We start from the raw sequence: 56,504 nt of genomic DNA on the forward strand, positions 1-56,504 counted from the left end.
CGGCGCACCATGGTGGACGAGCCGATCCTGGCCGGTGACCGGACCCTGGTCGCCAGCCGCCGCTTCACGCACGACTCCCGCGGCAGCGTGCTCACCCTGCGCGACCACACCGAGCTGCGGCAGCTCACCGGCGAGCTGGACTCGGTGCGCGGCCTGACCGAGGCGCTGCGCGCGCAGGCGCACGAGGCCGCGAACCGCCTGCACACCGTCCTGACCCTGGTCGAGCTCGGACGGCCGGAGGAGGCGATCCGGCTCGGCACCGAGGAGCTCGCGCTCGCCCAGCAGCTCACCGACCAGGTCGTCGGCGCGGTCCGCGAACCGGCCCTGGCCGCGCTGCTGCTCGGCAAGTCCGCCCAGGCCGCCGAACGCGGCGTGGAGCTCACCATCGACCCGTCGTCGCAGGTGAACGAAGCACCCCTGCCGTCCCGTGACCTGCTCACGGTGGTCGGCAACCTGGTCGACAACGCCCTGGAAGCGGTCACGTCGGCCGGGCCGGGCACGCCGCGGCGGGTGCGGGTGCTGGTGCGCCAGGAGGAGGACGAGGTGCTGGTCGAGGTCGGCGACACCGGGCCGGGACTGACCGCGGAGCAGGCCGCCTCGGCCTTCCGCCGCGGGTGGTCGACCAAACCGGGCCCCGGCCGCGGCGTCGGCCTGTCCCTGGTCCGGCAGATCACGGAACGGTACGGCGGCAGGTACGCGATCGACTCGGCCCCGGGCGCGGGCGCCGTCCTGACCGTCCGGCTGCCGGTACCCGCGTGATCCGGGTCCTGGTCGTCGAGGACGAGCCGCTGATCGCCGAGGCCCATCGCGTCTACACCGAGCGGGTCGGCGGCTTCGAGGTGGTCGGCGTGGCGCACACCGCCCGGGACGCGACGGCCATCCTGCGTACGCGGGAGGTGGATCTGATTCTCCTGGATCTGAATCTGCCGGACCGGCACGGGCTGGAACTGGCCCGTGCGCTGCGCGCGGCCGGCAGCGGGGCGGACGTGCTGGCCGTGACGTCGAACCGCGACCTGGCGATGGTCCGGCAGGCCGTCGCGCTGGGCGTGACCCACTACCTGCTGAAGCCGTTCACGTTCGCGGCGTTCCGCGACAAGCTCGATCGGTACGCGCGGTACCGGGCGCAGCTCGTCGAGTCCACCGAGGCGGCCGCCCAGCACGAGATCGACCGGGTCTTCTCCACCCTGCGCGGCAGCCCCCCGGACACCCTGCCGAAGGGTCTGGACGCGGGGACGTTCGACCTGGTCCTGTCCGCGTTGCGCGCCTCGCCGGGCCTGTCGGCGGCCGAGGTGGCGGCCCGGACGGGCACGTCACGGGTGACGGCGCGGCGCTACCTGGAGCACCTGGCCGAGGCCGGCCGCGCGGTCCGCACCCCCCGTTACGGCGGCCCGGGCCGCCCCGAGGTCGAATACCGCCCCGCCTGAGCCGCCCGCCGGGCGGTCATGGTGTTCCGCAACTGGCGCCAGCGGCTCCGGCGCGGTTGGCCGCCGCTGTTCGCCGCCGAGAGGACAGCGGCCAGACCCGGCCTTTCGTGCGGCGGCACGAGCGTTATCACCAGGATCAAGGGAAGGACCGCGGTGAGCACTTCGGTCACCAGGAACAACGCGATGATCGCGACCACCGGCCCGACGAAGGCGAATGCAGACATGACGACATCCGATCGATCAGCGGGCGAATGCCGCGGCGACTATCAGGGCCAGTGACGCGCCGAGCGCGAATGCCACGACGGCGGCCGAGGCGATCGCTCCGACGATGGGTCCGATGGGCTCGATCGCCCGCTTCAGATAGCGAAGCCCGATGATCAGCAGCAGGCCGGCCAGCGCCAGGTGGAGCAGTGGAGCGCCGATCGGCAGGGCAGGATGTGGCGACATTGTTTCGATCATTGTGCAACCCCCGCGGGGCGCGGCGAAGTGGATACGTCGATCGTCTATTCATCGCGCTTGAATTACTACCCGCGATTCATGGACTGCGAAAAATGCGCCGCTTTTCCATATTTCGATCAGACATCTGGCTGAAAGGTATGCGGCCGCCTGCGGCGTCGCAGATCAGCGGAATTGCCATCGATATTCTCGCCGACCTGCGGGTTCGGTGTCGCACCGGCTGTGCGGGATTGGCAGGTGACGTTCCGACACGCTGATGCGGTCAACCACTGATAGGGCGATCGTGGCTGCTCGGAGGGACCTTGACGGCGCGTTTCGCCGATCTCTGCTCGGAGGCTGTCCGAAATGCCCTATTCTTCTTCTGTGAATAATGCTTCCGACGAGAGCGAAGTTCGGCTCTCTCTCCACGTGGTGGCCAACCACTGTTCGGCCGGCTCCTGCCCGACGATCTATAGGGCGCAATCCGGGCGTTACGTGGTCCAGGGATTCACAGTCTCCGCCGAGCGAGCGGGCATCGATCTGCCCGACGGTGAGATGCTGGTGGAAATCCCGGCCGAGTTGCTGCGCGAGGCGCTCAGCGACCTGTCGTGACGTGAGGGGGGCGCATGTCGACCATCGATGGCGCTCCCTTCGATCCGGAGGAGACGGTCGGCGCCGCGCTGGCCCGGATGCGCAGGGCTCAACGACTCAGCGGCGCCCGGCTGGCCGAGATGGTCGGGATGAGCCAGCCGAAGATCTCCCGGCTGGAGCGGGGCAGGAACCTCGCCGACCCGGCCGACGTCGCGGTCCTGGCCAAGGCGCTCGGCGCGGACGGGGCGCAGATCCGGGCCCTGGTCCGGCGGGCCGAGGACGCTCACGACCGGATGACCGACTGGCGGCCGACGGTGTCGCCGCTGGTGAGCCGGCAGGATCGCCTGGCCGAGTGGGAGGCGGCGACCGCCGAGGTCTGCGATTTCCAGCCGGCGTTGCTGGCGGGGTTGCTGCAGACGAGTGGGTACGCGCGTGGGGCGCTGATGTCGTTCCAGACCCTCGCCGAGGCGGAAGGCGACGAGGACACCGAAACGGCGATCCTGGAGTCGGTCACGGCGCGGATCCGGCGCCAGCAGGTGCTCGCCGATCCCGGGAAGTCGTTCCGCTTCGTGATCACCGAGTCGGTGCTGCGCAGTCAGATCTGCCCGCCGGCGGAGATGCTCGCCCAGTTGAGTCACCTGCGCGACCTGCTGGCACGGCACCCGACCATCAGGTTCGCGGTGATCCCGGACGAGGGGCCGTTCGCCTTTCCCCCGCTGCACGGCTTCACCCTGCTGGACCGGAGCCTCGTCCTCATCGACGTGTACAACACCGGCCTGGTCTCGCGAGGGCCGACCGACGTCCGGCACTACCGCAAGGTCTTCGAACTGTTCGAGGCGTCCGCGACCACCGAGGTGGGGCCGCTGCTGGATCGGTACGAGGCGCGCTACATCGAGCAGCTGACCCGGCGGGGCTGACGTCCGGCGGATGACCGCGGCGGCCGCCACCGTGACGGTGCCGGGCACACACGGGTGATCGGCCGGGCCGGGATCGGGGCGCGCAGCCGGTGGTTCCGGCATAGGTCGGACATGCTTGGGCGCCGCCCTCAACTTCGGCGGTGAGGTGCCGAACAGTGGGGATGTGACGGGTCTGCGGCGTCCCCCGTGGTGGCTCGCCTGGCTGCTGGGTGGCACGGCCGTGGTGGCCGGCTGGTCGCTGCTGCCCTACGGCCGGCCCGCGCTCGTCGTCTCCACCCTGCTCTCGCTCGCGGTCTGCGTCGTCATGGTGGCCGGTGCCCGCCGCCGGCACCGCTCGCAGCAGCCGGCCTGGTACGTCTTCGCCACCGGTATCGCCACCTGGGTCGCCGGTGACCTGGTCTACGCCGTGCACGGCGAGAACAACTTCCCGTCCTGGGCGGACGCCTTCTACCTGGGCGCCTACCCGCTGCTGACGGTCGCGATGTTCCTGCTGACCCGGCGGCGGGGGCCGATCTGGTCGGGCAATCTGATCGACTCGGCGATCGTGGCGATCAGCGTCGGGATCGCGTACTGGACGTTCGTCATCGAACCGGTGGTGGCCGACGAGAACCTGCCGCCGCTGGCCCGGGTGGTGACCGCCGGTTACCCCGCGATGGGCGTCCTGCTCTGTGCGCTGCTGGTGCCGATGCTGCTGCGGCGCGGGCCGCGTACCGCCGCGATGTGGCTCCTGACGGCGGGTGGCGTGGTGACGCTTGCCTGCAACGTGGTCTACACGCTGCTGCCGGCGGTGATGGCGGCCGCCGGGTCGTACGTCTACGCCGGTTACCTGCTGGCCTACGTCTTCTGGGCCGCCGCTGCCGTGCACCCGTCCGCGACCGCGGGGACCGCCGAGGAGAGCGGCAGTCTCGGCTGGAGCCGGCTGATCGCGTTGACCGCCTCGATGCTGCTGGTGCCGGCGATCCTGCTGCTGCAGGGCGGGGGCGGCACCGGCGCGACCGTCTGGCTCGTCGTCGGCATCGGGTCGATGGTCCTGTTCGTGCTGGTGGTGACCCGGATGTCCGGGTACATCGCGCGGGCGCACAGCCAGGCGGCGCGGTTGCGCGACCTGGCCATGCGCGACGACCTGACCGGGCTGCCGAACCGGCGCGCCTTCGAGGAGGAGGCGGTCAAGGGGGTGGCGGCCGGCCCGTGCCGGCTCATCATGATCGACCTGGCCGGGTTCAAGCACGTCAACGACCGGCTCGGCCGGGCCGCCGGCGACCGGGCCCTCGCCGCGGTGGCCGGGCTGCTGCGCACGTCGCTGCGCGAGGGCGACGCGGTGGCCCGGATGGGCGCCGACGAGTTCGCGGTGCTGGCCAGGGACACGGACGAGGGTGACGGCGACGCGGTGGTGGCCCGGCTGGTGGATCTGCTGCGCCGGCCGATCGTCTCCGGCGAGCACGAGCTGCTGCTCAACGCGCGGCTCGGGGTGGCCGACAGCGACGAGTGCGGCGCGGTGCCGGTGCCCGAGCTGGTGCGCCGCGCGGACACCGCCCGGTACGCCGCGAAGGCCGCCGGCAGCCAGCTCATGGTCTACACCGCCGAGCTGGACGAGCGCGCCGACGCGACCGCGCGACTCGGCGCCGACCTGCGGCACAGTCTGGACGACGGCGACTTCCGGGTGGTCTACCAGCCGATCGTGGAGCTGGACACCGGGCGGGCGCGGGCGTGCGAGGCGCTCGTCCGCTGGCACCATCCGGTCCGCGGCGTGGTCAGCCCCGTCGACTTCGTCCCGGTCGCCGAGGACAACGGGCTGATCGTGGAGCTGGGCGAGTTCGTCATGCGTACCTCGTGCTGGAAGTTCGCCGGATGGCGGCGGGACCTGGGCCGGGACGCGCCCGGCTACGTGAGCGTGAACGTGTCCGCCCGGCAGCTCAGCGAGCCCGGCTTTCCCGAGGTGGTCGCCGGGATCCTCGCCGAGACCGGGATGGAGCCGGCCCAGTTGCTCGTCGAGGTGACCGAGACCGCGCTGTTCGGCGGCGGGGTCGCGGTCGCCGCCGTGGAGACCCTGCACCGGGCCGGGGTGCGGATCGCGCTGGACGACTTCGGCACCGGGCACTCGTCGCTGGGCTTGCTGCGCACCGTCCCGGTCGACGTGCTCAAGGTGGACAAGTCGTTCGTCGACGAGATCATCGCGGGTGGCCGCCCACCGGTGATCGTCGACGCGCTGATCCACGTCAGCAAGGGGCTGGGGCTGCGGGCCGTCGCCGAGGGCGTGGAGACCGCGGAGCAGGCCGATTACCTGCGTGAGCTCGGGTACGAGTATGCCCAGGGCTACTACTTCGGCAGGCCGGTGCCGGAGCCCTCGTTCCACGCGCGCGCCGCCGTCCCGGACGACCGTTCCGAGACCGACGGGGCCCAGCCGTTCGCCGTCGACCAGGCGTAGGGCCGGGCCGGCGGATCACCGTGCGGCGTCGAGGGCGGGTGCCAGCGGGGCGAGGGCGTCGCGCAGCAGGTCCGGCAGGGATCCGGTCGGCACGACGAGCCCGGCTGCCGATCCGGTGGCCGGCCGGAGCCATCGTTCGAGGGCGATGCGCACCGCGGCGGTGACGCTCGCCGCGAGGATCCGGGCGGTGTCCTGGTCGGTGTGGCCGAGGCGCCGCGCCATGGCGGTGGTGAGCGGCGCCTCGATTCCGGCGGTGGTGTCGAGGAACGCGTGGCGCAGGGCCGGGTCGGTGGCGATCAGGAGCAGCGCGGGGTGATCGTCGTCGCCGGGCGTGGTGTAGACCTGCACGATCGCCGTGGTCACGGCGTCGGCCAGGGGAATGTGCGCGGGCTGGGCGGCCGTCGCCTCGGCGATCCGGGCCTCGCGCCGGGCGGTGACCGCGGCGACGATCGCCTGTTCCCGGCTGGAGAAGTAGTTGTTGTACGTCCTCGGTGAGACGCCGGCCGCCTCGGCGATGTCGGCGACCCGCACATTCGCCGTCCCGTGTTCCAGCGCGAGCCGCAGCGCCGCTTCGCGGAGCGCCTCCTGGGTGGCCCGCTTCTTCCGCTCGCGCAGGTCCGGCCGTTCCTGTGTCACCCCGTCACTCTGCCACGTGGGTTGCGTGCACGCAAACTTGCGTGCACGCAAGTTTTGCCCCTAGGGTGAGCCGCCTGACGCAGAGAGCAGGAGGCAGCGATGTCCGTTGATGTGGTTGTCGTCGGCGCAGGCCCCACCGGGCTGATGCTGGCGTGCGAGCTGGCGCTCGCCGGGGTGCGGCCGCTCGTGCTGGAGCGGCGGGACGAGCCGAGCGCTGATCCCAAGGCGAACGGACTGCTCGGCCAGGTGGTCCGGGTGATGGACCACCGGGGGCTGCACGAGAGGCTGACCGGCAGCTCCGAGCCGCCGGTGCCGAATTCCGCGTACTTCATGTTCGGCGGCCTGGGACTCGACCTCGGCCTGCTCCCGCGGAGCCCGGTCCACACGCTGCCGGTGACCCAGCAGGAGATCGAGCGGGTCCTCGAGGAGCGGGCGGCCGAGGTGGGGGCAGAGATCCGGCGCGGCCATGAACTGGCCGGCCTGGCCCAGGACGAGGACGGGGTGACGCTGTCGGTCGTCACCGCCGAGGGCCGCTACGACCTGCGCGCCCGCTGGGTCGTCGGTGCCGACGGCGCGCACAGTGTCACCCGCAAGCTCGCCGGCATCGGATTCCCCGGCGTGCACCACGACCGGATGACCGTGCGGTCGGCCCACGTGACGCTGCCGCCGGACTGGGTGGATCCGGGCACCGGCGCGCTCACGGTGCCCGGGTACGGCCCGGTGCCGCCGTTCCTCCCGCACCGGACCGAGCACGGCGGATTCTCGTACGCGCCGCTGCCCGGCCGGCCGCCGTTGCTGTCCACGACCGAGTGGGATCAGCCGGAGCCGGACGAGCCGATGACCCTCGCCGAGCTGGCCGGCAGCATCCGGCGCGTGCTGGGCGCCGAGGTGCCGCTGCGGCAGCCGGAGGGCGCCGGCCCGCACGTGCTGCGGCGGATGACCGGCGGGCACACCCGGGTGGCGGCGCGTTACGCGGACCGGCGCGTCCTGCTCATCGGCGACGCGGCCCATGTGTTCGGCGCGACCGGTGGCGGGCCCGGGCTCAACCTCGGCCTGCAGGACGCGGTCAACCTGGGCTGGAAGCTGGCCGCCACGGTGCGCGGCGACGCACCGGTGGAGCTGCTCGGCTCCTTCGGGACCGAGCGCCGTGCCGCTGCCGAGCGCATGATCGTCAACGCCCGGGCGCAGGCGGCGCTGATCGCGCCCGGCAGTGACGTGACCGGGCTGCGGGAACTCTTCGCCGAGCTGCTGACCGATCCGGCCGCGGTGTCGCGGCTGGCGCACCTCACGGCCGGCGCGGACGTCCGCTACGACATGGGCCCGTGGCCGGCACACCCGCGGGCCGGCACGTTCGTCCCGGAGCTGACCGTCGAGACCACGACGGGCGTGGTGCGCCTGGCGGACCTGACGCATGCGGCACGGCCGCTCCTGCTGGACCTGACACCGGGCGGCGTGTTCGCGCAGGCCCTGGCCGGCCGGCACGACCGCCTGGATGTCGTCCGCGCCGCGCCCGTCGCGTCGCCCGCGGGTGACGCGGGTGACGAGCCGCTGTCGGCGCTGCTGCTGCGCCCCGACTGCTATCTGGCCTGGGCCTGCTCGACCTCCGAGCCGGGCCGCGCGGAGGTGGACTCTCTCCGGGAGGCCGCCGCACGGTGGCTCGGCGGGGCGCTGACCCGCTCCACGTGAGGGCCGCCCGATCGGGGCCGCGGGAACCGTGTTGATCAACTAAGCTGACCCGCCATGGTCAGCGAGAACGTGGAAGGCAGGCTCCGGGAGCTCGCGGAGGATCCGGAGTTCCCGCACCGGGAGGCCGCCCGGCACGCGCTGCGGTTCCGGACGTCTGGTGACGTGGCGGACCTGGTCGCGATCGCCGACGACCCGCACGGGTGCGGGACCACCGACATGCTGTTCGCGATGGCCGGATCGAAGCGGACCTGGCTGAACTGGGTGCCGATGCCCGAGGAAGCGGTCATCAACATCAGCCGCGACATCGCCCGCCGCCGGGCCGCCGGTGAGGAGTCCGAGGTCACCGAGCTGGGGCTCTCCGGTGGTGAGCCGCCGAGCGCGCTGGCCGCGTTCGAGCGGGTCGCCGGGGCGCCCGTGAAGATCGGCATCGCCGAGTTCGCCGAGCCGGACATGCGGATCCCGCTGCGGCCCGGCAGGTACGCGGTCTGGCGCTACCAGGGGGACGAGGCCGAGCCGGCGGTGTTCGCGCCGTCCCGCGAGGCGGTGCGGGTGCTGTACGAGACCGGCGCGCAGCCGTGGCCGTCGCCGCTCTCCGGTTACCTGCAGGCCGAGCCGTTCGGTGACCTGCCGCTGAACGACCTGCTCGGGCTGCTCGTGCACCCGCCGCAGGCGCCGGACATCCCGCGATACCAGGTCCTGGCGAAGTCCGACCCGGCGTACTGGTACCGCCTGCTGCAGCCGTGGGTCTGCCTGGGCATCCTGCACCACGCGAAGCACGAGCCGTGGGAGACGTCCATCCGCCGGCAGGTCCTGGTCGATCTGGCCTTCGGCGTCGAGGACTGGGTCTCCGACGCGGCGCTGTTCGCCCTGGTCACGGCCGCCTACCGGGAGCCGGCGATCCGTGCCGAGGTGCGCGGCCTGGTTGCCGACCGGCTGCTCGCGGCCACCCGGGCGCCGCGCCCGGTGACCATCTGGACGTCGCTGGCGCACCTGATGCTGATCACCCCGGACGCCACGGCCGACGACCGGTCGCTGGCCACCGCGATCCTGGCGCAGGACGAGGAATCCGAGCCGGAGCCGGCTCCGCAACCACGCTCGGACCGGCCCCGCGAGCGCCGCTGGCCGCGCTGGCTGGGCGGAAGGTAGGCGGCGGGTCAGGGGCGGCTGCGCAGGCCGTCGAGGGCGAACTCGAGCACCCGGGCGCGCTGCTCCTCGTCGACGAAAGTGCCGGAGACCAGGCCGGAGATCATGCGCAGGACGTCGTCGAAGCTGGCGTCCGCGCGGACCTCGCCGGCGGCCCGGGCGCGGTCCATCAGGGGCTCGCCGGCCGCGTACATGGTGATGCGGCACGACTTGAACAGCTCGGAGTCACGGTTCAGGGCGTCGATGACGGCGCGCTTGGTCACCACGTATCCCACGAAGCGGTCGAGCCAGGAGCGCAGCGCCTCCCACGGGGGCCGGTCGGCGACGGCCGCTGCCGCGGCGCTGAGCTGGTTGATCTCTTCGACGTAGACGGCCTCGAACAGGTCGCGGCGGGTCGGGAAGTTGCGGTAGAGCGTCCCGATGCCGACCCCGGCCCGGCGGGCGATCTCCTCCAGCGACGCGTCGGTGCTGCTCTCGGCGAAGATGTCGCGGGCGGCGGCGAGCAACGCGTCGTAGTTGCGGCGCGCGTCGGCCCGCTGCGGGCGGCGCGTCGCGATCGGCACGTCAGGCATGGAGACCCTCCTCACATCACCCTCGCCGGCTATTCGGTTGCGAACCGGAGGGGTACCTCCGCTAATCTGGAGGCATGCCTCGACTTTACCAGGCGACTCCCGGCCACCAGGAGACGCCGCCGCGCCGGACGGCGCCGCGGGTCACCTTCACGGTGCTGGCCGCCGCGGCCGCCGCGTTCGCCCTCATGCAGTCACTGGTCACCCCGGTGCTGCCCACGATCCAGCAGGACCTGCACACCACCACCGGCACTGTCACCTGGGTGCTGACGGCCTGGTTGCTGGCGGCGTCGGTGGCCACCCCGCTGATGGGCCGCATCGCCGACATGATCGGCAAGGACCGCACGCTGCTGGTCGCGCTCGGCGCCATCGCGCTGGGCTGCCTGCTCGCCGCGATCGCCCCGAACGTGACAGTGCTCATCGTCGCCCGCGTCGTGCAGGGCCTCGGCGCGGCCGTCTTCCCGGTGTCGTTCGGCATCATCCGCGACATCTACCCGCCGAACCGGGTCTCCTCCGCGATCGGCATCCTCGCCGCGGTCATCGCCAGTGGCAGCGGCCTCGGCATCGTGCTGGCCGGCCCGATCGTCGGCTGGCTCGACTGGCGCTGGCTGTTCTGGATCCCGATGGTCGCCGTCACCCTGGTCGCCGTCGCGGCCTGGCGCGTGGTCCCGCCGTCGCCGACCGGCGTGCGCGGCCGCATCAACTGGCTCTCCGCCGTGCTGCTGGCCGGCTGGCTGGTCGCCCTGCTGCTCCCGCTGAGCAAGGGCGCGACGTGGGGCTGGGCCAACGGCCGTACGCTCGGATTGTTCGCCCTTGCCCTGGTCTTCTTCGCGGGCTGGATGGCGACCGAGCTGCGCTCCGCCGAGCCGCTGATCGACATGCGGATGATGCGGCTGCCGGCGGTCTGGACGACCAACCTGGTGTCGATGCTCTTCGGCGCCGCGATGTTCGGCGTCTTCGCGTTCCTGCCGCAGCTCATGCAGGTGCCCGCGAGCACCGGCTACGGCTTCGGCGCCAGCGTGACCGGCGCCGGCCTGCTGATGCTGCCGATGATGGTGACGATGGCCGTGTTCGGCTCGGTCAGCGGCCCGCTCACCCGCTGGGTCAGCAACAAGGTGCAGCTGCTCATCGGGGCAGGTCTCGGCACCCTCTCCGCACTCAGCCTCGCGCTCGCCCACGACAGCCGGGCCATGGTCGCGGTCACCGGAGCGGTCTTCGGTGTCGGCCTCGGCCTGCTCTACTCCTCGATGATCAACTTGATCGTGCAGAGCGTGCCGATGAACCAGACCGGTGTCGCCAGTGGCATGAACACCAACATCAGGACCATCGGAGCCTCCATCGGTACGGCGGTGGTCAGCTCCGTGGTGACCGGGCACACCGGCCCCCAGGGTCTGCCCGCCGAGTCCGGTTACACCGAGGCGTTCCTGCTGCTCGCGGTCGCCAGCGCGCTCGCCTTCCTGGTCGCGCTGCTGGTCCCGGCCGGCCGCCGCAAGGCCGCCCCGGAGACCCCGGTGGCGCTGCCCGAGCTCACGCCGGTCGAGGTCTGAGGCGCGACGAGGTAGAAGACGCCGGGCCCCGGGCAGCGGGGCCCGGCGTCTGCTCTATCGGTACGACCCCTCGTCCGGCTCCTCGGGGGAGCGCTGGATGAGGTCGTTCACCGGCTCGGGTCGTTCCTCCAGTGCGGGCTCGTCGGGTCCTTGCCGGTCGGCGTCGGCCGACCCGGGCCCATCGGTGGTCACGAACTCGGCGAAGCCCTCAGGGTCAAGATCACTCATGACCGGGGACATACCCGTTTCATCTTCATGTAGCCGTGCCCATGCCCCCGGTAGTCACTGGATCGACGTGCGACCGTGCTTGAAGGTTAGGCACCCTAACTTCTCAGGCAAGCCCAGGGGGTACGTCCGGGGGAGTCCCGCCCCGCGCGGCCCGCTCGTGAAGCTCACGGGCGGACCCCGGCCGGCTCGTTCGAGCAATTCCAGATTCAGCGAGTAATTGCGTTGCCCGTTGCGGGACGGCGGCTTAACGTAGTTCTCACAAGCGAGCCGGGCGGCCGAAACGCCGGCCGGGTGAAACGATCAGGGAAGGGGTGAAGATCATGCGGTGGCAGGCCTCGAGCATGTCGCAGCGCGAGACGCTGCGAGCTGAGAGCGTCACGGCGCGGTCCGGTCAGCCCCGAATGAGCCTGATCCTGGATCTGCCGGTTCACCGTGAACCGAAGAGTGGCCCGGAGTGGTGGCGAAGCTAGCAATCCAGCTAGCGTCGATCAGCCGCCCTCCCGTTCGGGACCGGGCGGTTTTCTTTTGCCCCGCGGGTGTAGCTCAACGGCAGAGCGACAGCCTCCAAAACTGTTAGATGCGGGTTCGAATCCTGCTGCCCGTGCTTTCTCATGCTCTTTGACAACTCCACAGTGGATGGCACATATCCATGTCTTCGCCCGGCCGCCGGCAGTTCATGCCGCCGGCGGCCGGTACCGACAATGGGCTTGTAGCGCAGCTGGTAGCGCACCGGTTCGGCAGACCGGGGGTCGGCGGTTCGAATCCGCCCAGGTCCACGCACCATCACGTCTTCGTAGCTCAGCGGATAGAGCACCGGATTACGGATCCGGGGGTCGGGAGTTCGAATCTCTCCGGGGACACGTTGTGCATTGACGCCCGTGAGGCTGCGGAAGGTTAGACCACCGGACTCTCACTCCGGAAGACCGGGTTCGACCCCCGGACGGGCGACGTGGCTGTAGCTCAATGCGGTAGAGCGCCGTCTCGCCATGGCGGAGGTCCCGGGTTCGACCCCCGGTAGCCACTCTTCGGTACGACCTTTGCGGGCTGGTGCAATCCGGCAGCACATCCGTCTCTGGAACGGAAGGTTGGAGGTTCGAATCCTCCGCCCGCAGCTTTGTCCCACGCCGGTGGAGCACGATCGGTCGTGCACTCGTTTCGTAATCGAGAGGCAGCGGGTTCGAATCCCGTCTCCGGCTCTGCACCATTGTTTGTCCCGCCCGGGTAGCCCAACGGCAGGAGGCACACCGCTCAGAACGGTGGCAGTGCGCGTTCGAATCGCGCTCCGGGTACGTACGTCAAGGGCTCGTAGCTCAGTTGGTAGAGCGCCGCTCTCGCACAGCGGAGGCAGCCGGTTCGACTCCGGCCGGGTCCACGGTCCACCTTTTGCCTTGTTAGCTCAGTGGGAGAGCAAGCGCCTGTCGAGCGCGAGGTCGCCGGTTCGATCCCGGCACAGGGCGCGATGGAGAGCTGGCCGAGCGGCCTATGGCGGCGGATTGCTAATCCGTAGTGCGGGTCACGACCTGCACCGAGAGTTCGAATCTCTCGCTCTCCGCGTTTGTCGCCGTAGCTCAGCAGGTCAGAGCGCCGCCCTGATAAGGCGGAGGCCGGTGGTTCGAGCCCACCCGGCGACACGGCAGTGAACGGGATGTGGCGCAGCTTGGTAGCGCACCGGTTTCGGGAACCGGGGGTCGTGGGTTCGAATCCCGCCATCCCGACGTTCGAGGGAGACGCCAGCCGATGGGCGCCGGCCACCGCCTCGAAAGCGGTCGGAGGCAGCGATGTCTCGTACGGGTTCGACTCCCGTCGTCTCCTCATGCGCCGCTGGCTCAACGGGTAGAGCAGCTGACTCTTAATCAGCGGGTTCGGGGTTCGAGTCCCCGGCGGCGTACGCGCAGGGTGGAGGAGTTCGGTCGTCCTCGCCGGCCTCATGAGCCGGAAGTCGTGGGTTCGAATCCCACCCCTGCTCCCAGCCCGGATAGCTCAGGGGGAGAGCGCCGCCGTGACAGGGCGGAGGTCGCTGGTTCGATACCAGCTCGGGGCACGCCTGGCGCGGTGGGCGAATAGGGAGAGTCACCTGGTTTTCACCCAGGGCATGTGCGGGTTCGAATCCGGCCCGGCACCCTGTCACGCGTCCCGATCACCTCGGGGGAGACCGGTCCGCGTGGTTCGCTTCACCTCCCGCGGTCACGATCTGCCGACAGGGCCGTGCACCGCACGCGCACCCGCTTCTCATGCGGGCGCGCCCCGCCCTCGTAGCTCAGCGGAGAGAGCACGGCGTTCCGAGCGCCGGGGTCGCTGGTTCGAGTCCAGCCGGGGGCACATCGAACAACCGCGCCACGGCTGACCGGACGGTGGTCCTGTCTGCCGGCCTTTCACTACCGGGACCTCGACGTTCGTGACCCGAGTGATCGAGGGCATTGCGGACCGGCGGTGTCGAGCACCACCTCGGCGTCTGCCTGAGCCGGTGCTGCGGTCATCGAGCCGCCGGTTCTGGTGGGTATGTGTCATCCGCTGTGGCTTGCGCAGGCGGGCGCTGGGTTCCCAGCCGCTCCTCATAAGGGTGGTTCGCCCGGTTCGACACCGGGGCCTGCGACGTACGCGCCGGCAAGGTCGTGGTCCCGGGGTGAGGCCGCGCGGCGTCAGTCGCCGGTGGGCGGTTCCCCCGTACGCCGGCCGGCGAGTCGGTAGAGCGTGGCGCCGAGCGCGATGATGCACAGGCCGCCCAGCGAGACGGCCGCCGCGTTCGGCCCGGTGACGGGCGAGGCCGGTGGCCGGGTGGTCCCGCCCGGCGAGGGCTGGTGTGTCGAGGTCGGGCGCGGTGTGGTCGGGTGCGGTGTGGTCCGGCTCGGCCGGGGTCGACCCGACGCGGACGCGGACGTCGATGGCGAGAGCGACGCCGACGGCGAGGGCGACGCTGTTGACGAGGGCGGCGCCGGTGGCGAGGGCGAAGGTGCCGGCGGCGGTGGGACGATCACGTGCACCGTCGCCTGCGCCACATTGCCGTTGGCGTCCACCACCTGGTACGTGAACTCGTCGGTGCCGCTGAAGCCGGGATCCGGCACGTAGGTGACCGTACCGTCCGCGTTCATCACCGCCCTGCCGTGCTGCGGCCGGCCGATCCCGGTGAGGCTGACGGGCCTTCCGTCCTGCCCGGTCATCGGCAGCCGGATGCTGACCGACTGGCCGTCCAGCACGGTGGTCTGCTTGTTCGGCACGGACGGTGGTACGCCGACGAGGACCGAGATCGCCGCGCCGGTACGGTGCCCGGCGTCGTCGACGGCCGTGTAGCCGAGCGTCGCCGTTCCGGAGAACCCCACCGGCGGCGTGTAGGTCACCGTGCCCGGGGTGAAGGTCGCCGTGCCCCGGTCCGGTACGTCGACCGAGATGACGGCCAGCGTGCCGGCCGGATCGAGGTCGTTGGCGAGCACGTCCACGGCGATCGGATGCTCGAAGGGCGTCCGGCGTTCGTCGGGCACCGCCACCGGCACGCCGTTCGACACGGTGACGGCAACGGTCCCGGTCGCCGTGCCGCCGTTGCCGTCGCTGACGGCGTACGTGAACGTGTCGGGGCCGACGTAGCCGCGTGCCGGGGTGTACCTGATGCCGCCCGCGGCCAAGACCGCCGTGCCGTTCGCCGGCGGGCCGGCCGAGACGACGGTCACCGTCTGCCCCGGGTTGGGGTCGCTGTCGTTGGCCAGCACGTCGACCAGCACGGACCGGTCGGAGAGCAAGGCAGCGGTGTCCGGCCGCGCGGTCGGTGCCGCGTTCTCGACCTGCACGGTGACCTGCGCGGACGCCGTGTTGCCCGCGTTGTCGGTGATGGTGTAACCGAAGGAGTCGGCGCCGGAGAAGCCGGGATCCGGCCGGTACTCCACCGTCTGGTCCGGGTTGATCCGGGTCGCGCCGTGCGACGGGGTGTTCACCGCGGCGACTTGCAGCGGCTGCGCCTCGGGGTCGGTGTCGTTGGCGGTGACCGCGATGTCGACAGCGGTGTCGGTCGGCACGGACACGGCGTCGTCGGCGGCGGCCGGCGCGCCGTTGATGATCAGTGTGACGTGCGCCGTGGCGGTCGCGCCCCGATCGTCGGTGATCACGTAGTCGAAGCCGTCCACTCCGGCCGCGCCCCGGTTCGCCCGGTAGGTCAGCACTCCGCCGGCCAGGGTGAGCGTGCCCTTCGCGGATGTGGTGGCGGACGCGACGGTGATGACCTGCCCGGTGTTGGGGTCGCTGTCGTTGGCCAGCACCGGCAGGTTGGCGGCCGCCGCCGGCAGGACGGGGAATGTGTCGTCGGCCGCGGTCGGCGGCGCGTTGCGCACGATGACCGTGACGGTGGCCGAGTCGGCGAGCCCGCTCGGGTCTGCGATCGAGTACACGAACGCGTCGGTGCCCGAGAAGCCGGTTGCGGGTACGTACGTGACCGTGCCGTCCACGTTCGCGGTGACCGTGCCGTGCGCGGCCGCGTTCACCACGGTCACCGTCACGCGGTCGCCGTTCGGGTCCTCGTCGTTGGCCAGCACCGGCACCACCACGGCGGTGTTCGTGCCGGTGCCCGCCGAGTCCGGCCGGGCGGTCGGCGCGACGTTCACCACGGTGATCGTCACGGTCGCGCCCACCAGCGTGTGGCTGCCGTCGTCGAGCGTGTAGTGGAAGGTGTCCACCCCGAAGAAGTGCGCGGCCGGGGTGTAGGTCACCTGACCATCGGCGTCAACCGTGGCGCCGCCGTGACCGGGGGCGACGTCGATCGCGACGGTCAGCGGGTCGCCGTTCGGATCGGGGTCGTCGTTGGCCAGCACGTCGATCGCCACGGGCGGGCCGGCGACGGCGGTGACCGCGTCGTCCCGGGCGTAGGGGAGCGCGTTCGCGACGGTCACCGTCACGGTAGCGGTGTCCGTTCCGCCGTTGCCGTCGTCGACGGTGTACGCGAAGGAGTCCGTTCCGGAGTAGCCGGCGTCGGGCAGGTAGGTGATCTTGCCGGTCGGGTCGTGGGTGACCACGCCGTGCGCCGGTGCGGTCACGCCGGAGACGTGCAGCGGGTCGTTGTTCGGGTCGGTGGCCACGGCGATCACGTCCAGGGTGCGCGGGGTGCGGTAGCCGGTGGTGGTCACGAACGTCTGCGCCACCGGCGGCGCGTTCGCGACGACGACCGTAACCAGCGCGGTGTCCGTGCCGCCGCGGCCGTCGCTGACCGTGTAGCGGAACGTCGCGACGTCCGAGAAGCGGAGCGGCGCGGTGTAGGTGATCACCCCGGCGGAGAGCGACGTGGTGCCCTTGCCCGGTGCCGGTTGATCGGCTGCCGTGACGGTCCGCGGGTCGTTGTTCGGGTCGGTGTCGTTCGCGGCCGCCGGCAGCACCACGCCGGCCTGTGCTGCCGTGTAGCTGACCGGGAACTGGTCGTCGGCCGCGGTGGGCGCGGCGTTCTCCACGTCGACGGACACGACTGCCGTCGCGGTGTCGCCGCTGGTGTCGCTCACCGTGTAGGTGAACGTCACCGGGCCGGCGAAGACGGGATCCGGCGTGAAGGTGACGTCCGTGGCCGTGAAGGTCACCGTGCCCTCGGTGGACGACGGTTGGGTGACCGCGTCGACGGTCAGCGGGTCGCCGTTGGGATCCACGTCGTTCTGCAACACGTCGACGGTGACCGGCGTGTTCGTCGGGGTGTTCACCATGTCGTCGTTCGCGACCGGCGGTGCGTTGCTCGTGGTCACCGTGACGGTGGCGGTGGCGGAGCCGCCGTGCGGGTCGTCCACCCGGTAGCTGAACGTGTCCGTGCCCGACCACCCCGCGGCCGGTGTGTAGGTGATGCTCTGGTCGCTGTGTGCCACCGCCACGCCGTGCGACGGCGGCCCGGACACCGAGTAGACCAAGACGGACATCGAATCGTCCGGATCGCTGTCGTTGGCGTTCACGGTCATCGTGACGGGCGTGCCGAACTGCGTCGTATCAGTGTCGTCCACGGCGTCGGGCGGGCTGTTGATCACGAGCGTGGCGGTGGCAGCGTCGTTGGTGCTGTTCGCGTCCGCGCCCGTTCCGCCGGCCCGCACGGTGGCGACCGTGCTCGCCGCCGCGGACCCGTTCACGGTCGCCGGCACCGTGGCACGTGCCGAGCTGCCGGCGACCAGCGGCCCGAGGGCGCAGGTGACCACCTGCCCGGCGGCCGAGCAGCCGGCCGGTATCGCGCCGGGCGTGACGCCGGCGGGCAGGGTGAGCGTGGCGGTGGCGGCCGGTTCCATGTCGCCGGTCGTGTTGGTGACCGTCGCCGTGTAGGTCACCGCGGCCGGGATGGCGGCGCTCTGCAGGAAGGCGGGCGTGACGCCGAGCGCCGCGGCAAGGTCCTGGTGCGGTTGCAACACCGTGCTGGAGCTGGTCGCGCCCGTGGCGGCGACGCTCACCCCGCTGCTGCGCCCGGAGTAGGCGACGTTCACCAGGTTGGTGATCGCGTACCCGGCCGGTGCGCCGGGCTGGACTATGACCTGGAACGTGACCACCGTGGTGCCGGCGATGGGAATGCTGCCCAGCGTCCACTTGGCCACGCCCGCCGCATACGAGCCGGCGTCGTCGCCCGTCGCGTCGGTGACCAGGGCGCCCCCGACCCTGAGCGACCCGGGGACATAGGTGGTGTAGTTCGGGACGGCGTCGCTGAGCGTGACGCCGTCGGCGGTGTCGTTGCCCTCGTTGCGCACCGTGATGCGGTACTCCAGCACGTCGCCGGGCACCAGGTTGCCGAGGTTCAGGTCGGCGACCGAGGGCGTGGTGGTGATGTTGGGCGCGTACAGGTCGATGGCGAAGGTGATGACGCCCGGGTAGTACTGGTCGCCGGTGGTGGTCAGCGTCAGCGTCGTCGAGGTGGCGGCGTTGGTGAACATCCCTGTCGCGTCGACCTGGTCGACGTCGAAGCCGAGCGTGTTGTCGTAGCCCGGGTTGCGCCCACCCACCGGTGTACCGGTGTCGCTGACCGTGCTGTTGAAGAAGTTGGTCGCCGGGTTCTGCGCGTCGGACAGCGGCCGGCCGTCCACCTTCAGGCTGTCGCCGGGGGTGCCACGGTCACCCTCGTACGCCACCGCGCCGATCTTCGCGTGCACGGTGCCGGTGTGCGGGGTCTCGAAGCCGGTGACCGGGATGTCGGTGTTGCCGCCGGAGACCTGGTCGAACCCGTCGTACACGCGCAGCGCCCGCATGTCCTGGGCGGCGTTGTGGTACGCGACCACCAGCGACCACCCCGCATATGAGCCGGCCGCGATCGACGCCTGGATGTTGGCCACCCCGTACACGCCGTTGCCGATGCCGGCCACCTGGGCGGTGACGTCGGCGAACCCCTGGTAGATGCTGCCGTTCGGGAACAGCGTCGCGGCGGTGATCGGCTGATACGAGCCTCCGCCGTTCGCGCTGAACAGGACCTGGTTGCGCAACGGTGAAAGGGAGTCCGCGCCCCAGTACAGGCCGGCGAACAACACGGTGCTGCCGGGCGGCATGTCCAGCGTCGCCATGCTGGAGTTGAAGGTGAGCAGGTTGGTGTCGACGTCCGTGTACGCCATCGTGTAGCTGTTGTTGTTCGCGACCGCTCCGGTGGCGGTGCCGTTGCGGGCCTGCGTGCAGGTCGGCTGGCCGGTCAGCAGGCAGGTCAGGTTCGCGTTGCCGCGCAGGATGATCGAACCGTTCGTGTTCGCGTCGAATCGGTCCCGGAAGGGCGTCGGGAAGGCGGCCCCGGCGCGGCCGACAGTCAGCATCGTCACCGCCAGAAGGACCGCGACCATCAGGGCCATGGCTGCCCGGCGTAACCCCACGCCACCGAGGCTAAGCGGGCATTGTTCGTCTTTGTCGCGGAATGCGCGGACTGGTCAGCGGCAGGTCGTCCGCGGCGACAAGCGCCATGGCGTCTGCCTTCGCCTCGCGGCGTGGGCTGCGACCGAGCTGCAACCGTCGAACGCCCTTCGTGCATCCTTGCGGCGCAACCCTCGGCTTATGACCTCAGGAAAGCACAGGGTGATGACCGCCGCGGCTGCTGTTGCGGTGACCGTCGGTGTGGCGGGTACAGCTTCCGCGAGCGCCGCGGTCAGCGGGCAGGAAAGTACGATCTACGCCTGCCGGAACAGTGCCGGAGAAGTGAAGCTCCGCAACTCCAGCGCACAACAGTGCTCCAAGAACTGGACGCCGATCAGCTGGAATGCCAAAGGCGTCGCCGGACCCGCCGGCCCGCGAGGTGCGACCGGCCCGCAAGGTGCGACCGGCCCGCAGGGTGCGATGGGCCCGCAAGGCGCGACCGGCCCGCAAGGCGCGACGGGCCAGCAAGGCGCGACGGGCCAGCAAGGCACCGCGGGAACCCAGGGCGCGACCGGTCCGCAGGGAAGCGACGGCGCTGCGGGTGCGGCAGGCCCCGTCGGTGCACAGGGCCCGCAGGGTGCCACCGGCCCGCAAGGGAAAACCGGCCCGGCAGGCCCCGCCGGCCCGCAAGGTGGGAAGGGCGCCACCGGCCCGCAGGGTCCGCAAGGAGTTCCGGGCCCGGCAGGTACACCCGGAAGCGCGGTCTCGACCATCCGGTTCGGATACCTCACCTGTTCTCCCCAGACGTGTGAGGACGCCCTCGACATGTCTGCCACCACGCCCGGCCTTTCCGAGACCAGCGTCAGGTCCGGCAACGCCACCTACTTCTGCGTCGATGGCGTCCCCGGGAGCGCAACCTCCTTCCTGCTGCAGTACGAGGTCACGGATTCGGCCGCGGTGGAATGGTCGACTGCGCCGACCAGCTCGCAGCCGTCGGTGGGCCAGAGCACGTTCAGCCGCCTCAGGCCGACGCCGGCGTACATTGCGTCGGTGGGCTGCCCTGACGACACGGCCCTGGTGATCCGCGCAGCGACCGGAGCCATCTCGCATCCGGCTGCCTGGACGGTGTGGTTCCAGTAGACCCCGTGCCATCCACTGTGGGGGGTCAGCGCAGGTGACCCGGCGCTGACCCGCGCCCCATCAGGGTGGACGGCCCGGAATCACCCGCCGTGAGTGATGGCGGAGGCGGCGTGCCGGATGACACTGGGCGCGTCGTCGTTCCTGGGAGGCGGGCGTGCTCAACGGACATCCGGCCGTGCGGTCCGCATGATCGAGGCGTTCCTGTGGGGCGCCCTGGGAGCGTCGGCCCTGCTGATCGGCGTGCTGATCGCGTACCGGACGGGGCCGGGGCGCAGGCTGACCACCGCGGTGATGGCGCTGGGCAGCGGGCTGCTGCTCGGCTCGGTCTCGTTCGAGTTGGTCGCCGAGGCGTTGCGGACCCGGACGGTCGCCGCGGTCGGCCTGTTCGTGCTGGTCGGCGCGCTGGTCTTCGCTGCCGGTGACTGGTTGCTGAGCCGCCGCGGCGGTGGCGATCGCAAGGACGCCGACGGCGCCCAGGCGCGGGGTTCACCGCTGGCGATCGTGCTCGGGTCGGTGCTGGACGGCATTCCGGAGTCGTTCGTGCTGGGGCTGACCGTCCTGCAGGGACAGGTCAGCGTGGCGCTGCTCGCCGCGGTGCTGCTGTCCAACCTGCCGGAGGGGATGGCGTCGTCCAGCGGGTTGCGGGCGGCGGGCTGGCCACAGCGCCGGGTGCTGGTGATGTGGTCGCTGGTGGTGGCGGTGTCCGCCGTCGCGTCGGCGGCCGGCTACCTGCTGCTGGACCCGGCGTCCGGGACGACCGGCGCGCTGGTGCAGGCGTTCGCGGCCGGTGCGCTGCTGGCCATGGTGTCGGACACGTTGCTGCCCGAGGCGTACGAGGTGGAAGGTGTCCTCACCGGGCTGTTCGTGGTCGGCGGATTCGCCGTGTCGATCGCGCTTTCGGCACTTTGAACGGCATCCCGGCGGGGTGTCGCGGTCGTACATTGGATCGCATGGAGCTGCACTGGTGGTCGATCGAGGTATTCGACGGGCCGCGGTCCTCCGCCGCCCGCTGGCAGGGTTCGTTCGGTAACGCGCTGGTCGAGGCCGCCGTCACGCACGGGGCCTACGACTGGGAGTGGCACCGCCACAGCTGGGGTGTCCTGTTCGAGATCGCTTTCCGCAGCGACGAGCGGTTCACGGAGTTCCGTGATCTGCCGGCGGTTCGCGCCGCCCTGGACGCGGTGCCCGACCCGGTGAACGGGCTGCTGGTCTATCCGGGGCGGGGCGGGAGCTCGGGCCGGGTGCAGCCTCGCCGGCCGCTGCCGAAGACGGGGGCGGGCGCGGCCCCGATCCCGGTGGAGCCGTCGCGCACCCTGCTGCGTCTGGGCCCCACCGCGCCGCCGGTCACCACGTCCGGCGTCGCCGAAGCTGCCTGACCGGCCACGCTCCGCCCGCCGGGACGCAGGCCCTGCCCGGGCCGGCACGAAATGGCGGGCTGCTCGGGTGACGGGGAGACAGGCCCCGGCGCGTCGGCAGTGACACACCGGGACCCGTCCTCAGGTCACGCCGCCGGGCGGTAACCGGCGGGGCGGCTCGTGAAAGAGCCACGACCGTGGGTACGGCTGAGCAGCCGCGTCGCATAGCCGAAGAGCTCGGCGAGGGGCACGAGCGCGGTCACCGTCCGTACCCCCGAATCGGTGACCTGGCCCCGCCGGGCCGCGAGATCGCCGAGGACAGCGCCCAGGGTCTCGGCCGGTGCGCTGACCGTGATCTCGGCGACCGGTTCGAGGATCACCATCTCGCAGGCGCTCAGCGCCTCGCGCAGGCCGAGCTTGCCGGCCGTGCGGAACGCCAGCTCCGACGAGTCCTTCGGATGGGTCTGCCCGTCGGTCAGCGTGACCCGCAGGCCGGCCACCGGATGACCTTCGAGCGGGCCCTCGGCGAGCGCCTCCCGGCAGCCCGCCTCGACCGCGCGGATGTACTCGGCCGGGACGCGGCCACCGGTCACCGCCGAGGTGAACGTGAAGCCCTCGCCCGGCGCGACGTCCAGCACGACGTGCGCGAACTGGCCGGACCCGCCGTCCTGCTTGACGTGCCGGTAGAGCGACCCGGTCACTCCACGATGGACGGTCTCGCGGTAGGCGACCCGCGGCCGGCCCATGGTGATCACCAGGCCGGTGCGCCGGCGAAGCTTCTCCACGGCCACCTCCAGGTGCAACTCACCCAGACCCGAGAGCAGGGTCTGGCCGGTCTCCGCATCGACGCGGACGGTCAGCGACGGGTCCTCCTCGGCCAGCGCCGCCAGTGCCTGCGGCAGGCGCTGGCCGTCGGCTCCGGTGCGCGCCTCGACGGCGACCGACACCAGCGGGTCGGTGATTCGCGGGGCCTCCAGCAGCACGGGGTGCGCGCGGCGGGAGAGGGTCGCACCGACCTGGGCGGACTTCACCCCGGCGACGGCGACGATGTCACCGGCCGTGGCCCGGTCGATCTCGGTGTGGCGGTCGGCCTGGACCCGCAGGATGCGGGCGATGCGTTCGGCGCGGCCGGCGCCCGCGTCCCACACGGTGTCCCCCTTCGTGATCGTGCCGTCGTAGACGCGCAGGTAGGTGAGCCGTCCGGTCCTCGTGGTGTGCACCTTGAAGACGAGGGCGGCGAGATCGCCGCCCGCCGGGGCGGGCGCCGGCAGGTAGTCGACGATGGCGTCGAGCAGGGGCTCGATGCCCTTGTCGCGGTAGGCGGAGCCGCACAGGACCGGGACCGCCTCGCCTTTCAGCGTCAGGTCCCGGATGGCCGCGCGCAGGGTCGAGTCCGAGATGTCGCCCAGTTCCTCCAGCGCGGCCGGGTGCAACTCGGCGACCTGCTCCTCGAGAGCGCGGCGTGCCCGGGCCACCTCCGGCGACATCTCGGTGATCACGGACGGGTCGCCGTCGACCCACGCGCGCCTGCCGACCAGGTCGATCACGCCGCGGAACTCGTTCTCGGCACCGATCGGCACCTGGACGACCAGCGCGACGACGTCCAGCCTGTCGCGGATGGACCGGACCGCCGCCGGGAACGACGCACCCGCACGATCGAGCTTGTTGACGAAGGCGATCCGCGGGACGCCGTACCGATCCGCCGTCCGCCAGACCGCCTCGGACTGCGGCTCCACACCGGCCACGCCGTCGAACACGGCGACCGCGCCGTCCAGCACACGCAGCGAACGCTCCACCTCGTCGGAGAAGTCCACGTGCCCGGGGGTGTCGATCAGGTTGAGGCGATGACCGGCCCAGTCGCAGCTGACGGCCGCGGCGAAGATGGTGATGCCACGGTCGCGCTCCTGCGGGTCGAAGTCGGTGACAGTCGTACCGTCATGAACCTCGCCCTTCTTGTGGGTGGCGCCGGTGGTGAAGAGGATGCGCTCGGTCAGAGTGGTCTTGCCGGCGTCGACGTGGGCGAGAATGCCGAGATTGCGGACACGCATGATGGTTCGTTCTTTCGAGGCCGATCGGTCAGGGACGTGCGCCTGCCCCACCACCGGCGAGAGAACAGCCGTGCGGTCAGGAACGTCCAACCCCGGTGGCGCGGCCGGGGCCGGGCACACCAGACACGAGGATCAGGTCGAATCGCGACACGGGGGTCCACATGATCGGGTCCCCCTTTCCAGTCGTGCGGTCGGGTCGAAAGCTACTCGGCGCGCGCCGCGACGGCGACCGATTTACGGTGAGGTCGTGGGCGTTCTCGTCGCGGTCCTGGCGATCATCGTCGCGGTCCGGATCTGGGCGCGGACCGGGCCCGGCTGGGCTCAGCCCGTCACCGGGCCGCTCGCCGCCGCTCTGCTGGTCACGGTCTCCGGCCTCACCTCGGCCCAGGCGGGGCTCCGGCTTTCCGGTTTCTGGTACGGCCTGTGCGGGGCCACGATCATCGCCATGGGGTACGCCGTCGCGGTGCGGCTGCCCGCGGCCCGCCGGTTCTTCCGCACGACGTACGACCGCCCCTGGTACACCGCGCTCGTCTCGGTGCCGCTGGCCACTGTCGTCGTCGAGGAGGTCGCGTTCCGCGGCGTGCTGTGGGGGCTGATCGACCGTGATCACGGCCCGGTCTGGGCTACCGGGGTGACCGCCCTGCTCTTCGGCCTCTGGCATCTCGCCCCGGAACGGCCGTGGACCGACGCGCTCTTCACGGCGGTGGCCGGAGTGGTGCTCGGAGTGCTGCGGGCGCTCGGCGGTGGACTGCTCGCGCCGGTGCTCGTGCACTGGGCCGCCGACGGGCTCGGTGTGCTCGCCGCGGCTCGCGTTTCCCGCTCCCGTACCCAGCGAAGTTGATCAGTGGGGAGGGCCACAGTCGGGTGGTCGATAAATGGGCGGTGAGCACGTTGTACGGCGTATAGGCTCGCGGCCGAGACACGGCGGGTCAGGGGGTTGCACCCGCCGGGATCTGCTGACTTTGGAGTTTCCTTTGACTAGCCAAGCCGAGGCAGCGCCGGCCAAACTCGACGCCGCCGTTCTCAAGATCGCCGGGGTCGTCGTCCTCGGCGCGATCATGTCGATCCTCGACATCACCGTGGTCAGCGTCGCGCTGCCCAAGTTCCAGGAGACGTTCAACGCGACGTATGCCGAGGTCGCCTGGACGATGACCGGGTACACCCTGGCGCTGGCCACGGTCATCCCGCTGACCGGCTGGGCCGCCGACCGCTTCGGCACCAAGCGCCTCTACATGACCGCGCTGCTGCTGTTCACCATCGGCTCCCTGCTCTGCTCCACCGCCGACAGCATCGGCCAGCTCGTGGGTTACCGGGTGCTCCAGGGCCTGGGCGGCGGCATGCTGATGCCGCTCGGCATGACGATCATGACGCGGGCCGCCGGCCCGGACCGGATCGGCCGGTTGATGGCCGTGCTCGGCATCCCGATGCTGCTCGGCCCGATCGGTGGCCCGATCCTCGGCGGCTGGCTGATCGACGTGGCCAGCTGGCACTGGATCTTCCTGATCAACCTGCCGATCGGCGCGATCGCGCTGGTCTACGCGTGGTGGGCGCTGGCCAAGGACAGCCCGGAGCCGTCCGAGTCGTTCGACTTCCTCGGCATGCTGATGCTCTCCCCGGGTCTGGCCTCCTTCCTGTACGGGGTGTCCTCCATCCCCGGCGAGGGCACCGTCACGGCGACCAAGGTGTGGCTGCCGATGCTGGCCGGCGTGCTGCTGGTGGTCGCGTTCATCCTGTACTCGTTCAAGCCGAAGCATCCGCTGCTCGACCTGCGGCTGCTGCGCAACCGGAACCTGACCGTCGCCACCGTCACCCTCGCGGTCTTCACCATCGCGTTCATGGGCGCCGGGCTGCTCTTCCCGAGCTACTTCCTGCAGGTGCGCGGCGAGTCGACGCTCCACGCGGGTCTGCTGATGGCGCCGCAGGGCATCGGCGCCATGGTGACCATGCCGATCGCCGGCATGCTCGCCGACAAGGTGCCGGTCGGGCGGACCGTCCCGTTCGCGCTGCTGCTGATCGCGGCCGGGTTCTTCACGTTCACCCAGGTCGGGACGGACACGTCGTACGTGCTGCTGTGCGGCTCGCTGTTCGTGATGGGCCTCGGCATGGGCGGCACCATGATGCCGATCATGACGTCGGCGCTGAAGACGCTCACCAACCAGGAGGTGGCGCGCGGCTCGACGCTGCTGAACATCCTGCAGCAGATCGCCGGCTCGGTCGGCACCGCGCTGATGTCGGTGATCCTGACCAACCAGCTCAACGAGTCAGCGGTCATCCCCGGCTTCAAGAACCCGGCCGACGGCAGCGCGGTCACCGAGGCCGGCGCCGCCATCGCCGCCCAGCAGAACCCGGCCATCGCCCAGCAGCTCCCGCCCGATCTGCTGCAGCGCGGCCTCCAGTTCGTGGCGGACTCGTTCGCCACGACGTTCTGGGTCGGGTTCGGGCTCACGTTGCTGACGCTGATCCCGGCGTTCTTCCTGCCGCGCAGGCGCCAGGCGTCCCAGCTGACCGAGGCGGACGCCGCCGCGACGCCGGTCATCATGCACTGATCGCCCGTTTCCGGCTTCTCGTTCGGTGGCGCTCCCGGTTCCCGGGGGCGCCACCGTCGTTTCCGGCATGCGGGATCGGGTCACGCTCCTCCCGGCCGGCTGTTCGCGGCCGCCGGGGCGAGCCACGGGTCGAGCGGTCCCGCGTTCGGCGGCGGCCTGCGGCTCGTCCACCGAACGCGGGACCGGCCGGAGCCGTTCGTTAGGCGATCACGCGGTCGGCGGTGAGCTTGCGGGACGCGCCGGCGAGCAGGGTGCGCAGCCGGGCCGCGGGTAGCGGGACGCCCGGGCCCGCGGCAGGCAGCTGCGGGGGAGTGCCGGAGCGCAGCGCTTCGGCGAACTGTGCCCAGGCGCTCCTGATGGCGTCGGGGTCGGCGGCGTACGGCACGGTGTAGGCGTCGGTCTCGGGTTCGAAGCGCCAGCTCTCGGCCAGCGGGCCGGCGTCGACGGTGCCGAAGCCGAGCCGGCTGATCAGCTCGGCGGCGCCGGCCTTGGCCTGCGGGTCGTCGCCGGCGATGGGCAGCGCGGTGCGGTCGACCGCGCCGGCCGGGCGCGCCAACGCGGGGATGTGGTGGTCGCTGATGTTGTTGAAGGCCTTGACGAGCTTCGCTCCGGCCAGGTGCTGTTGGACGAGTTCGCTGGTGGTGACGTCGCCGGAGTCGAGGGCGGGGAGGTGACCGTCGCGCGTCGCGTAGTAGTTGCTCGTGTCGAGCACCACCTTGCCGGCCAGTTCAGCGGCAGGAAGCTGCCGGTATGCGGCGAGCGGGATGCTGACCACCACCCAGTCGCCGGCTCGGGCCGCTGCCTCCGGGGTCGCGGCACGGGCCCGTGGGCCGAGTTGCGCCACTGTCGCGGCGAGAGTCTCCGGGCCGCGGGAGTTGGCCAGGACGACGTCGAGACCGGCCCCGATTGCCTGCCGGGCGAGGGTGGTGCCAATGGCGCCGGCGCCGATGATGCCGAGTGTTGCCATGAAAGGTCTCCTCATCTCGCGGACGGATCGTCCGCCGGTGGTGCGGAAGTCGAGCCAGGGTGGTGCCCGGACCAGTGACTCGATCAATCGGAGCGACTGCTCCGCCTGAAGCTAGCATCAAACGGAGCGCCTGCTCCTGTCGTCCGGGTCACAAACGGAGCGTGTGCTCCGGCAGGTGGGTCATGTCGTAGGCTGGACGCCGTGACGCTCGCCGACCATGCCGCTCCCGCGCCCAGGCCCGGCCGCCGCGCCGACGCCGAGCGCAACCGTGCCGCGATCATCAAGGCGGCCGGTGAGGTCTTCGCCGAGTGCGGTGGCGGTGTGGACGTCCGGGAGATCGCCCGGCGCAGCGGTGTCGGCATGGGCACGCTCTACCGTCACTTCCCGACCAAGGACGCCTTGCTCGTCACCGTCCTGGAACGGCAGTTCGACGCTTGGCTCACCGACGCCTACCAGTGGGCGGTGGCCACCGAGGATCCCTGGCGCGCCCTCACCGGTTTCTTCGAGCAGTTGCTCGACACCCAGGCCGGCAACCGCGCCGTCGTCGAGAGCTTCGCCACCACCGGTGGCCCCAGCGATGCCTGCGTCCAGCGCTGCTACGCGATCATCGACGAGCTACGCACCCGTTGCGTGGACGCCGGAGTTCTGCGCTCCGGCGTCACCACCGAGGACCTGTTCCTGCTCAGCGGCTCCGTGAGCCAGGCCGTCCTGACCACCGCGGACAGCCACCCCGGCAAGTGGCGCCGCCTGCTACGCATCTCGCTCGACGGCCTCAGCAGCCGCAACACCGAACCTCTGCCCGAGCCCGGCGTGGGTACTGACGCGCGCGTCTAGCCGGGGACTCGGCAGGCGCACCAGCGTCCACGGTGGCATCACGGGCCGCTGATTTCGCCTGCCCGCCGGGCGGAAAAGGCTCATTGCTCTTGCTGCCCGCTTGCTTTTGCTGCCCGCGCGATAAAGATCGAATGGTGCTGATCGGAATCGGTCGGTAGAGAGATCTTTTCCTGATGATCGAATGTGGGACGTGAGTGATGCGAGGAATGAAAAGCGGTAAGAATGTGAACGCGAATGTCCGAAAAGTCAGTACTTAGTAGGTTTTGAATGTAATTTACAGCGGGTGTCGGTGGGATTACTTCCCCGTTTCGGGCCCCGGATTCGTTGATCTGGTGGACTTGCCTCCGTCGAACGGCCGACAGAACGTGCACGGAGCGTTTCAGGCGGTTACTTTATGTAGGTGTCCCGTGCTCGTCGGCGTGGCACGAATGTCTTTTGAGCTGCGCCGCGCCGTACTGTTAAAGATCTTTATCGGATCGACTTGTTCGGTGCTCGCAGAATGGGCCACGAGTCATCTACAAATTAGTGCGTCGAGCGTTCCAGACGGGGTCGGCGCCCGGCCACGAGCCGGGCCCATCGACGAGGGTGGTGTGATGATCCGGGTCCTGGTGGTGAGAGACGAGGGGTACTTCGGCGTCCCTGTGCGAACGTTCCTGGAGACCGAACCGGACATGCATTACGTCACCACCCTGCCGATCAACGGCGACCTGGCGCCGCGCGCCGCGCAGTTGTGGCCCGCGGTGATCGTGATCGACACGGAGTACATGGTGAGCCAGGTCCTGCCGATGGCCGACGCGCTGCACACGGCGATCCCGTCCTGCGCGATGCTGCTGCTGTGTGACCCCTCCAAGCGCGGGATGCTCCCGCCCCGCCGGTGGAACGGCGGGCTGAACTTCCTGCTCAAGAGCGCCGCGTCGTCATCCCTGGCGGAATCGGTGCGGCGGCTCGCGGCGGGCGAGCGGGTGGTGTCGCCGATGCTGCAGGCCGCCTCACTGAACACCGACCGCGGCCTGAGCACGCGCGAGCTCGAGGTGCTCGGACTGGCTGCCGAGGGCGAGTCGGTGAAGGAGATCGCCGGTCGGCTGTACCTCTCCGGCGGCACGGTGCGGAACTACCTGTCCGCGGTGATCGCCAAGACCGGAGCCCGTAACCGCCTGGACGCCATCCGGATCGCCCGCAAAGAGGGCTGGCTCCGCTGACCCCCGTAAACGCCGCGTTGGGACCGCCGCGTTGGGGCCACCGCGTTGGGGGGCGTTGGCTTGGGAGCGCCGCGTTGGGACCGCCGCGTTGGGGCCGCCGGGTTGGGGCGCTGTGGTTGGGGCGCCGCGTTGGGAGCGTCTGGTCGACCTGCACCAAGCGTGCTGGGCTCGCTGCGGTAGGCCGACGCGAGGTGGCGCCGGGTGCGGGCCAGCGGCGCGGCTTGCGGTTCCGGCTGGTGCTCACGGGTGTTTCCGGCTCGGGATGCGACCGTGAGTGCCAGCCGTGCGGGTTGGGCTGGTGCTCAGGGTTGTTTCCGGCTCGGGATACGACCGTGAGTGCCAGCCGTGCGGGTTGGGCTGGTGCTCAGGGTTGTTTCTGGCTCGGGATACGACCGTGAGTGCCAGCCGCGTGGGTTGGGCTGGTGCTCAGGGTTGTTTCTGGCTCGGGATACAACCTTGAGCGCCAGCTGGCGACCGCGACCGGCGGCACCCACCGGAAGCCGGCACCCACCTGGCCTGGCAATCCTCCTGGACCACGCCGAGACCGTGAACGGCGTCAAGAATCGTGCCGCGGCACCCACCTGGCCTGGCACGCCCCCGGCTCAGGCTGCGCAGACAGGACCCGCCCTCCCAGGGGGGCCACCGCCTCTGCCGTCAGTGTGACGTGGGGGCGGGTGATTGTGTGGGTGGGCTGTGGATGAGGCGCTCGTGTGGACAACTGGCGCGGGGGCCGGGTTTTGGGGTAAGGGCGCCCCGCCACCGACGTCGCCCTGGAGGGTTTCGCGTTCTGGCCGGCCACGGCCTGCGAAGCCCGTAAGGGTCCCCGCGGGAGCGGCGGAGAGGACCACAGCGGAGAGAGGACCTGAAGACCGTGAAGTTGATCGTGGTGGGGTGAAGGTCGAAGCGCGGGGCGGCGGGATCGGGTCGCGTAGCGTGGGTTGCGATGCGTGCTGAACAGTTCGAGGTGCCGGCGTTGCCGGTGCTGCTGCCGCTGGGTGGCATCCTGATGGTGCTGTCCTGGCTGTGGTTGCGCAGGCGGGGGCGGTTGACGGTCGGCCGGCTCCTCGCAGCGTGGGCGCTGAGCTGGTATGCGGTGGCGGTGCTGGGCGCGACGATGCTGCCGATGCCCATGTCCTGGGGGCCGGATGCCGGGCCGCCCGCGACGTATCGGATTCTGCTGATCCCGACGCTGGCGATGCGCCGCCGGGATTTCGTGCTGAACCTGATGATGATGTTGCCGCTGGCCGCGCTGCTGCACCTGAACTTCGGGATCGTGGAGAAGCTGCGGGTGGTGCGGATCGGGTTCTTCGTTAGCCTGGGCATCGAGGTCACGCAGCTGGTGCTGATCCTGACCGTGCACGGTAACCGCTGGGCGGACGTGAACGATCTGCTGTCGAACACCATCGGGACGATCTTCGGGTACGTGGGGTGGCAGTGGATCGTCCGCCGTCTGATCAGGGAACCGGTGCGGTCAGGGTGAGCCGGTCGTAGACCTGTCCGACGGCGGCGGCCAGGTGGTCGGCGTGGTAGCGGGGGCCGGCGGTGCGGGCCGGCAGGCGCGCGCCGCGTCGTTCGGCGAGGCAGAGGACTTCGGCGCGCAGCGTGCGCGGCAGTGATTCGCGGTCGTGCGGGGAGAGCCGGTGGGTGCCGCGGACCGGGACGCGGGCGGCGGCGCGTTCTTCCAGTGGCGGGCATGCGGCGTAGATCGCGGGCAGGCCGGCCGCGATCGCCTCGAGGACGGCCAGCCCCCAGGTGTTGCGGTCGGGGGAGGCGAAGACGTCCATCGCGCAGAGCATCTCGCGCGGGTGCCGGACCGTGCCGGCGAACAGGACGCGGTCGGCGACGTCCTCGATGATCGCGAGCTGTTGCAGGGCGGGCCGTGCCGGGCCGTCGCCGACCAGCAGCAGGACCGCGTCCGGCACCTCGGCGACGGCGCGGATCAGCAGGTCGAGGCGTTTCGCCGGGGTGAGCCGCCCGGTGACGCCGATGACCGGCACGTCGTCGGTGACGCCGAGCCGGGCCCGGGTGGTCGCGCGCAGCGCGGGGTCGAAGCGGTATTCGGACGGGTCGATCGCGCGCGGGATGGTGACGATCCGCTCGCCGGGGACGCCCCAGCCGCGCAGCCGGTCGGCGATCGTCGTGGTGGCCGCGATCGTGAGCTGGCCGAGCCGCTCGCTGAGCAGGTAGAGCGGGCCGAGCCGACCGGCGCCGGGCCGGCCGAGGTGATGTTCGGTGGCGACGACGTGCGGGACCCCGGCGAGTCGCGCGGCGATCCTGCCCTGCACGCACGCGCGGTAGAGGTGGGTGTGCACGAGGTCGTAGTGGCCGCGGCGGATCAGGCGGCGCAGCCGGACGATCGCCGCCACGTCCCGGTCGCAGGCCGTGCTCAGTTCGTGGACCGGGGTCCCGCCGGCCCGGATCGCGCGGCCCTCGGTGCCGACCGGCGAGAGGGTGACGACCTCGCTGTCGTGCGGCAGCCGGCGCAGCAGCAGCCGGAGCTGATGTTCGGCGCCGCCTTCCGCCGCGGTGCTGATCACATGGAGCACCCTCATCGTCGCCCCCTGGTCGCATAGTCGACAGAACGCTTGCGGCGGCTCCTGCGAGAACGGTCCCGGAATGGCGGGTGAAGTAAAAGTCGCAGATGTCATCTCTAATGTGATGATCCTTCACCATCAATATGACATGGTCCGCCGAATGGCCGGAACTGCGGGGCCGAATGGGGCCGAAAATTGATGATCGAGGGGCAGTCCTGCGCGAATATCAGAACGTGAGGATTGCTCGCATAGCGCATGACAATTGCTACTGCACCGGCTCGCCGGTAGCTGGAACGCTGAAAGTCGCGAATAGCCCTTAATCGACTGGCGACTGGCCGAAAACGGTTTTCCGGCGGCCGGGTTCATTGTGCAGGATCCACGGCCGGTTGCTGCCGGCATCGTACGAGGGGGATTTCCATGCGAAAAGACCCGGCTGCCGGCGCGTGGCCAGGCCGGGCAGTGCCGTGGATCCGCACGGTGCTGCCCGGCCGAGCCGCTCGTGCGGGCGCCGACGCCCTGGCCCTGGCCACCGCCCTGCTGATCGCGACCCTCCTGCGGCACGACGGGCACGTGCGGTGGCTGCACGGCGGTGAGCTGGCGGAGCTGTCGCTGGTCGCGGCGCTGGTGCACACGGCCGCCGGAATCCGGTTCGGGCTCTACACCGGACGGTGGTCGTACGGCTGCTTCGAGGAGATCCTGGCGCTCGCCAAGACCGCGGCGGTCACCACGCCGATCGTGTTCGTGCTGGACACGCTGCTCGGGCGGCTCGTGCCACGCTCGGCGATCATCGGGGCGGGGCTGATCGGGCTGGTGCTCGCGGCCGGCGTCCGCTACGCCGTACGGCTGCTGCACGACCAGCGGCTGCGACCGCGCCCCGAGCCGGGGGGCCGGGTCGTGGTGATGGGCGCCGGGGAGGGCGCGACGCAGGTGATCCGGGCGATGCTGCGCAGCCCGTCCAGTCCGTACGTCCCGGTGGCCCTTCTCGACGACGACCCCGCGAAACGCACCCTGCGGATCATGGGCGTCCCGATGGCCGGCAACCGGCACGCGATGGCCGAGGTGGTGCGCCGCTTCCACGCCGACACCGTGGTGATCGCGATCCCGAGCGCCGACGCGCCGCTGATCCGGGCACTCACCGACCTGGCCGAGCCGCTCGACGTCGACGTCAAGGTCGTGCCGCGGGTGGTCGAGCTGTTCGGGCGGACCGTGCGGGTCGAGGACATCCGCCCGGTCAGCCACACCGACCTGCTCGGCCGCCGGGAGATCGCGATCGACCTGGCCGCGGTCGCCGGTTATCTGCAGGGGCGGCGCGTGCTGGTCACCGGGGCCGGCGGCTCGATCGGCTCGGAGCTGTGCCGGCAGGTCGCCCAGTTCGGCCCGGCCCGGCTGGTGATGCTCGACCGCGACGAGTCCGGCCTGCACGCGGTGCAGCTGTCACTCGACGGCCGCGGCATGCTCGACGACCGGAACCTGGTCGTCGCCGACATCCGCGACCAGCAACGACTCGACGAGGTCTTCGACGAGCACCGGCCGCACGTGGTCTTCCACGCGGCGGCGCTCAAGCACCTGCCGCTGCTGGAGATGCACCCGTCCGAGGCGCTCAAGACCAACATCATCGGCACCTACCAGATCCTGCAGACCGCGATCCGGCACAACGTCGACCGCCTGGTCAACATCTCGACCGACAAGGCCGCCGACCCGTGCAGCGTGCTCGGCTACTCCAAGCGGATCACCGAGCGGCTCACGGCCGCGGCCGACGCGGCGGCGCCCGGGACGTACACCAGCGTGCGGTTCGGCAATGTGCTCGGCAGCCGCGGGTCGGTGCTGACCGCGTTCGCGGCACAGGTCGAGGCGGGCGGGCCGATCACGGTCACCGACCCGGAGGTCAACCGCTACTTCATGACGGTGCAGGAGGCGGTCCGGCTGGTCGTGCAGGCCGGCGCGCTGGACAGTCACGGCGAGGTGCTCGTGCTCGACATGGGCGAGCCGGTGCGGATCGCGGACGTGGCCAGGCGGATCGCGGAGAGCGCCGGACGGCACATCAAGATCGTCTACACCGGACTGCGCCCCGGCGAGAAACTGGCCGAGGTGCTGCTCGGGCCGGGCGAGCCCGATCACCGGCCGAACCATCCGCTGATCTCGCAGGCGCCGGTGCCGCCGCTGGACGGCGCGGTGCTCTCGCTGCTCGACCCGTCGTCGCCGCGGGCGGATCTGATCGCGGTGCTGCGCTGGCTCGCGGAGAGCCCGGCGCTGCCCGGCCGCGTCGCGCCGCCGGCCCCCGCGCCCCGATCCGGCGGCCGCGGCGGCAAGCGCCAGGCCGAGTTCACCATGCGCCTGGGACGCCACCCATGAGCCGGACCCGGAAGGACAGGAGCACCACCATGCGCGTCGTCATCGCGGGCCAGGGCTATGTCGGGCTGCCGCTTGCGGTCCGCGCCGCCGAAGTGGGACACACCGTGGTCGGCTTCGACGTCGACGACGAGCGGATCAAGCGGCTCGCGGCCGGTGAGTCCTACGTCGACGACATCACCTCCGAGCAGCTCCAGCAGGTCCTCGCCGGTGGGAGGTTCCTGCCGTCGTCGGACCCGCGGGCCTGCGCCGGGTTCGACATCGCGGTGATCGCGGTGCCCACGCCGCTGCGCGACGGCACCCCGGACCTGCGCCACATCGAGGCCTCGGCCCGCACCCTCGCCCGGTACCTGCGCCCCGGCGCGACCGTCGCGCTGGAGTCGACCACGTATCCGGGCACCACGACCGAGCTGGTCGCGCCGATCCTGGAGGAGGGCTCGGGGCTGATCGCCGGCGAGGACTTCCACCTCGGCTACAGCCCCGAGCGCATCGACCCCGGCAACCGGCAGTGGCACCTGGCCACCACCCCGAAGGTCGTCTCCGGGATCAACCCGGCGTCGCTGGCGAAGGTGCAGGCGTTCTACGCCTCGGTGGTGGAGACGACGGTGCCGGTCTCCGACCCGAAGGTGGCCGAGCTCGCGAAGCTGCTGGAGAACACGTTCCGGCACGTCAACATCGCGCTGGTCAACGAACTCGCGGTCTACGCGCACGACCTGGGCATCGACGTGTGGGAGGCGATCGACGCGGCGTCGTCGAAGCCCTTCGGGTACATGCGCTTCGTCCCCGGCCCGGGTGTGGGCGGCCACTGCCTGCCGATCGACCCGTCCTACCTGTCGTGGCGGGTGCAGCGCACGCTCGGGCAGAGTTTCCGCTTCGTCGAGCTCGCCAACGACATCAACAACCACATGCCCGATTACGTGGTACGCCGGCTGGCCGTTGCCCTGAATCGGCACCGCAAGGCGCTGAACGGGTCGACGGTTCTGCTGCTCGGCCTGGCGTACAAGAAGAACAGCGGTGACGCCCGTGAGTCGCCGGCCCGCCGGGTCGCCGCGCTGCTGCTGGAGATGGGCGCCGAGGTCCGCGCCGCCGACCCGCACGTGGTCGAGGACGCGCACGTCGATCAGCGGCTCATCCGGGTCGCGCTGACCGCCGAGCAGGTGGCCGCCGCCGACGCAGTGGTCCTGCTCGCCGATCACGACGCCTTCGACCTGGACCTGGTGGTCGAGCACGCCCGGTACGTGCTCGACACCCGCCACCGCCTCACCGGAACCACAGTGGAATCGATCTGAAGGGGGAAATCGTGGCCCTCCTGCGCCCGATCTGGAACGTCCTCAATCAACTCGTCGCCCTGATCGCCCTGGTCCTGCTCTCGCCGCTGATCCTGGGGGTCGCCCTGTGGGTCCGGATCGCGGACGGCAAAGGGGTGCTCTTCGTCCAGGACCGCGCGGGCCGCGACGGCAAGCCGTTCCGGATGCTGAAGTTTCGGTCGATGGTGCACGACAGCGTGGCGATGAGCGCGCGGCTCGGCATGGCCGACCCGTTCGGCCTGCTCGAGAACGACCCGCGGATCACCAGGTGCGGGCGGATCCTGCGCCGGACCAGCCTCGACGAGCTGCCGCAGCTGGTCAACGTGGTGCGCGGGCAGATGAACCTCGTCGGGCCGCGGCCGGACGTGCTGCCCCAGGTCGCCAACTACTCGCCGGAGGACGCGCGGCGCCTGGAGGTCCGGCCCGGGATCACCGGCTGGGCGCAGGTCAACGGGCGTGACGACATCGACTGGCCGGCCCGGTTCGTGCTGGACCGCTGGTACATCGACCACTGGACGCCGTGGCTCGACCTGAGGATCGTCTGGCGCACGGTCGCGGATCTGCGTCGCGGCGAGCCGCCGGTGCACGTGGACACGCTCAACATCGGGCGGGCCGCCGGCGACAACACGCAGGACCTGAGCCGTGCTGCCTGAGACGTCCCGGGAGATCGGGTCGGAGTTCCACTGGGACCCGTCCGCCCTGCTCGGCGACGTGCGGGGCGGCCTTCCGGGGTGGGTCCCGCAGCGGCGGGAACTCTTCGCCACCGGGTGCGGGGCGTTGCGCGCGGTGGTCCGGCAGCTCGCACCGGCCGGGCGGCTGCACGTGCCGTCGTACTTCTGCATGGGCGTCGCCGAGTCGCTCGCCGACCTGCTGCCGGTGACCTTCTACCGGCACCTGCCGGACGGGCGCGGGCCGCGGTGGGAGACGCTGCGGGTGCGGCCCGGGGACATCGTGCTCGCGCAGAACCTCTTCGGCGGGGAGGACCAGGCGCCGTGGACCGCGTGGATCAGGGCACATCCCGGCATCCCGGTCGTCGAGGACCACTCCCACGACCCGTTCAGCACCTGGGCGAGGAACAGCATCGGCGCGTACGTCGTCTCGTCGCTCCGCAAGACGCTGCCGCTGCCCGACGGCGGGCTGCTGTGGTCGCCCGCCGGGCGTGACCTGCCGCGACCGGAGGGGCCGGAGAGTGCCGGAGCGGGACAGAAGCTCGCGGCGATGCTGCTCAAGGCGGGGTGGCTGGACGGGCAGCCGGTGCCCAAGGAGACGTTCCGCGCGCTGCAGCGGCGCGGCGAGGGTGAACTGCTCGGCAGCGCGGGGCCGGCCAGCACGGTGACCCGGGCGGTGCTTCCGCTGCTCGACGTGCCGGGGATCCGGGCGGCGAGCCGGGTGAACGCGGTGGCGCTGCGGGAGGCGCTGCACGGGCGTACGGGAAATCTCACGGTCCTGGGTCTCTCCGGCGACGAGGATGTCGCGCCGTTCCGGGTGCAGCTCCTGCTACCGTCCCCGGCCGGGCGGGACGCGATGCTCGAACGGCTTGCCGCGAACCGGATCTATGCCCCGGTGCACTGGCGGCAGGATCGGCACGGATGGTGGAGCGGTGACCCGGAGGCGGCCGCGCTGGCGGACCGTTCGCTCACCCTCCCAGTTGATCATCGGTGCAGCTCAGAGGATGTTTTCCGGATGGCCGAAGTGGTCACCTCGCAGACCTCGCGCGAATCGAGGAGCGGCCATATCATCAGGGCGTGACAGCGGCCTGCACCCTCGGTGACGGCGGTCGATCGCGATGACCGGCGGTGGCTGGTTCGCGCTGGGCATCGCCGTCTTCGGCTCGCTCTGCTACGCGGCCGGCTCGATCCTGCAGGCCGTCGGCGCCCGGCGCAGCACCAGCGCGGTCAGCACGCTGGGGCATCCGCTCTACCTGATCGGCATCGCGCTGGACATGATGGCCTGGCTCGGGTCGATGATCGCGCTGCGCGAGCTCGCGGTCTACCTGGTCGAGTCGGTGCTGGCCGGCTCGCTCGCGATCACGGCGTTCGCGGCGTGGGCGTTCCTCGGCTCGAAGCTGCGCAAACGCGACGTGGTTGCCATCGTCGTGACGATCCTCGCGCTGGGCGGGCTTGCCATGTCGGCCGGTCAGCAGCACGTCGTGGCGGCCTCGCTCTCCCTGCGGCTCGGGTTCGTCGGCGCGCTGGTGATCGTGCTGATCCTCGGCTTCGCCGCCACCAAGATCGGGTCACCCGGGCTGATCGCGTCGATCGGCGGGCTCTCCGTCGGCGCCGCGGCGCTCGGCGGGCGCGCGCTGCATCTGCCCGACGACGAGATGACCACGGTCGGCTCGGCCGCGCTGGCGATCTTCAGCGAGCCGTTGACGTACGTGCTGCTGGTCTTCGCCGCCAACGGCATGATCATGTACGCGAACGCGCTGCAGGGCGGCGACGTCGGACGCGTCACCGCCGTGCATTGGACGTTCGAGGTGATCGCGCCGTCCGTGATCGCGCTGACCATCCTCGGCGACACCGTGCGGCCCGGGTGGGAACCGGTCGCCCTGGGCGCCGCACTGATCACCGTGTGCTGCGCGGTCGTGCTGGCCAGCGCGCCGGCGACCTCGACGCTGGAGGAGGGCGCGTCCGGGCCGGCCGCGCTGCCCGCCGGGGCCGAACCGCACGCGCTGCCGGCGCCGCCGCTGCCGATGCTGCCCGGCGCGCCGGGGCATCCGGTCACCGCGCTCGTGCCGCTGGAGGCGTGGCGGCTCGCCATCCCGGTCGAGGCCCGGTGGCCGGCGCTGCAGCCGCCACTGGTCCGGGGATACGGGACGATCGTCTGGTGGGGGCCGGCGTGGGCGCCGCTGCCCATCTGGGTGCCGCCGGACCGGTCGCTCGTGCCCCGCGACCGGCCGAAGATCGCCGACCGTCCACAACGGATCTGGCCCGCCCGGGTCGGCCCGCAACTGCCGGCGACCCGGCGCCCGGCCCGCCACCGCGACCTGATCATCCCGGCCCAGCGCCGGCACGAGGACCGCGACGCCGCCTGAGTTCGGCGTCGGCCGAGCGTCGGGGTGCGCGACAGCTTCCGGCAGCCCATCGCGGGACGATCTTGGGCGCATGGTCGGCCGGCTGCATGGTCGGCCGGCGGCTTGGTCCGCGGCCGCTTGGTCCGTCGGCGGTGACGGCGGCTTGGTCGCGCCGGGGGAACGGGCACAGCTCGGCGATCCGTCCGGGCCGGCAGCGCGTCCGGCGCAGCGGTCACGCCGGACAGGCGGCAGGAGCCGTGTTCGTTGTGCGGCAGGTTCCGTGTTCGATTTGCGGCGGGTTCGGTGTTCGTTTTGCGGCGGCCTTCGTGTTCGTTCTGCGGCGGATCACGGGCGGCGGGCACGGGCCGGGAAAGGGATCGTGACCAGCGCGGCAAGCAGGAGCGCCGGGGCCAGCAGCGCCGTCGGCATCACCAGACAGAGGCGCGCGGCACCTCCAGGTCCGCGATCGGCTGTTCAGCGGTTTGCCGTCGATCGGGCCGCAGGTTCCGCGCGTCACTCCGGCCGCCGTCCGCTTGCGAACCGGAACGTCGTTCCGTATCTTCGAGCGAGTCAAGCGGAACGTTGTTCCGAATGCGCGGAGCCAGTCCATCGGAACCTTGTTCCGTGTCGAAGGAGAAGTCATGAGTGTGATCTCGGTACGCCCCGTGACGCTGCCCACCCCGGGCCGCGGCGACGACCTGCCGCTGCGGGTCACCGCCCCGCTGACCGGCGACAACCTGCCCGTCATCGTCTTCTCGCACGGCTTCGGCCAGTCGATGGACGGCTACGCGCCGCTCGTCGACCACTGGAGCGGGCAGGGGTTCGCGGTCGTCCAGCCGACGCACCTGGACTCGCGAGCGCTGAACGTCACCCCGGCCGACCCGCGCCACCCCGGCATCTGGCGTCACCGCGTCGACGACCTGGTCCACGTCCTCGACCAGCTCGCCGTGATCGAGGCCGCCGTGCCCGGGCTGGCCGGACGCCTCGACCACGACACCATCGCCGTGGCCGGGCACTCCTGGGGCGCCCAGTCGGTGAGCATGCTGCTCGGCGCGCGGGTCGAGGGGGATCCGGCCGATCGCCGGGACCCGCGGGTCAAGGCCGGCGTCCTGCTGGCCCTGACCGGGACCGGCGGCGCGAACCTCACCCCGTTCGCCGCCGAGCACTTCCCGTTCATGAACCCGGACTTCGCCGGGCTGACCACGCCGTCGCTGCTGGTCGCCGGCGACAAGGACCAGTCCATGCTGAGCCCGGCCGGCCCGGAGTGGTTCACCGAGGCGTACGCGCTGAGTCCCGGCATCCGCACGCTGCTCACCGTGCACGGCGGCGAGCACTCGCTCGGCGGCATCACCGGTTACCTGAGCACGGAGACGACGGACGAGAGCCCGGAGCGGGTGGCCCTGATCCGGCGGGCCACGACGGCGTTCCTGCGCGGGGAGCCGGTCGACGCGGGGCCGCTCGGCAGCGTCGAGAACAAGTAGCGCCGCGACCGGCCGCTCCGGTCAGACCCGTCGATCCGGATGGGTCTGACCCAGCGGCCGCAGTTCCACCTTCCCGTCGAGGGTGCCGATCGCCAGGGTCAGCTGGCCGTACCGGTGCAGCACGGTGGCGCAGCGGCCGGGCGCCGGATCGCCGACCCGCTCGCCGGTCTCGGCGTCCCACCGTTGCACCGCCTGGTCGTGGCCGACGGTGATCAGCTCGGGGCGCCCGTTGACGGTCACCGCCTGCAGGGAGGCGACCGCATAGCTGTCGACCACGATCGGGGCGCCGACCGGCTCGCCGGTCACCGCGTCCCACCGGTGCAGGTCCGCGGTCGCCGCGGCGATCAGCACCCGGCCGTCCAACAGCTCGACCGAGGTGATCGCGCCGATCACCTCCTCGCCGCCGGCGTCCAGCCGGACGCCCGCCGGTGCGCCGGTGCGCGGGTTCCAGAGCGAGATCTTCCCGAACCTGTCGCCGGCGCAGACGATCGGGCCGTCGCCGCCCGGTGCGGTCAGCACGGCGATCGCGGTGACCTGGTCGGCGTGCCGGCCCAGCGGCTCGAGGCGGGCGCCGGTCCCGGCGTCCCAGCGCAGCAGGGGGAACGGCTCGCGCCCGGACCCGGCGAGCAGGGTGCCGGCCCACACGGCCATCGGGGCGGCGAGCGCGGCCCGGTCGGCCAGGTTCCCCGGCGCGCCGGTGCGTGGCTCGAACCAGGAGACGCCCTCGTCGGTGGTGACCACGATCAGCGGGTCACGCCAGCCGGTCGGGCAGACGATCAGGTCGTTGATCGTGCCGAACTTCTCCGGGACGGTGCTCAGCCGCTCGCCGGCCCGTGGATCCCAGACCTGGATCGCCGAACCGTCCCACGAGAGCAGCATGTCGGTGCCGTCCAGCGGCAGCGTCGCCAGACGCAGCGCATCGATGATCACGACCGGATGATCCCACCGATGGAGCGCAATGGGTTTTTCGACGCGCCCTGTCAGTACCGAGGGTTCATATTCGGCTCGGGTGCGAGAAGCATCGGGTGGGAGTCCACCCGACGATGGGAGAACACCATGGGCAACAGAGCCGTTGTCTACCAGGGTCCCGGTCGCGTCGAGATCCGGAACGTCGACTATCCGGCGTACGAGGTGAAGGACGGCCCCGGCGTCAACAAGCTGAACGTCGGCCGGCGCACCCCGCACGGCGCCATCCTCAAGACCGTGACCAGCAACATCTGCGGCAGCGACCAGCACATGGTCCGCGGGCGCACCACCGCCCCGGAAGGCCTGGTGCTGGGTCACGAGATCACCGGCGAGGTGATCGACGTCGGGTCGGACGTCGAGTTCGTCAAGGTCGGCGACATCGTCTCGGTGCCGTTCAACATCTCCTGCGGGCGGTGCCGCAACTGCAAGGAGCGCAAGACCGGGGTGTGCCTGAACGTGAACCCGGACCGGCCCGGCTCGGCGTACGGGTACGTCGACATGGGCGGCTGGGTCGGCGGCCAGGCCGAGTACGTGATGGTTCCCTACGCCGACTGGAACCTGCTCCGCTTCCCGGACCGGGAGCAGGCGCTGGAGAAGATCCTCGACCTGACCATGCTCTCCGACATCTTCCCGACCGGATACCACGGCTGTGTCAGTGCCGGGGTCACCACCGGATCCACCGTCTACATCGCCGGCGCGGGACCGGTCGGGCTGGCCGCGGCCACCTCGGCGTTCCTGCTCGGCGCGGCCGTCGTGATCGTCGGCGACCTGAACGAGGAGCGGCTCGCGCAGGCCCGCAGCTTCGGGTGCGAGACGGTGAACGTGTCGCAGGGCGAGCCGGCCGAGCAGGTCCAGCAGATCCTCGGCCGGGCCGCGCCGGCGATCGGCCAGCCGCTGGTCGACTGCGCGGTCGACGCGGTCGGATTCGAGGCGCGCGGCCACGGCCGGGACTCGGGAACCGAACAGCCGGCGACGGTCCTGAACTCGCTGATGGACCTGACCCGGGCCGGCGGCGGGATCGGCATTCCCGGTCTCTACGTGACCGGCGACCCCGGCGGTGTCGACGAGTCCGCGAAGGTCGGCTCCCTGTCGCTGCGGCTCGGGCTGGGCTGGGCGAAGTCGCACTCGTTCGTGACCGGTCAGTGCCCGGTGATGAAGTACAACCACGGCCTGATGATGGCGATCCTGCACGACCGGGTGCAGATCGCGAAGAACGTCAACGCGACGCCGATCCCGCTCGACGAGGCCCCGCGCGGCTACCAGGAGTTCGACCGGGGGGCGGCCCGCAAGTACGTCCTCGACCCGCACGGCATGGTCCGAGCCTGAGAGGTGGGGCCCCGCGCGCTGCCCAGGGGCGGGGCCCCCGTTCTCACAGGTTGACGCTGATCGTCAGGTTCGCGGTGTATCCGGCCGTGACCGAGCCGGTGACCGTGGCCATCTCCCGGGCCGCCAGGTCGTCCCGGAACACCATGTCGGTGGCCAGGCTGATCCGGCTCAGGTTCGTCACGCTCGCCGAGTACCCGGTCGCGCTGGAGTAGACGGTCTGCGAGACGTTCTTGGGCAGCGCGATCTGCGACGTCTTGCGGATCGGCCCGGCCCCGCTCGTCGCGGCGGCCAGCGACGAGTACACCTCGAAGTGGATGTGCGGCCACCGGCCCGCATAGCAGCCCGGGTAGATGCTGGTGAACGTCACCACCCCGGACGAGTTGGTGACCTGGATGCCGCGCAGGTAGTTCTCACCGGTCACACCCGACGAGTAGAGCGAGTACCGTCCGGCCCGGTCGCAGTGCCAGGCGTAGACGGCCGCGCCGGGAACCAGGCCGCACGCCAGGTTCTGCACGGTCAGCGAGAACTGCAACGGCACCCCCGGCGCCGTGGTCGTCGAGGTCCCGAAGCTGGACCGGATGTCACTGCGCACGATGCCGGACAGTTTCCGCACGTCCGGCCCGTTCGACCCGTCCGCCGGGTACGGTCCGGCGGTCTCCGACTCGACCTCGGCCAGGCAGGCCGCCGCGGCGGCGTCCGCCGCTCCACCTCCGGCCAGCCCGCCGCCGATCACCGCGGCGGCGCCCGCCCCGCCGGCGACGGCCAGCATCCGCCGCCGCGACATCGTCGTCAGGTCGAACCGCAGCCCCTTGTCGTGCACCTCGCGTACGTAGGCGTCGTTGTCGTGCATCTCTTCTCCTCGGGAGTGGGGGATGTGAGGACGACCGAGAGCAAAACATCGAATTCTATGAATGACCTGTGGTTGATCTCCGTTTGCCGCTTCCCGCCCCATATCTCTTGGGTCATAGCGATGGGGTACGCCGTGAGCCGCGTCCCGTGACACTCACACGCGACCCGGACGCCACTCCCGGAAGCGACGCGCCCACGGCCTTCCGGCTGGTCCTCATGGTCGTTATGAGGGACGAATAACGACCATGAGGACCAGCCGGGCAGCGCGAGCCGCGGGCCGCAGCGCAGGGTCCCGGCCGCGCCGCGCGGTTCCAACTGGTTGCCCGTGGTGGTTGTCCGGGACGCGGAACCACCACGAGAACCAGCCGGCGATCAGGACATGGAGATGGCCAGCGCGTCGTCGCGGACGTCCGGGTCGGGGTGGGTGCGAAGGGCCAGGACAAGGTCGCGCCAGCGGCCGGCCCAGCCGTAGCCGGCGCCGGCTCGGATCAGCCGGGTCGCGAAGAGCCCGGCGGCCAGGTCGCCGCGCCGGATCAGGCGCTCGATGAGGTCGTGCAGGAAGGCCGGCTCGGTGAGCGCCTGGTCGCCCCGCATGCGGGCGCCGATCAGGTCGGCGAGACGAACCGCGATCGCCGGCCGTCCGGTGCACTGGTCCGCGATCTCCGTCAAGTTGTCGAATCGCCCGAGCCGGACCAGGGCGGCCAGGGCCACCGCGCGGTACCCGGGCCGCACTACCAGGCCCCGCGCCGCGGTGACCAGGGGAGATCGGTCGGTGGCGGGCGGCCACGAGCCGCTCAGCACGCCGGCTCCGTCGACCAGGGTCTCGATCCGCCGGCGGGCCGGGAGGTCATCGCCGGGCCGGGGATCAGAATCGGTCACCGCAAGCAGCCGGGTCAGCGCCGGGCCCAGCGCGTGACCGCCGGTCGCGCGCAGCAGACCCGCGACCGCGATGGTGACCAGCCGCTCGTCGAGGTCGGTGAGACGGTCCACGACCAGGTCGGTGAGGTCGCCGGCCCACGGCGCCCAGGTGGCCAGCTGCCCGAGTGCGAGCGTGCGGACCTCCCGATCGTCGGCGCGGGCGGCGGCGACGATCAGGGCGGCGTAGCGGGAGCGGTGCGGGGCCGGGACGGCGTACGGTGACGTGCTCAGCACGGCCCGGCGTTCCTCGCGGCTGGCCGCGACCGCCCGATCCAGGACGGCCCAGCTCGCTTCGGCGTCGAGTCGCTGCCGGACGGCGCCGGTGATCGCGGCCCGGACGTCGCGGTGCTGGCCCACGGCCTGGTAAGCGTCGAGCAGCCGGTCCATCGTGCCGGCCGGGCCGTAGCGGGCCAGGATCCGCACGGCCTCCTTCCGGCTGGTGACCTTGACGGCGGCGGCCGGGTCGAGCAGCGCGGTGACCGGGGGCACGAGCGTGCCGGGTGGGAGGAACTTCGCGGCGCGGGCGGCGGCGTACAAGGCGACCCGGGCCCGGTCGTCGCCGGCGTGGGCCAGCAGCACCGGCAGCGCCAGGCCGGGCTGCTCGGTCCGGACCAGCGCGCCCAGCGCGGCCTCGGCCAGCGGGACCTCGGGCGCGTCCACATACTTCAGCACCAGGGCGTGGCCGGTCGCGCCGAGCGGCGCGACCGACATCAACGCGGCGACCCGCGGCCCCGGGTCCGCGCCGGGATCGTCCAGCGTCCGTGCGTGCAGCGCGGCGAGGGCGGACAGCTGCCGGGGCAGCCACCGCTCCGGATGCCGGACCCACCGCGGCGCCCACACGGCGCGACGGTCGGCGAACCGGCCCACCGGGCGGCGGTACAGGACCTCGTCGAGCAGGTCGGTACGGCGGTCCGCGATCACGTCCCAGACCGGCCCGAGCAGCACCGCGGACGGATCGGCGGCGAGCACCGCGCCGACCCGCTCGTCCCGGGAGCGCGGATCCTGCAGCCAGCGGGTGATCGCCGCCTCGGCCACCCACGGCAGGGTGTCCGGGCCGGTCGCGCGGCCCAGCAGCTCCTGCAGTCCGGGCAGCCGCCAGGCCCGCTTGCCGAGCGCGGCGGCGAGCGCGAACAGCGGCGCGTACCGGCCGCGGTCCAGGTTGGCCTCGACCCACGGCCGGAGCCGGTCGAAGACCATCGTCTCCTGGCCGCGGCGCAGCACCCGGTCGAAGCGGTGCAGCGTCGGCACGGTCGCCGCGGTGCTGAGCAGGTCGATGGTGAGCAGCGCCCAGTCCCGCAACTCGGGCACGTCGACATGGTGCTGCAAGGTGGCGGCGGCCAGCCGGCTCAGCGCGCCGGTGGTGGCGGCCGAGGAGTCCCGGGCCTCGAGCGCGTCCGCGGTGACGGTGGTCAGCTCGGTCGCGGCCGGGGCGGTGAAGAGGCGGGACACGCCGGCCAGCGCGGTCAGGGCGGCCGAGCGGACCGGGTCCTGCTCGTTGCGCAGCCGGGTCAGCCGGGTGACCAGCGTGGCGACCACACGCGGGTCACGGGACCGGCCGGCCGCCTCGACCAGCCGGGTGTACGCCCGGGCCCGCTCACCGGCGTCCCCGGAGCGCAGCGCGGTCTCCTGCGACGCGGCCGCCTCCGGCCAGTCCAGGTAGGCGCTGAGGTCGAGCGTCCACGCCTCGTCCGCCCGGACCCGGTCGAGGCTCAGCAGCCGCCGCGCCTCCCGGGCCCGGTCCGCGGCCGGCAGCAGGTCCAGGACCTCGTACGCCGGGATGTGCCGCTCGGCGTCGACCTCGGCCAGCGACGCCCGGTATATCGCGGCGCGCCGGGCCGGCGGCAGCGCCCGCAGCAGCGGCGCGAGCGCGGCGAGCCGCCGGGCCAGCGGCGCCAGCTCGTCGTCGGGCAGCGTGCCCAGCCGGCGCAGCAGGCCGCTGGGCAGGGCGGCCGTCCGCAGCCAGTCGGCGCGCGCGGGCGCGGTCAGCAGGGCGGCGACCCGGGCCGGGAAGTGCTTGGCCAACGGCCCGTACGCCGTCAGCCGGCCGGGCAGGGTGCTCTCCGGCGCGTAGTGTTCCAGCAGGTCCAGGGCATGCTTGGGGTCGAGGGCGAGGACGGCCGGGGCGAGTTCCGACCACTGCCGGGCCCGGGCGTCCGGCGCGGCGGCGGCCAGGACGCCGGTCGCGTAGTCGGTGAACACTCGCGGGTGGCGCCGGGCGACAAGGACGAGGTTGGCCGCGTGCGCGAGGCCGGGCAGCAACGTCCGTACCGTCGAAGCGCCGCAGGCCGGCAGGATCGCGGCCGCCTCGTCGTCGCCGAAGCGCTCCCGAATCTTCCCGATCAGCGCGTCGGCCACCGCAGGGTCGGGCGCGGCCCGCAAAGTCCGGTGGATGTGGCGCCGGTCGACGGCGGCCAGCTCGGCCACTGCGACGGTGAGCCGCCCGGCCCGCAGTGTCGCGGCGATCGCGATCGACCGCAGCGCCGGCAGCGGGTCGCCGGTCGCCGCATCGACCGCCACCGTGTCCCCGGCCGCCAGGGCCGCGAACAGCGCGAGGCGCCGCTCGTAGGCGTCGCCCGCGCTCAGCTCGGCGCAGACCTCGGCCCGGTCGGGCGCTGTCCGCGCCCACGCGGCGAGGTGGCGCATCCGCTTGCCGTACGGCAACGGGTCGAGCATGGCGAGCAGTTCGGCGGTGCGCATGGCGATCATCGGATCACACGGCGAGGCCGGTGGTCACCACGTTATTGGCGCCGCTGCGTTTCGCCTCGTACATGGCGATGTCGGCGTCCCGGACCATCTGGCCGACCCCGCGCCGGCCGGGCCGGGCCGAGGTCACGCCGATGCTGGCACCGATCACGGCGATCTCGCCGCCCAGCTCGAACGCGGCCCGGAACGCGGCCAGCACCCGGTCGGCCAGGAGCCGTGGGTCGTCCGTGGTCAGCACGGCGAACTCGTCGCCGCCGACCCGGGCCACCAGGTCACCCGGGCCGGCCGCCGCGGTCAGCCGGCGGGCCACCTCGATCAGCACCTGGTCGCCGCTGTGATGGCCGTACGTGTCGTTCACCGGCTTGAACCCGTCCAGGTCGATGAGCAGCAGCGATACCGTGCCGGGCGCACCCGGCAGCAGCGCTTGCCCGGCGCACTCCTCGAACCGCGGCCGGTTGGCGAGCCCGGTGAGGGCGTCGTGCTCGGCGCGGAACCGCAGGTCGTCGACGAGCTCGGAGAGCTGCCGGGTGAGCCGCCGGTTGTCGCCGAGAATGATCATCTGCCGGGACACGATCAGCGCGGTCATCGTCAGGCTCAGCATCGCCAGCACCCGGTCGAGCTGTTGGTGGGTGGCCTGCATGGCAACGCCGGTGACGAAGGCGAGCGCGAACGGGACGTACGGCAGGTACTCCCGCGGCCGCCCGCCGTCGCTGACCCGGGTCACCCCGTGCAGCTCGGCCCGGCCGGGCGCACCGACCGCGAACGTCAGCCACGCCACCAGCCACAGCAGGTCGGGCAGGGCTCCGAAGCGGTAGGTCCCGGCGACGGCCTCGCAGGCGTAGAGGCTGTCGGCCGCGAACTGCACGACGATGCCGACCGCGGCGATCTCCAGCGGCGCGCGCAGCGTCGAGCCGGCGTCCGCGAGCAGCAGCAGAACCAGGCTGAGGATCACCACGTCGGCCGTCGCGTAGGCGACCGTGCCCAGGTCGGTCGCGCCGGATCGCAGTTGCGGCCCGAGGATCAGCGCCCAGACGACGAAGAACAGCGACGTCCCGATCATCAGGGCGTCGAAGAGCGTGCGCAGGCTCGCCGAGGGCCGCCCGACCAGCATCACGGCGGCGAGCGGGGTGGCCACGATGGTGATCGCGAACGCGACGTCGGCGGCGTCGCTGATCGGCGCCGTGCCGGTCCGCCACCCGTCGGCGAGCCAGAACAGCTCGCCGACGGCCCAGCCGCACCCGGACAGGCTCCACAGGAACAGCCCGGCCCGGACCCGGCCGCGGGCCCGGAGCGCGGAGCGCGCCCAGAGCACGGTCACCAGCGCGCCGACACCGGTCAGGCAGAGCTGGCTGAACCGCCCGGCGACCACCGGCGGGATCGGCAGGACGTGCACGACCAGCAGGTAGAGGGCGATGAAGCCGATGGCGGCCACGCCCGCCGCCCGTCGCCTCTGCACCATGCCGGCAACCATCGGGCCGGCCGGCGCGGACTTGAGGAAAGCGGACTTGAGGAATCAGCCGACGGCAGCCCGCAACGGGCGGCGGCGGGCCCGGTTCCAGCGCCGCGCGCTCAGCGTCCAGCGCAGCATCGTGCGGGCGACGGCGCCCTGGGTCGACATGTGCAGCAGGTACCGCCACGCCGGGTACTCCCCGCGCCGGTTCGACAGCGCGTACGAGAACCGCCTGGCCGGCAGCCCCGCGTAGTCCGGCATCCGCTCGAACCAGGCGCTGCTGGCCCGCGCCGCCCGTTGCAGCGGGGCGAGCGCTACCTTGCGGCGGTGCTCGTACTGTTCCAGCGCGGCGGGGAGAAGCGCGGCGGGCGGGGAGGTGGCCGGGAGAGCGTCGGCCAGCGCCATGGCGTCCTGCATCGCCAGCTTGGTGCCGGAGCCGATGGCGAAGTGCGTGGTGTGCGCGGCGTCGCCCATCAGCACCACGTTCCCGTGGTCCCAGCGTTCGGCGGTGACCCGGCGGAAGTTCAGCCAGCCGCGCCCGGCGTCGTCGAGGGGCGCGCCGTCCAGGTGCCGCGCGAAGATCTGCGCCAGGCGGGCGTTTCCGGTCGCCGGGTCCATCCGGTCCAGGCCCAGGCCGGACCACGTCTCCGGGGTGCATTCGACGATGAACGTGCTGGCGCCGTCGGCGAACGGGTACGCGTGGAACCAGATCCACCCGGCCTCGGTCTCCTCGAAGCCGAACGTGAACGTGCGGAAGACGTGCGGCGTGCCGAGCCAGATGTACTTGTTGCGCCCGGTCTCCACCTGCGCCCCGAAGTGCTCGGCGGCGGCGTCGCGGACCCGGGAGCCGGCGCCGTCGCACGCCACGATCAGGTCGGCCGGTGGCAGCTGATCGGGATCGGTCAGGTCGTCCTCATACCGGACGGTCACGCCGAGTTCGCGGGCGCGGTCGCCGAGGATGTCGAGCAGCCGGTGCCGGCCCAGGCTGAAGCCGTATCCGCCGAGGAAGCTGACCGGTTTTCCGGCCGCGCGCACCTCGTACTCGTCCCACTTGAAGGCGGCCTCCCAGATCCGGGCGGCGCTGACCGGGTCGTACCGGAAGAGGTCGTCGAGCAGGTCGTCCCAGAAGACCACCCCCCAGCCGTACGTGACGCCGGCCGGGTTGCGCTCGAGCACGGTGATCTCGCGGGCCGGGTCGGCGAGTTTCGCCAGCACCGCGAAGTACAGACCGGCGGGTCCGCCGCCGACGCAGGTGATCCGCATGGCATGCACTCCTCATCGATAAGCGGGGAAGGTGCCGGTCAGGTCCGCGGGATCGGTCTCCGGCCTCCGATCACGCACCAGCCGGGTGTACGCGTCCCGGTCCGCCACGACCCGCCAGGTGTGGAACGGGTGCCGGGCGGGGGAGAAGCCGGCCTTGTAGGAGAAGAGCGAGTCGGCCGCCCCGCCCTTGCCGCCGCCCAGGTGGAACACGCGCATGCCACGCTCGGAGCACCAGCGGCGCACCGAGTCGTAGAGCAACTCGTCGGCGTACCGGCCGCGGGCGCGACGGGTCGACGAGACGTATCCGGTGGCGATCCCGTCGTACTCGAAGAAGGTGTTGCCCCCGACCACCTCGTCGCCCTCCAGCGCGACGGCCAGGTGCATGTGGTCGCCGACCGCGTCGTGCAGCGCGGCCAGATGGTCGTACGTGAAGAAGTAGTAATCGGCGGCCCCGACGCGCCGCATGTTGTCGTGGTAGACCTCGACCCAGGCGGCCAGCCGGCTCCAGTCGTCGAAGACCACCCGGGTGCCGGCGCGTCTCGCCCGGTTGATGTGGTTGCGGTGGTCGCTGCGGGTCTGCTGCCACATCTGTTCGACGCTGAGGGTCAGGTCCATCGAGACCGTCTCGCCGTGCCGGACCAGCGCGCCGGTCTCGGCGAGCACCGGCGACGGCGTGCCCAGCAGCGGATGCAGCCGGACGAAGGCCGAGACGATCCCCTCCGCGCGCATCGTCGCGGTCAGGGCGGCGCAGGCGGTGCGCCAGAACGGCAGGTCACCGGGGACGGCGTCGCTGACCGGGCCGGGGTAGCCGTACGGAGAGAGCGCGTCCCGCAGCTCCGAGCCCGGGATCTCCCGGATGATCAGCGGGAGCAGCACCCGCCGCCCGTTCTGCTCGAAGTGGAACGCGGCCGGCGTCCCGCCGTACAGCCGGGCGTCGAGGACGACGTAGTCGGGCACGTGGTACAGGTCGTGGGCGACGTGTCCCAGTGCCTCCTTCCATTCCCGGGCCGCCGGTTCCAGCAGCGATGCCGTCATCGGTGTCTCCTCACGCGCGCAGGATCTTTGCGTTGAGCGCCATGTTCGCGGCGAACTGGTCGTTGACCACCTGGTAGGACTCCAGGCGGTGCTGGACGGCCGGGTCGTAACGGCCGAGCTTGACGAAGCCGTCGGCGATCCAGCCGTTGTCGCTGCCGGTGCCGTCGACGAACTCGTGGTACGTGGTCCCGCCGGGCCAGATCACCCTGGTGAGCAGGTTGCCGAAGGCGTGCACGTCTGCCGAGTTCCAGGTGACGGCCTGGTCGCGGGCCTCCACGACGTACGCCATGACGCCGTTGCCGTGCCCCACGTCCTGCCCGGGCCGGCGGGTCGAGCCCCACACGTCGCTCCAGAAGTACGCGGTCGGCTCGACCGGGTTGCGGGTCATCTGGTTGCGGATCTGCGCGCCAATCGTGGTCAGCACCTGCCGGTACCGGGCGCGCCGGTCGGCGTCCGCGGTGAGCTGGCCGAGGTTGAGCGCGATCAGGGCCCAGTGCGCCGCCATGTGCGTGCGGTCGCGGTAGATGGTCTCCGAGGCGCCGCGCGTGAACCACTTCTCGAAGACGTCCACCTCGGCGAAGGACAGCAGCCGGTCGTAGCGGGCGCGGTAACCGGCGTTCGCGTGGACCTTGGTGTCCTGCCGCATCGCGACCAGCAGCTGGGTGGCGTACCGCCAGAAGTAGCTCTCGTAGAGCGGCACCTCGTCACCGCCCTGGCCGGACTTGCTGGACCCCCAGCCGCGGTAGCGGTCCCGGAACGTGCTGCGCGGCAGCGCCGTGGACGGCGACGACGCGGCCACCACGTTCTCGGTGTAGGCCAGCGCCCGGTCCAGGTACCGCGTGGCGCCGGTGGCCCGGAACATCGCCACGTTCCCGTCCAGCGTGTACGCCAGGTCGTAGTGGTCCTGGCTGTCCTTGGACCGGCTCATCGGCTGCGCGGTGACCGACTGGTAGTCCCAGCTCTGCTCGAAGACCCGGGCCCAGTAGCTGACCGGTTTGAGCTTGACGGTGCGCGACGGCGACGCCGCCGGCGCCTGGGCCTCGGGCAGCGGCCGGGCGACGCACGGCCGGGCGGCGCTCTCCGCAAGGGTCGCGGCGACGGCCGAGCCGACCCCGAGCAGGAGCAGGGTGCGCCGGGTCGAACGGGAAGTCATGGTGTTACCGCCTCTTTCTCGCGGGCGGGCGCGGCGGTCGCGACCGTCCGGGCCCGCGCCACCGCGGCCGCGGCGGCCATCGCGGCGAAGGTCCAGAAGAGCCGGGCGTCGTAGTAGTCCCCGGAGAACAGGCTGCTCAACGCCACGAAGACGGCCGCCGCCACGGCGATCCCGGTCACCTGGGGACGGGCGCCGCCACCGCGTACGGTCCTGGCCCACAGTATGACCGCGCAGGCCAGCAGTCCGAGGCCGATCAGTCCACCCTCGGCCGCGACGGCCAGCACGTAGTTGTGCGGATACTCGACCATCTGGTTCACGCCGATCAGACCGTAGAAGCCGTCCAGCCCGGCCCCGGCCAGCGGATGATCGACCGCCATCCGGATCGCCGCGGCCCAGATGTCGGTGCGGTCGGAGAGGTACTGCTCCTGCACGGTCTGCTCGACGAACCGCTCCTGGAACAGGCTGGTGAACGCGGGCGGCGCGGAGAACCAGATGACGATCCCGGCGGTGACCAGGAAGATCCCGGCCGCGATCACCGGGCCGGCCTTGAGCCGGGAGCGGATCTTCCACAGTGCGGCCACCCCGACCGCGCCGCCGGCCATCAGCCCGGCCCGCGAGCCGGAGAGCACCGCGGCCAGCAGGAACAGCGGCGTGACCAGTAGCGGCAGCCAGCGCCGCGAGCGCAGGGAGAGGGTGATCGCGCTGATCACGCCGAGGAGTTCGATCCGGACGAAGACGTTCGGGCCGCCGCCGAACGCCGAGTAACGGCCCTGCTCGCCGGGGCCGTTGACGAAGATCGCGGCGAGCGCGAAGACGATCGCGGCCACGAAGAACAGCTGGAACGTGTAGTGCAGCGCGCGGTCCGGGTCGCCCAGCGTCCAGTAGTAGAACGCCAGGGTCAGCGTGCCGAGCAGGATCAGGTCCACTGTCTGCGGGCCGACCCGGGACGCGGCCGGGGCCCAGAGCGCGGAGGCGATCTGGAACACGAAGAAGATCAGGGTGGCGACCAGCCAGCCTTCCCCGGGTTTCCGGTCCGATCTGTCCCGGACAGCAAGGTCGATCGCCAGAGTGACCAGTGCGATGGCTGTACCCACCACGCGCAGGTCGACCCAGGCCAGCTCGGGGAAGCCGGCCCGGTCCAGGGTGAACCGCCCGCCGATCGCGATCAGCACGAGCAGCAGCCCCGGCGCCAGGAAGATCCGCTGTCTCATGGCCGCTCTTTCACGAGGTACGTCGTGATCAGCGCGAACACCAGGCAGGCGCCGTACCCGGCGAGCGAGCCGTACGCCGCCCCGAGGATGCCCAGCTTCGGAATGAGCAGCAGGTACACCGCGAAGCTGACCGCGAATCCGGTGATCTCCGCGATCGAGACGAGCCCGCCGCGCCCCTTCGCGATCAGCAGGCCGAGGGTCACCCGGGACACCGCGTACAGCCCGGCCGCCACCACCAGCGGCAGCACGACCACCTTGGCCGGCGCGTACTGGTGACCGAAGACCGGGACGATCAGCAGGTACAGGCCGCCGGCCACGATCGGGACCACGGCCAGCGAGTAGACCGCGGTGGCCAGCACGATCGGGCGCGCCCGCAGGCCGCCGTCGTTGTGCGAGGCCCGCCAGCGGCCCAGGCGCGAGTCGGCGTACGCCCGGATCGGCCACGCCAGCAGCTCGGTCATCGTCGCGACACTGGTGTAGAGGCCGAGCGCCGCGGTCGAGGCGAGCGCCGGGATGACCAGCCGGTCCACGCGCAGCATCGCCATGTTCGAGATCGCCGCCGGGAACAGCGCCAGACCCTCGCGGCGCACCTGGCGGTTGAGGTCACGGTGGATCGGGGCGGCGTCCGGGTCGACCGGCAGCCGCAGCCACACGATCAGGTACGCGATCGTGGGGGCGGCGCCGGCGATGACGTACGCCAGGAACCAGGTCTCCGGATGTGAGGTGTGCGTGACGTAGAGGCCGATCAGCATCCCCAGCAGCAGCACCGACTCCAGCACCCGGCAGATCATGAAGTCCCGTACGCGCCCCACCGCGATCGCGACCGCGCGACTGGCCAGCGCCGACGCCTCCACGATGGTGTAGACGACGAGCAGCGCCACGATCAGCGGACCGGGGTTGCGGTGGTGCGGCGAGACCACCGTGAAGACGATCGCGCCGGCCAGCCCCGCCGATGCGGGGATCAGGAGCAGTTTGCCGTACGCGCGGACGGCCGGCCCGGGAGCGACGTTGTGGTAACTGGCCACGAAGCTGCGCTCGGTGCCGAGCAGCAGCACCTGCGTGGCGAGGTAGACGACCTGCAGCAGCAGCGCGACCTCACCACGGTGGGTGGGCGTCATCGACCGGACCATCAGGATGTTCGCGGCCATCGCCACCGCGCCGGTGAGCACCTGGGAGGCGAGGATCTGGACGGCCGGCTCGCGCAGCTGCGCGCGGACGAACGCGAGCGGCTCGGCGCGGCGTGGGGCGAGCCCGGCTAGGTCACTCACGCTCCTCTGGCTCCTCTGACTGTTCTGGCTTCTCCGGCTCCTCGTCGATCACCCGTGCTTCGTCGCCGGGGGGAGAGCCGGCCAGCGCCGCCTTCACCACCCGCGCCCGCCCGCGGACCACCCCGTTCGGCGACCGCGGGGCCGGTGGCGTGCTGACCGGCGCCGGCTCGTCCGGCTCGTCGAGCGGGATCAGCATCTCGGACGGCGGCACCTGCGCGGCCGCGGCCCACGCCTGCCCGGTCGGCAGTTTGCGCGGCAGCGCGTTGAGGACCGCCCCGGCCAGCTTCGCGCCGACCTTCTGCAGCAGCTCCATCGAGCGCTCCACATCGGCGGCGCGGGTCCGGTTCGCGCGGACCACCAGCAACGCGCTGTCGGTGACCGCGCCGATCACCGCGGCGTCGGCCGGCCCGTTCAGCGGCGGCGCGTCGAGCAGGACCACGTCGAAACGCTCGGTCAGGGTCCGTACCGTCGCCGGCAGCCGGGGCGAGGCGAGCAGCCCGCCCGGATCGGGAGCGTCCTCGCCGGCCGGCAGCACGGTGAGCCGCCCGTTCAGCGACTCGCGCAGCACGTCCGGCACCCGGGCGGCGCCGGAGAGCACCTCGGCCAGGCCGGGCGCCGGGTCGAGCGACAGGTAGCGCCCGACACCCGGCGACCGCAGGTTCGCATCGACCAGCACGACCCGCGCCCCGGTCTCGGCCAGCGCGATCGCGAGTCCGCACGTGACAGCGGTCGTGCCCTCCTTGCGCCCGGGGCCGGCGAGCATCAGCGCCCGCCCGCGCGGGCTGCCCCGGTGCCCGTCGGTGATCCCCGGGAGCAGGCTGCGCAGCCGCCGGAACGCCTCGGCCAGGGCCTGGTCCGGGTGTTCGCCGCGACCGTCCCGGCCGTCCAGCGAGATCACCCCGACCGTGCCCGCGCCGAGCCGGCGCAGGTCGTCCTCCTCGCCGACGGTCCGGCCGGCCGCCTCCCGGATCGCCACCGCGACCGCCCCGAGGAGCAGGCCGAGCACCGCGGCGAACCCGGCGTTGCGGGCCAGGCCGGTCGGCTGCCGGACGGTCTCGGCGTCCTGCAGGACCGAGATGTTCGGGGCCGGCCCGCCGTCGGCCGGGTTCGCCGGGGCGATCTGCGCGGCGAGGGTGACCAGCACGGACGCGGCGGTGGTGACGATCTCCCGGCTCCTGGCGGCGGACGGGTCGGCCGCCGCGATCTCCAGCAGGTCAGTGCCCTCGCTGACCTGAGCACTCAGGGCGGCGCGCACCTGGTCGGCGGTGACCTTCTCCGAGCCGAGCTTGGTGACCACGCCCTGGGCCACCCGCGGGCCGGTGAGCAGCGCGATGTAGGAGTTGAGGCGGCGCGCCTCGGCGTCCGGGTCGCCCGTGCCGGCCGAGACGAACAGGATCATCGACGACCGGTAGGCGGGTTTCGCGGTCAGGGTCAGGGCCCCGGCGATCGCCGAGGCCAGCAGCACCGGGATCACCAGCCAGAGCCATCGGCGGCGGCAGGCCCGGACATAGGCGCGCAGTTCCATCACTACCCCGTTTCAGGCCGCGGACCTGGTCAGCACCGCTTCGAACCGTTCGAAGAGCATGTCGCGGGAGAACTGCTCGACGGCCAGCCGGTGAGCCGCGGCACGGGCCTTGATCAGCCAGTCCTCGTCCCGCAGCCGGGCCGCGAGGACGTCGCCGGCCGCGTCCGCGTCGTGCGGGTCGAGCACCAGGCCCGCGCCGCTCTCGGTCAGCAGGTCGGCCTGCCAGCCGCCGTAGTTGATCGCGATCGGCCGTTCCGCGGCGAGCGCGTCGAAGAACTTGTTCGCCGAGTTGTCCCAGAGCCCGCGGATCGGGCGGACCGTGCTGGTCGACATGGTGGCGGCGCCGAGGATCACCGGCAGCTCGGACTTCGGGACCTTCTCCCACATCCGTACGGTCCGGTCCAGCAACCCCAGGTCGGCCGCGAGCCGTCCGGTGCTCTCCCACTCCCGCCCGTGCCCGACGATCAGCAGCTGGACCCCCGGGTCGGTGTCGCGGATCCGGTCCATGGCCCGCACCAGGTACTCCACGCCGTTCACCGGGCCCAGCGCGCCGGTGTAGACGAGCAGCGGCCGGTCGCCGAGCCACCGGTGCTCGCCCCGGAACCGCTTCACCTGCGCCGGGTCGACGTGGAACAGGTCCAGATCGGCGGCGTTCGGCACCACGGTGACAGCGGTGCCGGGGCGCCGCTTGGTGACGCCGGCGGC

Annotated in this window: 43 protein-coding genes and 18 tRNA genes (2 of these 61 cut by a window edge); 41 read left to right on the plus strand and 20 right to left on the minus strand. The window is 71.8% G+C overall.

Translation table 11 applies throughout. From position 1 onward, the window contains the following. Positions 1–759, plus strand: partial view of a sensor histidine kinase gene (locus Acy02nite_RS34860; protein ID WP_203751020.1) — the final stretch only. It extends 789 nt beyond the left edge of the window; only the last 759 of its 1,548 coding nucleotides appear in the window; its start codon lies beyond the left edge, outside the window; it ends in the stop codon at positions 757–759. Further along, complete coding sequence (locus Acy02nite_RS34865) at positions 756–1,424, plus strand: response regulator (RefSeq protein ID WP_203751024.1); 669 nt, start codon at positions 756–758, stop codon at positions 1,422–1,424. Before Acy02nite_RS34860 ends, Acy02nite_RS34865 begins: the two co-directional genes overlap by 4 nt. Here Acy02nite_RS34865 and Acy02nite_RS34870 read toward each other — a convergent pair. Together Acy02nite_RS34870 and Acy02nite_RS34875 are read right to left on the minus strand one after the other, a co-directional pair. Next, entirely contained in the window at positions 1,379–1,648 is a 270-nt protein-coding gene (locus Acy02nite_RS34870) for a hypothetical protein (RefSeq protein WP_203751027.1), read from the minus strand. The two genes, Acy02nite_RS34865 and Acy02nite_RS34870, sit on opposite strands and share 46 nt — an antisense overlap. A 16-nt stretch (positions 1,649–1,664) precedes the next feature. Then, positions 1,665–1,871, minus strand: coding sequence for a hypothetical protein (locus Acy02nite_RS34875; protein WP_203751030.1), 207 nt, complete (start codon positions 1,869–1,871; stop codon positions 1,665–1,667). 354 nt (positions 1,872–2,225) lie between these two features. Here Acy02nite_RS34875 and Acy02nite_RS34880 point away from each other — a divergent pair, with 354 nt between their 5' ends. The 3 genes from Acy02nite_RS34880 (at position 2,226) to Acy02nite_RS34890 (ending at position 5,792) form a co-directional block, all read left to right on the plus strand. After that, a complete protein-coding gene (locus Acy02nite_RS34880) occupies positions 2,226–2,471 on the plus strand; it encodes a hypothetical protein (protein ID WP_239175467.1) in 246 nt (81 codons plus the stop codon). Between the two features lie 14 nt (positions 2,472–2,485). After that, on the plus strand, positions 2,486–3,367 hold the full coding sequence (locus Acy02nite_RS34885; RefSeq protein ID WP_203751033.1) for a helix-turn-helix domain-containing protein: 882 nt from the start codon (positions 2,486–2,488) through the stop codon (positions 3,365–3,367). Positions 3,368–3,530: 163 nt separating this feature from the next. Beyond that, positions 3,531–5,792 (plus strand): putative bifunctional diguanylate cyclase/phosphodiesterase, encoded by a 2,262-nt coding sequence (locus tag Acy02nite_RS34890; RefSeq protein ID WP_239175468.1) that lies wholly within the window; start codon positions 3,531–3,533, stop codon positions 5,790–5,792. A 15-nt stretch (positions 5,793–5,807) separates the two neighbouring features. Here Acy02nite_RS34890 and Acy02nite_RS34895 read toward each other — a convergent pair whose 3' ends face one another. Beyond that, on the minus strand, positions 5,808–6,428 hold the full coding sequence (locus Acy02nite_RS34895) for a TetR/AcrR family transcriptional regulator (protein WP_239175470.1): 621 nt from the start codon (positions 6,426–6,428) through the stop codon (positions 5,808–5,810). A 99-nt stretch (positions 6,429–6,527) separates the two neighbouring features. Between Acy02nite_RS34895 and Acy02nite_RS34900 the strand changes: the two genes are divergently transcribed. Both Acy02nite_RS34900 and Acy02nite_RS34905 read left to right on the plus strand, forming a co-directional pair. Further along, positions 6,528–8,114, plus strand: a complete 1,587-nt coding sequence (locus tag Acy02nite_RS34900; RefSeq protein WP_203751036.1) for an FAD-dependent monooxygenase — start codon at positions 6,528–6,530, stop codon at positions 8,112–8,114. A 54-nt stretch (positions 8,115–8,168) separates the two neighbouring features. After that, positions 8,169–9,260, plus strand: coding sequence for a hypothetical protein (locus Acy02nite_RS34905; protein ID WP_203751039.1), 1,092 nt, complete (start codon positions 8,169–8,171; stop codon positions 9,258–9,260). 8 nt (positions 9,261–9,268) lie between these two features. On the opposite strand, the gene Acy02nite_RS34910 is transcribed toward Acy02nite_RS34905, so the two are convergent. Further along, complete coding sequence (locus Acy02nite_RS34910; protein ID WP_203751040.1) at positions 9,269–9,829, minus strand: TetR/AcrR family transcriptional regulator; 561 nt, start codon at positions 9,827–9,829, stop codon at positions 9,269–9,271. A 74-nt stretch (positions 9,830–9,903) separates the two neighbouring features. Here Acy02nite_RS34910 and Acy02nite_RS34915 point away from each other — a divergent pair, with 74 nt between their 5' ends. Then, the gene (locus Acy02nite_RS34915; RefSeq protein WP_203751041.1) at positions 9,904–11,373 is read left to right on the plus strand and encodes an MFS transporter; all 1,470 of its coding nucleotides are present in this window, start codon (positions 9,904–9,906) and stop codon (positions 11,371–11,373) included. Between the two features lie 54 nt (positions 11,374–11,427). Here the strand turns inward: Acy02nite_RS34915 and Acy02nite_RS34920 are convergent, their stop codons facing one another. After that, positions 11,428–11,601, minus strand: a complete 174-nt coding sequence (locus Acy02nite_RS34920; protein WP_203751042.1) for a hypothetical protein — start codon at positions 11,599–11,601, stop codon at positions 11,428–11,430. A 532-nt stretch (positions 11,602–12,133) separates the two neighbouring features. On the opposite strand from Acy02nite_RS34920, the gene Acy02nite_RS34925 reads away from it, so the two are divergent. The 18 genes from Acy02nite_RS34925 to Acy02nite_RS35010 all read left to right on the plus strand — a co-directional run bounded on the left by Acy02nite_RS34925 (position 12,134) and on the right by Acy02nite_RS35010 (position 13,920). Continuing rightward, positions 12,134–12,205, plus strand: a tRNA-Trp gene (locus Acy02nite_RS34925). 99 nt (positions 12,206–12,304) lie between these two features. Next, positions 12,305–12,377, plus strand: a tRNA-Ala gene (locus Acy02nite_RS34930). Positions 12,378–12,388: 11 nt separating this feature from the next. Continuing rightward, a tRNA-Arg gene (locus Acy02nite_RS34935) sits at positions 12,389–12,461 on the plus strand. A gap of 13 nt (positions 12,462–12,474) precedes the next feature. Next, positions 12,475–12,549: transfer RNA gene (locus tag Acy02nite_RS34940), tRNA-Glu, on the plus strand. A 1-nt stretch (position 12,550) separates the two neighbouring features. Beyond that, positions 12,551–12,624, plus strand: a tRNA-Gly gene (locus Acy02nite_RS34945). Between the two features lie 15 nt (positions 12,625–12,639). Beyond that, positions 12,640–12,713, plus strand: a tRNA-Gln gene (locus Acy02nite_RS34950). Positions 12,714–12,724: 11 nt separating this feature from the next. After that, a tRNA-Thr gene (locus tag Acy02nite_RS34955) sits at positions 12,725–12,797 on the plus strand. Positions 12,798–12,816: 19 nt separating this feature from the next. Further along, positions 12,817–12,890 (plus strand) — tRNA-Leu (locus Acy02nite_RS34960). 10 nt (positions 12,891–12,900) lie between these two features. Next, positions 12,901–12,973: transfer RNA gene (locus tag Acy02nite_RS34965), tRNA-Ala, on the plus strand. Positions 12,974–12,986: 13 nt separating this feature from the next. After that, a tRNA-Asp gene (locus Acy02nite_RS34970) sits at positions 12,987–13,058 on the plus strand. Between the two features lie 4 nt (positions 13,059–13,062). Next, positions 13,063–13,153 (plus strand) — tRNA-Ser (locus tag Acy02nite_RS34975). A 5-nt stretch (positions 13,154–13,158) separates the two neighbouring features. Next, positions 13,159–13,232: transfer RNA gene (locus Acy02nite_RS34980), tRNA-Ile, on the plus strand. A gap of 10 nt (positions 13,233–13,242) precedes the next feature. Further along, positions 13,243–13,316 (plus strand) — tRNA-Pro (locus tag Acy02nite_RS34985). Positions 13,317–13,324: 8 nt separating this feature from the next. Continuing rightward, positions 13,325–13,413: transfer RNA gene (locus Acy02nite_RS34990), tRNA-Ser, on the plus strand. A 3-nt stretch (positions 13,414–13,416) separates the two neighbouring features. Further along, positions 13,417–13,489: transfer RNA gene (locus tag Acy02nite_RS34995), tRNA-Lys, on the plus strand. A 2-nt stretch (positions 13,490–13,491) separates the two neighbouring features. Continuing rightward, positions 13,492–13,570 (plus strand) — tRNA-Met (locus Acy02nite_RS35000). Further along, a tRNA-Val gene (locus Acy02nite_RS35005) sits at positions 13,571–13,642 on the plus strand. Positions 13,643–13,847: 205 nt separating this feature from the next. After that, positions 13,848–13,920: transfer RNA gene (locus tag Acy02nite_RS35010), tRNA-Arg, on the plus strand. A 320-nt stretch (positions 13,921–14,240) separates the two neighbouring features. Here Acy02nite_RS35010 and Acy02nite_RS35015 read toward each other — a convergent pair. Next, entirely contained in the window at positions 14,241–19,382 is a 5,142-nt protein-coding gene (locus Acy02nite_RS35015) for a beta strand repeat-containing protein (protein WP_203751043.1), read from the minus strand. A 178-nt stretch (positions 19,383–19,560) separates the two neighbouring features. Here Acy02nite_RS35015 and Acy02nite_RS35020 point away from each other — a divergent pair, with 178 nt between their 5' ends. The 3 genes from Acy02nite_RS35020 to Acy02nite_RS35030 all read left to right on the plus strand — a co-directional run bounded on the left by Acy02nite_RS35020 (position 19,561) and on the right by Acy02nite_RS35030 (position 21,875). Beyond that, positions 19,561–20,499, plus strand: a complete 939-nt coding sequence (locus Acy02nite_RS35020; protein WP_203751044.1) for a collagen-like domain-containing protein — start codon at positions 19,561–19,563, stop codon at positions 20,497–20,499. A 186-nt stretch (positions 20,500–20,685) separates the two neighbouring features. Continuing rightward, positions 20,686–21,408 carry a ZIP family metal transporter gene (locus Acy02nite_RS35025; protein WP_203751058.1) on the plus strand — a complete coding sequence of 241 codons (723 nt, stop codon included), beginning with the start codon at positions 20,686–20,688 and terminating at the stop codon, positions 21,406–21,408. 41 nt (positions 21,409–21,449) lie between these two features. Continuing rightward, on the plus strand, positions 21,450–21,875 hold the full coding sequence (locus Acy02nite_RS35030; RefSeq protein ID WP_203751061.1) for a hypothetical protein: 426 nt from the start codon (positions 21,450–21,452) through the stop codon (positions 21,873–21,875). Between the two features lie 125 nt (positions 21,876–22,000). Here the strand turns inward: Acy02nite_RS35030 and fusA are convergent, their stop codons facing one another. Continuing rightward, positions 22,001–24,022 carry an elongation factor G gene (gene fusA, locus Acy02nite_RS35035; protein ID WP_307872301.1) on the minus strand — a complete coding sequence of 674 codons (2,022 nt, stop codon included), beginning with the start codon at positions 24,020–24,022 and terminating at the stop codon, positions 22,001–22,003. Between the two features lie 127 nt (positions 24,023–24,149). Here fusA and Acy02nite_RS35040 point away from each other — a divergent pair, with 127 nt between their 5' ends. Together Acy02nite_RS35040 and Acy02nite_RS35045 are read left to right on the plus strand one after the other, a co-directional pair. After that, the gene (locus tag Acy02nite_RS35040; protein ID WP_203751066.1) at positions 24,150–24,743 is read left to right on the plus strand and encodes a CPBP family intramembrane glutamic endopeptidase; all 594 of its coding nucleotides are present in this window, start codon (positions 24,150–24,152) and stop codon (positions 24,741–24,743) included. 133 nt (positions 24,744–24,876) lie between these two features. Next, positions 24,877–26,448 (plus strand): DHA2 family efflux MFS transporter permease subunit, encoded by a 1,572-nt coding sequence (locus Acy02nite_RS35045; protein ID WP_239175471.1) that lies wholly within the window; start codon positions 24,877–24,879, stop codon positions 26,446–26,448. A 199-nt stretch (positions 26,449–26,647) separates the two neighbouring features. On the opposite strand, the gene Acy02nite_RS35050 is transcribed toward Acy02nite_RS35045, so the two are convergent. Further along, positions 26,648–27,415, minus strand: a complete 768-nt coding sequence (locus tag Acy02nite_RS35050; protein ID WP_203751080.1) for an NADPH-dependent F420 reductase — start codon at positions 27,413–27,415, stop codon at positions 26,648–26,650. A gap of 201 nt (positions 27,416–27,616) precedes the next feature. Between Acy02nite_RS35050 and Acy02nite_RS35055 the strand changes: the two genes are divergently transcribed. The 3 genes from Acy02nite_RS35055 to Acy02nite_RS35065 all read left to right on the plus strand — a co-directional run bounded on the left by Acy02nite_RS35055 (position 27,617) and on the right by Acy02nite_RS35065 (position 30,928). Next, positions 27,617–28,249 carry a TetR/AcrR family transcriptional regulator gene (locus Acy02nite_RS35055; protein WP_203751082.1) on the plus strand — a complete coding sequence of 211 codons (633 nt, stop codon included), beginning with the start codon at positions 27,617–27,619 and terminating at the stop codon, positions 28,247–28,249. Between the two features lie 593 nt (positions 28,250–28,842). Continuing rightward, the gene (locus Acy02nite_RS35060; protein ID WP_203751084.1) at positions 28,843–29,448 is read left to right on the plus strand and encodes a helix-turn-helix transcriptional regulator; all 606 of its coding nucleotides are present in this window, start codon (positions 28,843–28,845) and stop codon (positions 29,446–29,448) included. Between the two features lie 943 nt (positions 29,449–30,391). Further along, positions 30,392–30,928, plus strand: a complete 537-nt coding sequence (locus Acy02nite_RS35065) for a VanZ family protein (RefSeq protein ID WP_203751086.1) — start codon at positions 30,392–30,394, stop codon at positions 30,926–30,928. Here Acy02nite_RS35065 and Acy02nite_RS35070 read toward each other — a convergent pair. Continuing rightward, the gene (locus Acy02nite_RS35070; RefSeq protein WP_203751088.1) at positions 30,903–32,000 is read right to left on the minus strand and encodes a glycosyltransferase; all 1,098 of its coding nucleotides are present in this window, start codon (positions 31,998–32,000) and stop codon (positions 30,903–30,905) included. The two genes, Acy02nite_RS35065 and Acy02nite_RS35070, sit on opposite strands and share 26 nt — an antisense overlap. Before the next feature lie 399 nt (positions 32,001–32,399). Here Acy02nite_RS35070 and Acy02nite_RS35075 point away from each other — a divergent pair, with 399 nt between their 5' ends. From Acy02nite_RS35075 to Acy02nite_RS35100, 6 genes are all read left to right on the plus strand, one after another. Beyond that, entirely contained in the window at positions 32,400–34,334 is a 1,935-nt protein-coding gene (locus tag Acy02nite_RS35075; RefSeq protein ID WP_203751090.1) for a nucleoside-diphosphate sugar epimerase/dehydratase, read from the plus strand. Then, positions 34,331–35,620: a nucleotide sugar dehydrogenase gene (locus Acy02nite_RS35080; protein WP_239175472.1), complete on the plus strand. Its 1,290-nt coding sequence runs from the start codon at positions 34,331–34,333 to the stop codon at positions 35,618–35,620. The genes Acy02nite_RS35075 and Acy02nite_RS35080 overlap by 4 nt, the downstream gene beginning before the upstream one ends. Before the next feature lie 11 nt (positions 35,621–35,631). Continuing rightward, entirely contained in the window at positions 35,632–36,291 is a 660-nt protein-coding gene (locus Acy02nite_RS35085) for a sugar transferase (RefSeq protein ID WP_203751092.1), read from the plus strand. Further along, entirely contained in the window at positions 36,281–37,387 is a 1,107-nt protein-coding gene (locus Acy02nite_RS35090) for an aspartate aminotransferase family protein (RefSeq protein ID WP_239175473.1), read from the plus strand. Before Acy02nite_RS35085 ends, Acy02nite_RS35090 begins: the two co-directional genes overlap by 11 nt. 37 nt (positions 37,388–37,424) lie before the next feature. Continuing rightward, the gene (locus Acy02nite_RS35095) at positions 37,425–38,672 is read left to right on the plus strand and encodes a hypothetical protein (RefSeq protein ID WP_203751094.1); all 1,248 of its coding nucleotides are present in this window, start codon (positions 37,425–37,427) and stop codon (positions 38,670–38,672) included. 620 nt (positions 38,673–39,292) lie between these two features. Beyond that, complete coding sequence (locus Acy02nite_RS35100) at positions 39,293–40,132, plus strand: alpha/beta hydrolase family protein (RefSeq protein WP_203751097.1); 840 nt, start codon at positions 39,293–39,295, stop codon at positions 40,130–40,132. A gap of 21 nt (positions 40,133–40,153) precedes the next feature. Here Acy02nite_RS35100 and Acy02nite_RS35105 read toward each other — a convergent pair whose 3' ends face one another. Then, complete coding sequence (locus tag Acy02nite_RS35105) at positions 40,154–41,062, minus strand: WD40 repeat domain-containing protein (RefSeq protein WP_203751101.1); 909 nt, start codon at positions 41,060–41,062, stop codon at positions 40,154–40,156. 126 nt (positions 41,063–41,188) lie between these two features. Between Acy02nite_RS35105 and fdhA the strand changes: the two genes are divergently transcribed. Further along, the gene (gene fdhA, locus Acy02nite_RS35110; protein ID WP_203751104.1) at positions 41,189–42,424 is read left to right on the plus strand and encodes a formaldehyde dehydrogenase, glutathione-independent; all 1,236 of its coding nucleotides are present in this window, start codon (positions 41,189–41,191) and stop codon (positions 42,422–42,424) included. A gap of 43 nt (positions 42,425–42,467) precedes the next feature. On the opposite strand, the gene Acy02nite_RS35115 is transcribed toward fdhA, so the two are convergent. The 10 genes from Acy02nite_RS35115 to Acy02nite_RS35160 form a co-directional block, all read right to left on the minus strand. Continuing rightward, positions 42,468–43,274, minus strand: a complete 807-nt coding sequence (locus tag Acy02nite_RS35115; RefSeq protein WP_203751107.1) for an intradiol ring-cleavage dioxygenase — start codon at positions 43,272–43,274, stop codon at positions 42,468–42,470. Between the two features lie 371 nt (positions 43,275–43,645). After that, a complete protein-coding gene (locus Acy02nite_RS35120) occupies positions 43,646–46,888 on the minus strand; it encodes a hypothetical protein (protein ID WP_239175474.1) in 3,243 nt (1,080 codons plus the stop codon). 13 nt (positions 46,889–46,901) lie between these two features. After that, positions 46,902–48,353: a GGDEF domain-containing protein gene (locus tag Acy02nite_RS35125; RefSeq protein WP_203751113.1), complete on the minus strand. Its 1,452-nt coding sequence runs from the start codon at positions 48,351–48,353 to the stop codon at positions 46,902–46,904. Between the two features lie 54 nt (positions 48,354–48,407). Further along, positions 48,408–49,607: an FAD-dependent monooxygenase gene (locus Acy02nite_RS35130; protein WP_203751115.1), complete on the minus strand. Its 1,200-nt coding sequence runs from the start codon at positions 49,605–49,607 to the stop codon at positions 48,408–48,410. Between the two features lie 12 nt (positions 49,608–49,619). Next, positions 49,620–50,642, minus strand: coding sequence for a GNAT family N-acetyltransferase (locus tag Acy02nite_RS35135; protein WP_203751117.1), 1,023 nt, complete (start codon positions 50,640–50,642; stop codon positions 49,620–49,622). 10 nt (positions 50,643–50,652) lie between these two features. Continuing rightward, positions 50,653–51,795, minus strand: a complete 1,143-nt coding sequence (locus Acy02nite_RS35140; protein WP_203751119.1) for a hypothetical protein — start codon at positions 51,793–51,795, stop codon at positions 50,653–50,655. Beyond that, on the minus strand, positions 51,792–53,006 hold the full coding sequence (locus tag Acy02nite_RS35145) for an O-antigen ligase family protein (RefSeq protein ID WP_203751121.1): 1,215 nt from the start codon (positions 53,004–53,006) through the stop codon (positions 51,792–51,794). The genes Acy02nite_RS35140 and Acy02nite_RS35145 overlap by 4 nt, the downstream gene beginning before the upstream one ends. Beyond that, positions 53,003–54,274, minus strand: a complete 1,272-nt coding sequence (locus Acy02nite_RS35150) for a lipopolysaccharide biosynthesis protein (RefSeq protein WP_239175475.1) — start codon at positions 54,272–54,274, stop codon at positions 53,003–53,005. The genes Acy02nite_RS35145 and Acy02nite_RS35150 overlap by 4 nt, the downstream gene beginning before the upstream one ends. Then, positions 54,267–55,799 (minus strand): tyrosine-protein kinase domain-containing protein, encoded by a 1,533-nt coding sequence (locus Acy02nite_RS35155; RefSeq protein ID WP_239175476.1) that lies wholly within the window; start codon positions 55,797–55,799, stop codon positions 54,267–54,269. Before Acy02nite_RS35155 ends, Acy02nite_RS35150 begins: the two co-directional genes overlap by 8 nt. A gap of 12 nt (positions 55,800–55,811) precedes the next feature. Next, a protein-coding gene (locus Acy02nite_RS35160; RefSeq protein ID WP_203751122.1) for a glycosyltransferase family 4 protein crosses the window boundary here: on the minus strand, positions 55,812–56,504 show its 3' portion. Its footprint extends 516 nt past the window's final position; the window shows 693 of its 1,209 coding nt (coding positions 517–1,209); the start codon falls outside the window, past its right edge — the gene reads right to left on this strand; the stop codon is at positions 55,812–55,814.

This window comes from Actinoplanes cyaneus (assembly GCF_016862095.1).
In the GTDB taxonomy this organism is placed as follows: Bacteria; Actinomycetota; Actinomycetes; order Mycobacteriales; family Micromonosporaceae; genus Actinoplanes; species Actinoplanes cyaneus.

Excerpts from the sequence above, each read along its gene's own strand:
- Acy02nite_RS34870 (WP_203751027.1), bottom strand. The coding sequence starts at position 1,648 with ATGTCTGCATTCGCCTTCGTCGGGCCGGTGGTCGCGATCATCGCGTTG.
- Acy02nite_RS34875 (WP_203751030.1), bottom strand. The coding sequence starts at position 1,871 with ATGTCGCCACATCCTGCCCTGCCGATCGGCGCTCCACTGCTCCACCTG.
- Acy02nite_RS34880 (WP_239175467.1), top strand. The coding sequence starts at position 2,226 with ATGCCCTATTCTTCTTCTGTGAATAATGCTTCCGACGAGAGCGAAGTT.
- Acy02nite_RS34885 (WP_203751033.1), top strand. The coding sequence starts at position 2,486 with ATGTCGACCATCGATGGCGCTCCCTTCGATCCGGAGGAGACGGTCGGC.
- Acy02nite_RS34900 (WP_203751036.1), top strand. The coding sequence starts at position 6,528 with ATGTCCGTTGATGTGGTTGTCGTCGGCGCAGGCCCCACCGGGCTGATG.
- Acy02nite_RS34905 (WP_203751039.1), top strand. The coding sequence starts at position 8,169 with ATGGTCAGCGAGAACGTGGAAGGCAGGCTCCGGGAGCTCGCGGAGGAT.
- Acy02nite_RS34910 (WP_203751040.1), bottom strand. The coding sequence starts at position 9,829 with ATGCCTGACGTGCCGATCGCGACGCGCCGCCCGCAGCGGGCCGACGCG.
- Acy02nite_RS34915 (WP_203751041.1), top strand. The coding sequence starts at position 9,904 with ATGCCTCGACTTTACCAGGCGACTCCCGGCCACCAGGAGACGCCGCCG.
- Acy02nite_RS34920 (WP_203751042.1), bottom strand. The coding sequence starts at position 11,601 with ATGAGTGATCTTGACCCTGAGGGCTTCGCCGAGTTCGTGACCACCGAT.
- Acy02nite_RS35020 (WP_203751044.1), top strand. The coding sequence starts at position 19,561 with ATGACCTCAGGAAAGCACAGGGTGATGACCGCCGCGGCTGCTGTTGCG.
- Acy02nite_RS35025 (WP_203751058.1), top strand. The coding sequence starts at position 20,686 with ATGATCGAGGCGTTCCTGTGGGGCGCCCTGGGAGCGTCGGCCCTGCTG.
- Acy02nite_RS35030 (WP_203751061.1), top strand. The coding sequence starts at position 21,450 with ATGGAGCTGCACTGGTGGTCGATCGAGGTATTCGACGGGCCGCGGTCC.
- Acy02nite_RS35050 (WP_203751080.1), bottom strand. The coding sequence starts at position 27,415 with ATGGCAACACTCGGCATCATCGGCGCCGGCGCCATTGGCACCACCCTC.
- Acy02nite_RS35060 (WP_203751084.1), top strand. The coding sequence starts at position 28,843 with ATGATCCGGGTCCTGGTGGTGAGAGACGAGGGGTACTTCGGCGTCCCT.
- Acy02nite_RS35065 (WP_203751086.1), top strand. The coding sequence starts at position 30,392 with ATGCGTGCTGAACAGTTCGAGGTGCCGGCGTTGCCGGTGCTGCTGCCG.
- Acy02nite_RS35070 (WP_203751088.1), bottom strand. The coding sequence starts at position 32,000 with ATGAGGGTGCTCCATGTGATCAGCACCGCGGCGGAAGGCGGCGCCGAA.
- Acy02nite_RS35075 (WP_203751090.1), top strand. The coding sequence starts at position 32,400 with ATGCGAAAAGACCCGGCTGCCGGCGCGTGGCCAGGCCGGGCAGTGCCG.
- Acy02nite_RS35080 (WP_239175472.1), top strand. The coding sequence starts at position 34,331 with ATGAGCCGGACCCGGAAGGACAGGAGCACCACCATGCGCGTCGTCATC.
- Acy02nite_RS35095 (WP_203751094.1), top strand. The coding sequence starts at position 37,425 with ATGACCGGCGGTGGCTGGTTCGCGCTGGGCATCGCCGTCTTCGGCTCG.
- Acy02nite_RS35100 (WP_203751097.1), top strand. The coding sequence starts at position 39,293 with ATGAGTGTGATCTCGGTACGCCCCGTGACGCTGCCCACCCCGGGCCGC.
- fdhA (WP_203751104.1), top strand. The coding sequence starts at position 41,189 with ATGGGCAACAGAGCCGTTGTCTACCAGGGTCCCGGTCGCGTCGAGATC.
- Acy02nite_RS35115 (WP_203751107.1), bottom strand. The coding sequence starts at position 43,274 with ATGCACGACAACGACGCCTACGTACGCGAGGTGCACGACAAGGGGCTG.
- Acy02nite_RS35120 (WP_239175474.1), bottom strand. The coding sequence starts at position 46,888 with ATGCGCACCGCCGAACTGCTCGCCATGCTCGACCCGTTGCCGTACGGC.
- Acy02nite_RS35125 (WP_203751113.1), bottom strand. The coding sequence starts at position 48,353 with ATGGTGCAGAGGCGACGGGCGGCGGGCGTGGCCGCCATCGGCTTCATC.
- Acy02nite_RS35130 (WP_203751115.1), bottom strand. The coding sequence starts at position 49,607 with ATGCGGATCACCTGCGTCGGCGGCGGACCCGCCGGTCTGTACTTCGCG.
- Acy02nite_RS35135 (WP_203751117.1), bottom strand. The coding sequence starts at position 50,642 with ATGACGGCATCGCTGCTGGAACCGGCGGCCCGGGAATGGAAGGAGGCA.
- Acy02nite_RS35140 (WP_203751119.1), bottom strand. The coding sequence starts at position 51,795 with ATGACTTCCCGTTCGACCCGGCGCACCCTGCTCCTGCTCGGGGTCGGC.
- Acy02nite_RS35145 (WP_203751121.1), bottom strand. The coding sequence starts at position 53,006 with ATGAGACAGCGGATCTTCCTGGCGCCGGGGCTGCTGCTCGTGCTGATC.
- Acy02nite_RS35155 (WP_239175476.1), bottom strand. The coding sequence starts at position 55,799 with ATGGAACTGCGCGCCTATGTCCGGGCCTGCCGCCGCCGATGGCTCTGG.